Below are 55622 nucleotides of genomic sequence, written 5' to 3'. Positions count from 1 at the left end.
CAGGCCGTTCATGACGTAGGTCAGCGAGGCCTTATCTTCGGGCGTGTACATGCCGTAGTTGAAGACCTGATGGCCCAGAGGCGTAGCCACGGCGGTCAAGGCGCTGTGGATCGTCTCGTTCTTGGCCGCTTGGCTGTTTTCGGTGATCAGAGCGATCTTCATGATGTGCCTTCCTAGGATCGGGCTGGAGAGTGTCGTTACGTCAATCAATAACGTTCCCCAGCCGAATATATCGAGAGCTGGGGGGCAGCAAGTCGCTGGCGGTCATCCGTTGACGCCGGAGCGGACTTGCTGTCGGCGGCTACGGCCAGTCATAGCCAGTCCGGTTTGCGTTGCGTCGGTTAAGTTGGATGAAAATTTTATGAAATCAGTCGCTTATAGGCACCCTGAGTCCTCGGGCGCCTTTATGCAGGCTAACTAGCCGTCAGCATCACCTGATCGCGTCGCCCCGATGCAGCGGATCGGGGAGGGCGTCGCCGGACCTCACGAACTGCAGCGACACCGAGTTGATGCAATAACGCAGCTGTGTCGGCGGCGGCCCGTCCGGGAAGACGTGACCCTGGTGGCTGTCGCAGCGGGCGCAGCGGGTCTCGATGCGCACCATGCCGTAGGAGGTGTCGCGCACCCCGACCACGTGGTCCTCGGCGAACGGCGCGTAGAAGCTGGGCCAGCCCGTGCCGCTCTCGAACTTGGTCTCGTGCTTGAATAGCGGCAGGCCGCAGAGGCGGCAGCAATAGGCCCCGGGGCTCTTCTCGCCCAGCAGGCCGCCGCAGAACGGGGCCTCGGTGCCGTGGTGCAGGAGGACGCGCGCCTCTTCGGCCGTCAGGTCGGCCTCCAGGCGATCACGTTCGGGCTCCGTCGGCGGGGTGAGATCGAAGCCGGCGGTTGAAAGGATGGCTGCGTCTGTCATGACAGCCAATGTAGGCGCTTGCGCGCCCAAGCGGTAGAACCAGGAGCGTCCCATGACCGTCGCCGTCGCCTTTCTGCAGCCGGGCTGGGCCGATTGGGAGGCCGGCGCGGTGCTGACGCTGCTGCGCGAGCACCTGAAGGTCCAGATCGAGATCGCCACCCCGACCGGCGATCCCGAGACCTCGATCGGCGGGATTCTGGCCGCGGCCGACTACCGGTTCGACGATCCGGTGCTCAGCGACGCCGACCTCTTCATTCTGATTGGAAGCGACGCGTGGTCAGAGGGCGAGGCCCCCGCCATCACCGCGCTGCTGCGACAGGCCTTCGCGGACGGCAAGCCCGTGGCGGGCATCTGCGCCGGCACGACCGCCCTGGCGCGCGGGGGCCTTTTCGAGGGCCGCAAGCACACCTCGAACGGCAAGGACTGGCTGCAGGGCGTGGTCCCCGGCTATGCGGGTGCGGACCACTATGTCGACACGCCCAAGGCGGTGGTCGACGGCAAGGTCGTCAGCGCTTCAGGGCTGGCGCCGGTCACCTTCGCCGCCGCCGTGGCGCGGCTCGTGGCGCCGGAGGCTGAAGCCATGATCGCTGAGTATGAAGCCATGTTCGCGCGAGAGTTTTCTTGAAGCTGTAAATCTCTTCCAGATTGTATTTTGCCACTGTTCTCGCTAGGTTTTTGTAGGGCGCGAGAGGGGGCAGCGAATGGCGGATCCGTTTCCATCGGGGCGAGGAACGGTCGAGGCGGCGGGGCGCCTGAATGTCCGACGAGACAAGCCACGAACGATCTCGTCCAAGGCGCGGGTGATCGAGGCCGGAACGCGTTTTCCGATCCGAAACTCCATCACCGGCGACCTCGTCTCGGGCGTCAGCCAGTGGTTCGATCTGGGCGGTGGGGAGTATGTCTGGGCGGGCGGCTGTCGGGACTTCCGACCGCTGGTCGAGGAGGACGCGGATCGTCCCGATCGCCGAGAGCACCAAGACTATGTCCCACCACGCTTCAAGATCGCGCAGGGCGTCCGCCATCGCGTGCAAGGGCGCCGGCCGAGCGGCCTCGAAGGCCTGATCATCCACTTCGACGCCTATCGGATCAGAAAGGCGGGCAACGGCGTCGAGGATTCCGACACCCGTACGCTGGACATGATGCGCTCGGGCCAGGCTAACGGCTTCCACTATGGCGAGATCAGCCGGACCGGGACGATCTTCCTGCCCGAGAACTTCGAGTGGAGCGAATGGGGCTCGCACGCGGGCGTCAGTCAGTGTCCCGTGACCCAGAGGACCGCCGTCTCGCGCTACTATGTCGGTTTCGAGATGAACAACCCTGGCCGCCTTTACCAGGCCCAGGAGGACGGCGTCTTCTGCCCGTGGTTCAACGCCGTCCGGGACGCTAAGGGCGAAGTGGTGCTCGACGCGCGCGGCCGCTGCCAGCGCAAGTCGATCCATGACGAGTGGTATGCGGCCTCTGAGGTGCGCACCGTCACGCCGGACGGCAACATCAAGGCTGGAACCTATCTGCCCTACAGCTTCGACCAGTTCGAGGCGCTGACGAACCTGTGCCTGTACCTGGCCAAGACCTTCCCAGCGACGTTCAGTTTGGACCGCGTATTCGGCCACGACGAGGTGGCGCCGAGCCGCAAAAACGATCCGGGCGGAGCCCTGGCCGACCCCGCCCGTCTGATGACCATGGCCGCGTTTCGGGCCTATCTGAAGTCGCTTACTTAAGCGTGGCGGCGGCGCGGGCGACAACGCCATCCTGCGCGGCCGACCCACCAGACACGCCGATGGCGCCGACGATCTTGCCGTCGACCAGCAGCAGTTCACCGCCCTCCAGCGCCATGGCGCCGGTAAAGATGGCGTTCAGCGTGCCCGACTTCACCGCCTCCTGGAAATAGGACGTCGGGCGACGGAAGTTGGCGGCGGTCTGGGCTTTCTTCAGCGCCACCTCGCTTGAGCCGTACTGCGCGCCGTCCATCTTTTCGGAGAGCACGACGGCGCCGTTGGACTCGACGATGGTGATGACCATCGCCCAGCCGTTCTTGCGCGACTCGGCCTCTGCGGCGGCGACCACCGACTTGGCCTCGGCCAGGGTGATCACGCGGGCGGAGTAGGCCGGATTGGCCGCCGGCGCGGGGGCCGCCGCCGTCTGGGCCAGGGCGGGAGCGCTCGCCAGGCAGAGACCCGCGGCGATCAGGGGGAGAAACGTCTTCATGGGAGCACGACCTCGTCGTTCAGGCGGGTGTTCTGGGGTTGGGTGGTCACGATGCGCACCCGTAGGCCTTGGGCCTTCACGCCGACGGGAATCTTCAGTTTCACCGAAGCCGTCTTGGGCAGGAGGTCGCGCGGCGCCTTCAGGACCGGGGTCGGGGCGCTGGCCAGCACCTCGCCCGACGAGTCGACCAGTTCGAGCTTGGCCGCCGCCGCGTCCTGAGCCCCGAGACTGTGGACCGTGGCCGTGACGGTCGAGCCCTTCAAGACGACGTCGCCGCGGCCCACGCCAAGGTCGGCGCGCTTGGCCGGGTCGTCGCCGGCCTTCTCCAGCTTCATGTCGATGACCGTGGTCTGGCGCGGAAGCAGGACCACCTGGGTGCCCAGGCTGCGCTCGAAGGCGACCGAGCGGGTCTGGGCCGCGCCGTCGATGACGTCGTCGCCGTTGGCGTCGAGGCCTTGGCTAAGGCTCCACTGACCCGGCGCGACGTTCCAGCCGGTCATCACGCCCGTCACCGGCTTGTCGGTGGTATTGTAGGCGATGACCTTAAAGCTGGTCTTGGTCGCGTCCTTGATCAGCAACGCCACGTCGGTTCCGTCGGCGTTGTCGAAGCGCCAGGAGACGGTATGGCCGGGGTTCATCTGGCCGCGCTTATTGGCGATGCCGCCCAGCCGCGTGCGTTGCAGGTAGTCTGACGGCAGCTCCACGCGGTCGGACCACCAGTGGCCCTCCGTGTGCATGTACATGTGTTGGGCGTTCCACTGGATCTCGTCGGCGTAGAGATCCTCGAGGTGCTTCTTGTCGCCGGTCAGCGACCAGGCGGCGTAGCGTTCGAAGGCGCCGCCCTTGGCCGCCGCTTTCACGAGGGCGTCCTTGTTGGCCTCGCCCAGCTTCAGCTCGGTGAGAGCGTTCTCGTTGACGTTCTGCAGGGACTTCAGGCCGTTCTTGCCGATCCGCCACTGGATGGGGACCAGGTATTTCGGATCGCCGGTCAGGCGATAGGCGGCCCAGAACACCTGGAACGGACCGTCCGCGCCCGAGCCCTGCAGCACCGTGCCGCCGCGCTCGGCGTCGGTGCGCCAGTTGATCTCATTGGGATACGAGCCGTCCTTGTTGGTGACGTGGGCCAGGTATCCGTCGGCCAGGCCGATCACCGTGTCACGGGCGGTCGGGTCGCCGTTGAAGTCGCTGATCAGGATCGAGGGGTGGGTGACGCCGAACGAGTAGGGCTTTTGCCACTCCCACGGGCCTTCCCGGTAGAAGACCTTGCCGCTGTACCAGTTGGTGTTGAAGTGGACATGGCCGGCGGGGTTCTTGCTGACCACCTTGGGCAGGGCCTTGACCGTCGTGAACAGGCGCTCGACGGCCAGCGGGTCTCCGTAGTTGACGTACATCGCCTCGGCGTTCGAGTTGATGCCCTCTTCGTAGGCGTGCAGCTCGTCCGTCGCGATGGTCGAGAGTCCATCGGTGAACATGCCGTTCTTGTAGACGACGTCGGTCAGGCGGTTCAGCGAGTGGGTGATCTTGTCCGGCTGGACGCCCATCAGCGCCACGCCCGGCCATTGTTGCAAAAGGTCGGTGTCGTCGGACAGGCCGCCGCCGAAGTCGCCGAAGTCGGCCTGGCGCTCGTCGATCCACCAGTTGACGAATTTGGAGACCAGCTTGAGGTCCTCCAGCTGGCGGAAGGCCCATAGCGGGGCGCCGTCGGTCGGCTTGGGTTGTTCGAACGCCGGCCAGCCCTGGCTGCCATAGGTGATGTCGCCCCAGTACTCGCGGCCTATCTGGTTGTCGGGATCGACGCGCAGCAGGTCGGTGATGTCGGCGTAGAGGCGGCGATAGAGGCCCTGGCGCTTGGAGGTCGTGTGCTCCTCGACCAAGAAGGCCCAGTTGTCCTTCACCTGGTTCAGGCGGTCCTGGGTGTGCTCGACCTTGGCCTTGTCACGGTCATTCAGCACCAGGCGGATCTTGGCGCCGTCCAGGGCCTTGGGGCCAAAGTCGGCGCTATCGGCGGCCAGGGTCAGGTACAGGCTGTCGGCGGTCAGGATACGGTCGCGCAGGTCGAGCCAGACGGTGCGGGCCTCGCCCGCCTTCACCGCAACGCTGACGTCCATCATGTTGCGGCCTGGCCAGATCGGGTCCTTCACCTGGATGTTCAGAGGGATTGTGGCGCCAGCGGCGCCAGGCAGAGAAGGAATGTCGATGGCGATGCCGTCCAAGCCGTCGCGGGCGTTCTCCCAGCCATAGGCCCAGTTACGGGCCAGCGGCTTGGCCGCCGGCGCGTCGCCGAAGCCCGACGGGATCAGCATGTGGACGATCGGCAGGCTCTTGGCCGTCAGGTCCTCGGCAGGACGCGGCCGGTTGGGCGCGCCCTCGGGTATGGCCACGACGGTGGCGCGCTCTCCCGCCGGATGGCGACCGGCGATGTAGGCGTTGAGATCGGCGAGGTTCAGATAGTCCGGCGCCACGTCGGCGCGGACCGTGTAGCTCATCTTGAAGGCGTCCTTCGGCTCGGCGCCGGCCGAGACGTTGTAGGCCCAGATCTCCTGGATCGGGGTCTCCTGCGCCACGTTAGTGAAGGTCAGGACGCCGCCCTTCAGCGGCTGAGCAAAGGTGGTGACCGTGCGCTGCTGGTCCTTGGCGCGGGCTCCGACACTGGCGCCCTTGTCGCCCGCCTTTGCCGACCAGGTGAGGGCGCCGTAGGCTGGGCCCTGAATCTCGATGCGGTTGATAGACTCGTCGGGCAGGGTCAGCGTCAGGGCCTTGCCGCCGTCGACATAGACGTTCCAGTCGGGCAGCGGGAAATAGTCGTCGCGGCCGGGCAGGCGCGAGCGGTTGTAGACGCCGGGCCAGGTGGTTTCCGAGATTCCGTCATTGGCCCGCCACATCCACTGCTTGATGTCCTTGGCGTCGGCGATTTCGACCTTGCGGATCGTGGTCTGAGCGTCCGCCAGCAGCGGCGGCAGGTCCTTGTTCCAGCCGTAGCGCTGCTTCCAGGCGGCGTGGACGGCGGGGTCTCCAAGTGCGGCGACTGGCGCGGCGATGGCTGGCGTCTCATTGCGGGCGAGGGCGGCGATGGCCGAGGCGTCCAGCGCCCGGTCATAGACCCGCAGCTCGTCCAGATCGCCGCCGCGCGTGAAGTTGTAGCGGCTCTGCACCTGGTGCGGGGCGATCACGCGGCCGGCGACGCCGAATTGGTCCAGGCCCGCGTCATAGACCGCCTTGGCCTCCTTCTTGGCCGCCAGCTTGCCGTCGACATAGAGCTGGACGCCGGTGGTCTCGTCCCAGGCGAAGGCCAGGTGCGTCCAAGCGTCGGGGGCGGGGTTCTCGTCGACCTCGAAGGAGACGCGGGTGCGCGAGAGGCCATTGTCGGTGACGAAGGCGTCGAACCCGTGGCCGTTCCAGTCGATGCGCAGGAACGCCATGTCCCAGCTGGAATGGTCGGCGTAGCCCACGCGGAAGATCACGAAGGGCGCGACGCCGACCGGATAGCCCGAGCGCCAGAAGAACGAGAGCGTGCCGCGCTGGGCCAGGATGTTGCTGGGCGCGTTCCACGAGACGACGCCGTCGTCGGCGGCGCGGAAGCCCTTGCCGGCCTTGCCATCTATTGGCATGACCTTGTCAGCGAAGTTGGGGACGGGGTCGCCAGCGGCGACGTCGGCGACGAGGCCTTTGTCACCCGAAAGCTTGAACAGCAGGCCGGGCTCAGCCGGGGTCGGGGCGGCGGCGGCCGCATTGGCCAGGATCAGCGCGCAGGCCGAGCCCAGGAAAATCGCCTTCATGCCACCGTCTCCTCCGGCTAGCGGATATCCCGGTTTTGGTAACCGGTGTCATTCTCCGGCCTTGGTGTAGCGCCGTAAGGGCAGGCTTGCAAACCCACGGAGGCCTGATAGGCCGTGTTGCAAAGCACAAAAAGACGGGCGGAAGTAGCCGATGTTCAGCAAGATCCTGATCGCCAACCGCGGCGAGATCGCCGTCCGCGTCATCAAGACCTGCCGTCGCCTGGGGATCGCCACGGTGGTGGTCTATTCCGACGCCGACGCCGGCAGCCTGGCGGTCGAGATGGCCGACGAAACTGTACACATCGGGCCTTCGCCAGCCGCCCAGTCCTATCTCGTCGCCGACAAGATCATCGCCGCCTGCAGGCAGACCGGCGCCCAGGCCATCCATCCCGGCTTTGGCTTCCTGTCCGAGAACGCCGGCTTCGCCCAGCGCTGCGCCGATGAGGGGATCGTGTTCATCGGTCCCAACCCGGGCGCCATCTCGGCCATGGGCGACAAGATCGAGAGCAAGAAGTTCGCCCAGAAGGCTGGCGTCTCCTGCGTGCCGGGACACATCGGCGAGATCGCCGATACGGCCGAGGCGGTGAAGATTTCCGAGGAGATCGGCTATCCGGTGATGATCAAGGCCTCCGCCGGCGGCGGCGGCAAGGGCATCCGCGTCGCCTGGACCCGCCAGGACGTCGAGGAGGGCTTCCCGGCCGTGCGCGCCGAGGCCAAGGCCAGCTTCGGCGACGACCGGATCTTCATCGAGAAGTTCATCGAAAGCCCGCGCCACATCGAGATCCAGGTGTTGGGCGACAAGCACGGTAACGTCGTCCACCTGTTCGAGCGCGAATGCTCGATCCAGCGCCGCAACCAGAAGGTCATCGAAGAGGCCCCCAGCCCGCTGCTGGACGAGGCGACCCGCGCCGCCATGGGCGCCCAGGCCGTCGCCCTGGCCAAGGCCGTGAACTATGACTCAGCCGGCACGGTCGAGTTCGTCGCGGGCCAGGACAAGAGCTTTTTCTTCCTGGAGATGAACACCCGCCTGCAGGTCGAGCACCCGGTCACCGAGCTGATCACGGGCCTGGACCTCGTCGAGCAGATGATCCGCTCGGCCTGGGGCGAGAAGCTGGCCTTCGAGCAGAAGGACTTGAAGATCAACGGCTGGGCGATCGAGAGCCGCATCTACGCCGAGGATCCGTACCGCAAGTTCCTACCCAGCATCGGCCGCCTGGTCCGCTATGACCCGCCGGCTGAAGGCGATAAGGGCGCGTACAAGGTTCGCAACGACGCCGGGGTGCGCGAAGGCGACGAGATCTCGATGTTCTACGACCCGATGATCTCCAAGCTCTGCGCCTGGGCGCCGACCCGGATCGCGGCGATCGACGGCATGGGCCGGGCGCTGGAGGACTTCCACATCGAGGGCCTGGGCCAGAACATCCCGTTCCTGGCCGCCGTGATGGATCAGGCGCGGTTCCGCTCAGGCAAGATTTCGACCAACTACATCAAGGACGAGTTCCCCGAAGGCTTCAACGGCACGGAGCCGACGCCCGCTCAGCTGGACATCCTGACCGCCGTCGGCGCGGCCATGCAGCGCGTCTACGCCGCCCGCGCGCGGGCCGGCGCCTCGGGTCTCGTTTCGGCGCCGCGCGACGAATGGGTCGTCTTCGTCGGCCACGCCAAGCGCCGCGTGAAGGTGGCCGGGGAGGGGGATATCACCGTCGAACTGCTCGACGAGGGGCGCACCCTGAGCCTGACCGACATTGACTGGCGGCCCGGCAAACCGGTGTTCAAGGCGTCACTGGACGGCAAACGCTTCACCGTGCAGGCCTCGCCCGCCGCCGAGGGCTTCACCATCCGCCACCGCGCCGCCAAGGCCCGGGTACTGGTCCTGACCCCGCGCTCGGCCGAACTGCACGACAGGCTGCCCGAGAAGCAGGCTGCGGACACTTCCAAGCTGGTGCTGTCGCCGATGCCGGGCCTGGTGGTCTCGATGGACGTCGCCGCCGGTCAACAGGTCCGCGAAGGTGAGGTGGTCTGCGTGCTTGAGGCCATGAAGATGCAGAACATCATCCGCGCCGAGCGCGATGGGGTGGTGAAAGCCGTCAACGCCAAGGGCGGCGACCCGGTCGCGGCCGACGAGGTGCTGGTGGAGTTCGCCTGAAGCTGCGCTTAGATAGTCGGCGAGATCGAACGCCGAGTCGGAGCCGAGGCGAGCATGAGCGAACGTAGCGAGTGGGCGGAGCTGTTCCTGTCGTCGAACGGCCGGCTGGCGCGCACGCCGTTCCTGATCGCGGCGGCGATCCTGCTGGGCGTGGCGGTGCTCTATGAGGCGATCGCCGGCTATACTCTGCACTGGCTGACCGGTTGGGTGGTCTATCCGGCCCTGCTGTTCTCGGGGGCCTGCGTGCTGTCCAAGCGCCTGCACGATCGCGGCCGGTCGGGCTGGTGGGCGCTCTTGATCCTGGTGGCCTTCATCGCCGTCTGGCCCCAGCCAGAGCATTTCCTGGACTTCATGTTCTGCCTGGTCATCGCCTGGGCGGTGGTTGAGCTGGGCGTGATGGGCGGCGAGCAGGGGGCGAACCGTTATGGCGCCAATCCCTTGAAGACGATTTCGATCTAGGGTTTAGTTCTTTTCGCCTACGCGTGGGCAGGAGGGCGACTTGATTCAACGGTGGTTTGATCCTCGGGGCGCTATCGGGCGTCAGCGTTTTGTCACCGATACGGCGACGACCTGGCTGATTGGGAATCTCGGCTTCATAGCCTTCTTCTTGGCCCGCACATCGACCTACAGCTTCGCCCAGCTTGGGGCGCTGCTCGATCATCCCGCCCAGGCGCTGGACATGATTAGCCAAGCTTTTGGGTTTCCTTTGGCTCTTGTGGTCCTTGGGCTGTGGCTTGCGCAGGTCTGGGCGCTCGCGGCCCTATCCGCAAAACGGCTCCACGACTTGGGGCAGGGGGGCTGGCTGGCGGGCCTGTCGCTCGTGCCTGGGATTCAGATTGTGTTCTGGCTTGTGCTGTGCGTGTGGCCGAGCAGGAGCGAGCCCCGGCCGCATTGGGCCTAAACTGGCGCCGACGCGTCCTCGATCGCCCCGAACACCTTCGTAAAGCTCGCCTTCAGCGCCGCGTCCGCCTCGTCCATTGTCACGGGCAGGCCGAGGTCCACCAGGCTGGTGACTCCATGTTCCGTCTGACCGCACGGGACGATGCCGGAAAAGTGCGAGAGGTCCGGCTCCACGTTCAGGCTGATTCCGTGGAAGCTGACCCACTTACGCAGCTTCACCCCGATGGCGGCGATCTTGTCCTCGCGGCTCCAGCCCACGCCCTTGCGCTCCACCCAGACGCCGACGCGGCCGTCGCGCAGTTCGCCGGTGACGTTGAAGGCCGCCAGGGCTTCGATGATCCAGGCCTCCAGCGCCGCCACGAAGGCGCGCACGTCGCGGCCGCGCTTTGTCAGGTCCAACATCACATAGGCCACCCGCTGGCCGGGGCCGTGATAGGTGAACTGCCCGCCGCGCCCGCTCTCGAACACCGGAAAACGGTCGGGCGTCAGCAGGTCGCCCGCCTTGGCCGAGACGCCGGCGGTATAGAGGGGCGGGTGTTCCAGCAGCCATATGAGCTCGCCCGCCGTCCCATCGGCGATGGCGGCGGCCCGGGCTTCCATGGCGGCAACGGCTGCCGGGTAATCCACGTAGTCGGTCGAAACCGCCCACCCCACAGGCGCTGCGTCATCGCGCCTCATGGTCGGAAGTCCTGTGTTTTCAGCGTTTAACGGGAGCGCAAGCATACGGCCCTAATCTTGCAATCTTGGACGCGGCGACCCGGTTGGTCGCGTGTCAGTTCAGGGGCCTTACTTCGTGACCCAGGTCAACGCCGTCAATGTCGAGATTTCTGTCCTTTTGGGGCGTTCGATTCTGCCGATGCAGCAACTGCTGCGCATGGGGCGTGGCGCCGTGATCCCACTGGACACCAAGACCAATGACGAGGTCTGGATCCTGGCCAACAACCACCCGATCGCCCGCGGCGAAATCCAGATCAGCGACGACCGCATCGCCATCCAGGTGACCCGCGCCGCCGACGTCTACGACTACATGGCGGGCGGGACCTAAGGTCCTTCCCCAACGGTTTCGCCCAGAGCGAAACTTCCGACTTCCCAAAGCCGATCCAGTTTGCTACGTGCCGCCCCTCACCACGAGCGGTCGTGGCGGAATTGGTAGACGCGCAGCGTTGAGGTCGCTGTATCGCAAGATGTGGAAGTTCGAGTCTTCTCGACCGCACCAAGGTGAACTTGAATAGGGCGCTCCGGCGAAATCGGTTTCCGACTCGCAAGGGGCGCTCTAATCGTTTCTGGCCCTGTTTTCGCCTCAGGGTCGCTTCATCGGACCAACCGCGACGAATCCAAGCGCTCTCAGAGCTCAGGAGGCCCCCATGACCCGGGACACCGCCGAACTGAACGACGACGTGCTGGACGACATCCCGCTGGCCAAATCAGAGACTCCCGAGGAGCTGGAAGACCTGGCCCTTGGCGAGGACTACGCCCTCAATCCCGAATACGTCGAGATGGTGGTCGACGCCGCTGATAGCGGTGACGCCAAGCGCTTGCGCGAGCTGGTGGGCGCTCTGGACCCGGCCGATGTCGCCGACCTGATGGGCTTCCTGACCGCCGACTACCGCGAGGAAATCATTCCGCTTCTCGATCCGGAAGCGCTGGGCGAGATCATCTCCGAGCTCGAGGACAACATCCGCGAGGAGGTCCTGGAGGCCACGCCTTCGGTGACCCTGGCCCGCGCGCTGGAGGAGTTGGACACCGACGACGCCGCCGACGTCATCGACGACCTGGACGACACCAAGCGCTTCCAGGTGCTGGCCGCCATGGGCGAGACCGATCGCGCCGCCATCGAGACGACCCTGTCCTACGAGGACGAGACGGCCGGTCGCCTGATGCAGCGCGAATTCCTGGCCGCGCCGGAGTTCTGGACGGTCGGCCAGACCATCGACCATGTCCGCGAGGCAGGCGAGTCGCTGCCCGAGCTGTTCTTCGACGTCTATGTGGTCGATCCGACCTACAAGCCCGTGGGCGCCATCCCGATCAGCATCCTGCTGCGCAGCCGGCGCGAGACGCCGCTGGCCGAGCTGATGGAGGCGGTCACCGAAATCCCGGTCGACATGGATCAGGAAGAGGTCGCCTACATCTTCGACAAATACCACCTGATCAGCGCCCCGGTGATCGAGCCGGGCGGGCGGCTGGTCGGCCAGATCACCGTCGACGACATCGTCGAGGTCATCCGCGACGAGGCCCAGGAAGACATCCTGGCTCTGGCGGGTGTGTCGGACGCCGGCCGCGACGCATCGGTGATCGAGATCGTCAAGTCGCGCCTGCCTTGGCTGATGCTGAACCTGGCCACCGCCACCCTGGCGGTTAGCGGCGTCGCCATCTTCCAGGCCGAGATCGCCCAGCTGGTGGCGCTGGCCATCCTGATGCCGATCGTTTCGTCGCTGGGCGGTAACGCCGGCACCCAGACCCTGGCCGTCGCCGTGCGGGCCCTGGCCAGCAAGGAGCTGACCACCGCCAACGCCCGCCGGATCATCCTGCGCGAGCTCTTGGTCGGCTTGGTCAATGGCCTGTGTCTTGCTGTGGTCATGGGCACGGCGACCTATCTGTTCTTCGGTCCGGCGGATCACCACGACAAGTTGGCGATCATCGTCGGGGCGGCGCTGGTGGCCAACATCTTCACCGCGGCGGTTGGGGGCATCCTGATGCCCCTGGCCCTGGAGAAGATGGGACGTGACCCGGCGGTCTCCTCGTCGATCTTCGTCACCTTCTTGACGGACTTCACAGGATTCTTCGCGGTCTTGCTGATCGCGTCCCTGCTTTTGCACTAAGGAAAGCGGCCAACTGGCGCGGTCCTTGCGCCGGGACAGGCGAGCGCACCCGCGTCTGTCTCAATTTGGGTCAAACTAGGCGATGAAACCGCGTCATCAGGTCTCCCGCGCCGCCGTCGATCTCATCAAGAGATTCGAAGGCTACCGTCAGACGTCCGCCCAGCTTCCCGATGGACGCTGGACGATCGGCTATGGCCACACGCTGACCGCGCGTCCGGGCGCGAATGTCTCGGAAAAGGACGCCGAGGCGCTGCTGCTGTACGACCTGATCTCGGTCGCCCACTCGGTCAACGAGCACACTTACACGCCACTGACCCAGAACCAGTTCGACTCCCTGGTCTGCTTCGCCTTCAACATCGGTATCGAGAACTTCCTGCGCTCGGGCGTGCTGCGCCGGATCAACGAGGGCTCGCTGCTGCAGGCCGCCTGCGCCATGGAGATGTGGCGTAAGGCCGATTTCGAGGGCGAGCGGATCGTCATTGACGCCCTGGTCCGCCGCCGATCGGCCGAAAAGACCCTGTTCCTGACGCCGGCTAACGGCGAGTGGGTGCCCGCGCCCAGCCCCGTGCTGCGACCCAAGATCGACTACGACGCCAGCAACGCCATTCCCAAGCAGACGCCGGCGACGGTCAGCACCCGCACCGACGGCGACCGCGTTGTCGCCCATCGCGAAGGCGACCTGCCGTTCAGCATCGTTGTCCCGGAAGAGGACAGGCCGACCGCGACGGAACAGTCCGCCGCCGCCGTCAGCGCGCGCCTTGAGGCCATCCTCGCAGAGGCGGATGCGATGCCCAGCAAGGCGCAGGACCTCGGCTTGCCCGAACCGCCCGTTCCGCAGGCCGCCGGCGCCGCGCCAGGGGGCGTCCTATTCGCGGACGCAACGGTCGAGTTGACGCCTTTCCGCCCGTCGTCCCAGGCGCCTGAAAAGCCGGTCGCTGTCGAAGCCTTCGCGGCCGGTCCGATCGCCAATGAGCCGACGTTGTTTGGTGCGCCGTCCGACGGCGGCTCGGCTTTCAATCTCGACGGCTTCTCGACCAGCGCCGCGACCGAGCTGTCGCCCGCCGCCGAAATCGCCGGTGGTCGTCGCAAGGCGCCGCGCTCGGCGAGCAACGCAAGCCTGCTGATCGTGCTGGGCCTGCTGGGCCTGTCGCTGTTCGGCGGCGGCGTGCTGTGGATACTGACCGTGGCGGTCGGAGCCGCCGAACAGGTCAAGCTGTTCGGCTACGGCGCCAGTATGATCGGCGCCATCTGCTTCGTGGTTTCGGCGTATGTTCTGTTGCGCCGACTGGCCGGGCCGGATAGGGCGAGCGAATAAGAAGTTTCCTTACTCAAGGGAAGCTGAGCAAGAACGCCCGCGGGTCTCGTTGATCCGCGGGCGTTCGTGCTATGGGAGGACTATCATGACGAATTTCGCACCCACGATGGACTTCGGGCTGGGCGAGACCGCCGACGCGATCCGCGAAACGACCGCTCGGTTCGCCGCCGATCGCATCGCGCCGCTGGCCGCCCAGATCGACGAGACGAACGTCTTCCCGCGCGATCTTTGGGTCCCGATGGGCGACCTTGGCCTTCACGGCATCACCGTCGAGGAAGAGTTCGGCGGCCTGGGCCTGGGCTATCTTGAGCACGTGGTGGCGATGGAGGAGGTCTCCCGCGCCTCGGCCTCGGTAGGCCTGTCGTACGGCGCGCACTCGAACCTCTGCGTCAATCAGATCCGCCGTTGGGGCACGCCCGAGCAGAAGCGACGCTACCTGCCCAAGTTGATCAGCGGCGAGCACGTTGGGTCCCTGGCCATGAGCGAGGCGGGGGCGGGCTCTGACGTCGTCTCCATGAAGCTGCGGGCTGAACAGCGCGGCGATCACTATGTCCTGAACGGCACGAAGTTCTGGATCACCAACGCCCCGCACGCCGACACCCTGGTCGTCTATGCCAAGACCGGGGAGGGCAGCCGCGGCATCACCGCCTTCCTGGTCGAGAAGGGCATGAAGGGCTTCAGCGTCTCCAAGAAGCTGGACAAGATGGGGATGCGCGGCTCGGACACCGCCGAGCTGGTGTTCGAGGATTGTGAGATCCCCGAAGAGAACGTGATGGGGCCCGTCGGCGGCGGCGTCGGCGTCCTAATGAGCGGCCTGGACTATGAGCGCGCGGTGCTGGCGGCGGGGCCGCTGGGCATCATGCAGGCCTGTCTCGACATCGTCCTGCCCTATGTCCGCGACCGCAAGCAGTTCGGCCAGCCGATCGGCGGCTTCCAACTGATGCAGGGCAAGATCGCCGACATGTACGTCGCCCTGAGCTCGGCCCGGGCCTATGTCTACGCCGTGGCCAGGGCCTGCGACGCGGGCAAGACCACCCGCTTCGATGCGGCCGGCGCGATCCTGATGGCCAGCGAGAACGCGGTGAAGGTGTCTCTGGAGGCGATCCAGGCCCTGGGCGGCGCCGGCTACACCAAGGAATGGCCGGTCGAGCGCCTGCTGCGCGACGCCAAGCTCTACGACATCGGCGCGGGGACTAACGAAATCCGCCGCTTCCTGATCGGCCGTGAGCTGATCGGGGCCTGATATCGGCGTCTCAAACTGGCAATGAAAAAGGGCCGCCCCGATCGGGACGGCCCTTCCATCGTCGTAGCCGCTTGCGCAGCCCGTGACTTGCAACCTTCAGCGCTCAACGCTTCAGGCGGAGACCTCGCTCTTGCGGCTCCAGGTCACGACTTGCGACCGCAGTTGGAGACAATGAGACACTAGACCACCTCCTTTCAGTAGTTGAACAACACAGGGAGGATATGGGCCTTTTCGCCGCGATGGGAAGAGACGCCGTGCGCGACGCGAGGTCGCGGTCAGAGTGTCAGAAGGCGAATGGCGATCAGGATCACGGCCCACATCGCCATCGCCGCGCCGACGGCCAGGGGACGACTGAGATTGATGCGCCGGATGCTCGGGACCGGAGCGCTGCTGGGCGCCATATGAACGTGCGTGGCCATTCCGCGTGATTTCCTTCCCTATGGCCCCTCTGACGGGGGCCTCAGACAGACCTTATGATGAATCTTCTCTCTTGAGAAGAATTCTTCACAAACCACGAAGTTGCACGATGTCGGATTGTCGCAGGCCGCAGGTATAGAAGGGGCGGTGGAGCGCTGACATCTAGGGATTTTTGACGCGAGCGATAGAAAAGCGCCTCGATCAGGGCCGCGCTGGACCGTTCTGGCGCTCCCGCAGGCTAGGCCGACGCCGTAGGGCGGTCACTGGCTGGCGCAGGGTGTCGAGCGCGAAGCTGGCGGCGACACGGCCCGCCTTGACGGCAGGCTCGAAGGCCCGCCAGTCGCGGATGTCGATGCCCTCCAGCTTGGGCGTGATCAGCACGTCGGTGGCTTCGCGGGCGGCGTTGATGTCACGACCGGACGTGACCGTGGCGGCGCGCATCAGCAAGGCCACGATCGGAGGGCCGCGACGCCACTCCCCGGAGGTGATCCAGCTCCATAGTGACGGCGGCGTGATCAGGTCGTCGGCGGTGATGCTGCGGCCGAGCGTGACGTCGACGCCGACGATCGGGCCGGGCTGGAGGGCCCGCATGACGTCGGCGGGGAAGTTCTTCATCACCGCTCCGTCCACCAGCACCGAGCCGTGGTCGGTGGCGGGCGGCATCACGCCGGGCAGGGCGATCGAAGCCCGTAGCGCCGTTTGCAGCTCACCGGTGCGATGCAGCTGGTAGGCGCCCGAAGTCAGGTTTGACGAGACACAGAAGAACGGCAGCCAAAGATCGCTGATCTCGACCCCGCCGAAATGCTCCTCCAGCCGCGCCTTGACCTTTTCGCCACGGGTCATGGCGATCATCGGAAAGGCGATGTCGTCCAGGGGACTGGAGTCGACGAAGGCCTTTCTGATCCTCGCCTCCATCTCGCCGTCGTCCCAGCCCATGGCCAGGCCTGCGGCGATGATCGCGCCCATCGAGGCGCCGCCGACGAAGTCGATCGGGATGGCTCGCTCGCGCATGGCCTGAATCGCGCCGATGTGGGCGTAGGCCCGCGCGCCGCCGCCGGACAGCACAAGCCCGACCGATTGACCGGTCATGACCCGCGCCAGGCGCTGCAGGTCGGCGATGCCGTTCTCGCGCAGATGGAACAGACGCGCGGGCTGTGTCGCAGCAACCCAGGCTTCCGAGCCGTTGGGTCGCGTCAGGCTGGCCGATTGCAAGAGGATCAGGTCGACTAGGCGCTGAGCTTGCAACGGGCCGGAGGCATAGCTGGGGATCACACTGGGCGGCGCCCGGTCGCCGCGTCCGACGCGGAATAGCCGATCGACCTGACGGCCGACGACATGACCCCAGGCGGTCTCGTCGGCCTCGGTGACATAGAGGACAAAATCGTGGCTTTGCTCGACATTGCCGAACCACTCGGTCGGCGCCAACAGCGCCTCGCCGCCCTCGACGGTGACGGTGTAGCCGAGGTTTTCGATGCAGCGTCCCAACCGTTCGACGACCGGCCTGATCGGCGCGCCAGGCTCTACGGCGATAAAGCCAAATACGGATGGATCGCCGACCGCCGGCTGACTGCGCGCCTGCCGCGCGCGATGGATCATCAGTCGCGATAGCTCCAGCAGGACGCTGGGATCCTCCTCGGCCGCTTCGAAAAAGACGTCGCGGGGCAGGGAGAACATCTCGCTGTCGCGCAGGGCCACCATGGCGGCGGAATGGGCGGTGTCGCCGATCATGGCCATCTCGCCTGCGGGTTCGCCCGGGCGGATCAGGCCCAGGAACTGCGGCTCCTGGCCGTTCTCGCGGCGAAAGGCGCCCAGGCGTCCGGTCTTCAGGAAATAGAGCTGCTCAGCTGCTTCGCCCGGCTCGAACAGGGTGGCGCCGCCCGGCAGCGAGAACCACGCCGCTGTCCCGTTCCGCCGCTCGCGGGCGAACAGGCGCGCTAGAGCCGAGTCATCGGGCAGGGGCGTTTCCACGGGGCGGACCGTAGAGCCGCTAAGGCGAAGCTGTAAACGGTCTCGCGCATGATCGGCAGGCTTGACCCTGACTGCGCGTTCAGGCGCAATCATTGCTCTGGAAGCCAAAATGTCTAAGAACGGTTTTGGCCCTGAATCTTCGGCTTCGGGGTCCAAAAAACTCCGACTTCCGGGGATGGGTGGAAAAGGCTAAGCGTCGGTCATGCCGAAGTTGAACTCCGCTATCGACGCGTCCAGCGACGCCTTCGCCCGCAACGCCGCGCATAATCGCGCTCTAGTCGCCGAGCTGCGCGCCAAGGTCGCCGAGGCGGCCCTGGGCGGTCCGGAGAGCGCCCGCGAGCGTCATGCCGCGCGCGGCAAGCTGCTGCCTCGGGAGCGGGTGGAGCGCCTACTGGATCCTGGCTCGCCCTTCCTGGAGATAGGCCAGCTGGCGGCCTGCGACCTCTATGACGGCGAGGCGCCGGGCGCCGGGATTATCTGCGGCGTCGGCCGGGTGTCGGGCCGCGAGGTGATGGTCGTGGCCAACGACGCCACGGTGAAGGGCGGCGCCTACTTCCCGATGACGGTGAAGAAGCACCTGCGAGCTCAGGAGATCGCCGCCCAAAACCGTCTGCCGTGCGTCTATTTGGTCGACAGCGGCGGCGCGAACCTGCCGCATCAGGCCGAGGTTTTCCCCGACCGCGACCATTTTGGCCGCATCTTCTTTAACCAGGCACGGATGAGCGCCGCAGGCATCCCGCAGATCGCCTGCGTCATGGGCTCTTGCACCGCAGGCGGCGCCTATGTCCCGGCGATGAGCGACGAGACCGTGATCGTCCGCAACCAGGGCACCATCTTCCTGGCGGGGCCGCCGCTGGTGAAGGCCGCGACGGGCGAGGTGATCTCCGCCGAAGAGCTGGGCGGGGCCGAGACCCACGGCCGCCGTTCGGGCGTCGTCGACCATGTCGCCGAAAACGACGAGCACGCGCTGGAGATCGTCCGCTCGATCGTCGCCAACCTAAACACCACCAAGCCCCAGGAGCTGGTCCTGGCCGAGGCCGAGCCGCCTTTGTACGACCCCGAGGAGCTGTATGGCGTCGTCCCGACGGACGTGCGCGCGCCCTACGATGTCCGCGAGGTCATCGCCCGCATCGTCGACGGCTCGAAGTTCGACGAGTTCAAGGCGCTGTACGGCACGACCCTCGTTTGCGGCTTCGCCCGCATCTGGGGCCAGCCTGTGGCGATCCTGGCCAATAACGGCGTGCTGTTTTCCGAGAGCGCGCTGAAGGGCGCGCACTTCATCGAGCTGGCCTGCAAGCGAAAGATCCCGCTCGTTTTCCTGCAGAACATCTCGGGCTTCATGGTCGGCGGCAAATACGAGGCCGGCGGCATCGCCAAGGACGGCGCCAAGCTGGTCACCGCCGTCGCCTCGGCCGAGGTTCCCAAGTTCACGGTGCTGATCGGCGGCAGCTTCGGGGCTGGCAACTATGGCATGTGCGGCCGGGCCTACTCACCCCGCTTCCTGTTCACCTGGCCCAACAGCCGCATCTCGGTGATGGGCGGCGAGCAGGCCGCCAGCGTGCTGGCCACCGTCCATCGCGACGCGGCCAAGTGGACGCCGGAGGAGGCTGAGGCCTTCAAGGCGCCGATCCGCCAGCGCTACGAGGACGAGGGCAACCCCTACCACGCCACCGCGCGGCTATGGGACGACGGGATCATTGACCCGGCTCAAACGCGGGACGTGCTGGGGCTTGCAATATCGGCCAGTCTCAACGCCCCTATCCCGGAGACGACCTTCGGCGTTTTCCGGATGTAGCGTTCAAAGGAGCTTCCCATGACCAATCCCATCGCCGATCCCATCGTCGAGGTCCCCGACACCGACGCGATGAGCCCGCTGGTCCACATGGAGAGCACGCCCGAGGGCGCGGTCACCGTCTGGATCAATCGACCCGAGAAGAAAAACGCCTTCGACGCGGCGACCATCGCGGCCCTGCGTCAGACCTTCGAGACCCTGCATGGCGCCGAGGGCGTGCGCGTGGTGTTCCTGCGCGGCGTCGGCGGCACGTTCAGCGCCGGCGCGGATCTCTCCTGGATGGCAGACGCCGTCGAATGGGACGAGGACGACAACCGCGAGGACGCGCTTGAGCTGGCCCACATGCTCAAGGCCCTGCACGACGTGCCGGCCCTGACCGTAGCCCTGGTCGAGGGCGCGGCCTATGGCGGCGGCGCGGGTCTGGTGGCCGCCTGCGACCACGCCCTGGCCAGCGCTGACGCCAAGTTCTCGTTTTCCGAGGTGAAGCTTGGCCTGACCCCGGCGACCATCAGCCCCTATGTGATCGCCGCCCTGGGGCCGCGCACCACCAAGCTGCTGTTCGCCACGGCCCGCGTCTTCGACGCCGACGCCGCCTGGAGCTACGGCCTGGTCGATGAGGTGTTCGACGACGTGGCTGGCCTTGAGGCCGCCCGTGACGCCCTGATCGAGGAGATGGTTCCGTGCGCCCCCGGCGCGATCGGTGACGCCAAGGCCCTGGTCAACGACTTCGCTGGCCAGAAAATCGACAGGGGCGTGGTCGAAGAGACCGCCCGCCGCATCGCGCGCCGCCGCGTGTCGGACGAAGGACAAGAAGGCGTGCGCGCGTTCCTCGCGCGTCGTAAACCCTCCTGGGCTGAATAGACTCAACTTCGGGGTTCAGGGTTCAGGGTTCAGGGTTCAGGGGGAACGATGACGGCTGCGGACATGGAAGCGGCGGCGGCGGACTCGGCGGGCGACTTCGTCCGTCGAAAGCAGAAGCCGTTTCCTCACAAGGGGGAGCCCTGCAAGAACTGCGGTACGCCGCTAGAGGGGTGGTACTGCTATTCTTGCGGCCAGAACGCCGACACGCATCACCGCTCAATCCTGCACCTGATCTGGGAGACCATCGAGGGGATGTTCCACCTCGATGGGCGCCTGGCCAAAACCTTGCCGCTGCTGTTCTTCAAGCCGGGCAAGCTGGCCAAGGACCTGATGGAAGGCCGGATCGCGCGGCACACGCCGCCGTTCCGCACTTTTCTGGTGGCCCTGCTGCTGTTCATCTTCGCGGCCGAGCATCTGATCCACAACAAGATGCACGAGCAGGAGGTGCAGGCCGAGAAGGAGGCTCAGCTCCTGACCACACCGGCTGGCCGGAAGGCCAAGGCCGACGAGATGCGTCTGGAGGCCGCAACGGAACGCAACGCGAGCCTGAAGAGCGCGGCCGACGCGCGCATCGAGGGGCTGGCGGAAGCCGGCGCCGACAAGACCAGGATCGCCCAAGAGTACGCCGACGAGATCAAGAAGGCTCAGGACGGCTACGCCGCCAAGGTGGCGGAAGCAGACGCGTTGCAGAATAATCCGAATGCTGGCGCCGAGGCGCTGGCGAAGCTGCACAATGGTAAGAACGCCGTCGCCGATCAGATCCGCAGTCTCGAATTCTCCGATCCGAACAGCCGGGAAGCCAGCGCCAATAAGATCGCCGAAATCCAGATGGGGGGGCGGAACATCAGTGTGGTCAAGCCCAGCGAGCCGGGTCATGCTTCGGCCGACCAGCAGGCTCACGGGGAACCGGCGACGCACGACGCCAAAGGCCCACTCTGGCCGCGAGAAGGTCTGGCCAAGGCCGTGTCGAACCCCAACTACTTCATTCTAGTGATGTTCGGCTGGGCCCACCGCCTGGCGGTGCTGCTGCTGCCGATCATCGGTCTGTCCCTGGCGCTCGTCTATGTGAACAAGCGCCAATACTACATCTACGATCACCTGATCGTGGCCACCAACCTGTTGTCGTTCTCGTTCCTGACCTGGGCCCTGCTGTTTGTGCTGCCGGAGGCCCTGATGGGACCGTTCCTGGCGATCATTCTGCTGTGGACGCCGATCAACCTCTTTCAGACCTTGCGCGGAGGCTACGGCTCCAGCCTCTTGGGCGCCGCTTTCAAGACCCTGATCGTCTGGCTCTCGACCATCATAGCCTTCGGCGTCCTGATCTTGGGCCTGATGCTCTTCACCCTTTCTCAGATGTAGGTCCCGCTTGATCGCTTCCGTCCTGATCGCCAATCGCGGCGAGATCGCTCGCCGCATCATCCGCACCGCCCGAGAGCTGGGCGTGCGGACGGTCGCCGTCTATTCGGAGGCGGACGCGCACGCGCCTTTCGTGATGGAGGCCGATGCGGCGATCCTGATCGGACCCGCGTCGGCCAAGGAGAGCTATCTGGATCCCCGCAAGATCCTGGCGGCGGCCAAGCAGATGGGGGCGGACGCGATCCACCCGGGCTACGGCTTCCTGTCCGAGAACGCCGACTTCGCCCAGAGCGTGATCGACGCGGGCCTGACCTGGATCGGCCCGCCGCCCTCGGCCATCCGGGCCATGGGCCTGAAGGACGCCGCCAAGAAGGTCATGATCGACGCCGGGGTGCCCACCACGCCGGGCTATCTTGGCGAGGACCAGTCGGTCGAACGGCTCACGACCGAAGCGGCCAAGATCGGCTATCCGGTGCTGATCAAGGCCGTGGCCGGTGGCGGCGGCAAGGGCATGCGCAAGGTCGAGAAGGCCGGGGACTTTGAGGCTGCTCTGGGCTCGTGCCGCCGCGAGGCCTCGGCCGCGTTCGGTGATGACCGCGTGCTGCTGGAGAAGTACGTCACTCGTCCCCGCCACATCGAGGTGCAGGTGTTCGGCGACAGCCACGGAGACGTCGTCCACCTGTTCGAGCGCGACTGCTCGCTGCAGCGCCGCCACCAGAAGGTCATTGAGGAAGCCCCCGCGCCGGGGATGGACGAGAAGACCCGTCAAGCCGTCTGCGCCGCCGCCGTGAAGGCCGCCAAGGCCGTTGGCTATGTCGGCGCGGGCACGGTCGAGTTCATCGCGGATGCGTCCGATGGCCTGCGCGCCGACCGCATCTGGTTCATGGAGATGAACACCCGCCTGCAGGTCGAGCACCCGGTCACCGAGATGGTCACCGGCCAGGACCTTGTCGAATGGCAGCTGCGCGTGGCCGCCGGCGAGCGCCTGCCGCTGGAACAGGACGAGATCACCCTGGACGGCTGGGCCATGGAGGCGCGTCTCTACGCCGAGACCCCGGCGACCGGTTTTCTGCCCTCGACCGGCAAGCTCAAGCACTTCCGCCTGCCCGAGGGCGACGTCCGCGTCGACAGCGCGGTGGACGAGGGCGGCGAGGTCACGCCCTTCTACGATCCGATGATCGCCAAGCTGATCGCCCACGGCGTCGACCGCGAGGACGCGGCCCAGCGCCTGGCCGAAGCCTGCGCCCTGGTCGAGGTCTGGCCGGTCAAGACCAACGCCGCCTTCCTGGCCAAGTGCGCCAGCCATCCGGATTTTGTCCACGGCTCGGTCGACACCGGCTTCATCGAGGCGCGCCTGGATGAGCTGACCGAGCGGACCTTCAGCGACGAGCCGGCCATGGCCGCGATCGGCTGGCGGCTGGACAGCTTCCTGGAGGCCGAGGCCAGGCCCGATCCGTGGGAGAGCGCGCCCTCCAAGCTGTTGGGCTTCCGGATGAACGCCGACCGCGCGGCCATGACCCTGCCGATGGCGGTGGATGGCAAGCCGACGCCACTTCGCGTCGCGCTGCTGGGCGGCGGAACCGAGGACTGGTCCTGGGACATCCGCCACGCCGACGGCCGCGTCTTCGACGAGGTCGCGCGGTTGCCGACGACCTACGGCAAGGGCCCCCTCCATGTGTTCGAGGGCGGCGACGTCCAGACGTTCGACTTCGAGGCTCACGTGGGCGGCGCGGGGGAGGGGGCGGCCTCCGATGGCGCGATCCTGTCGCCGATGCCGGGCAAGATCGTCTCCGTCGCCGTGTCGGCTGGCCAGAGCGTCAGCAAGGGCCAGACCCTGCTGACCCTGGAAGCCATGAAGATGGAGCACGCCCTGGTCGCGCCGTTCGACGGCGTCGTGGCCGAGCTTTCGGCCTCGGCCGGCGGCCAGGTCAGCGAGGGCGTGGTGCTGGCCCGCCTGGAAGGCGCGTGAGCCGATAGGCTGAGGGGGCCGGGCCGCGAACGGCCCGACCCTCGCGCGTTAGCGGATCTGGGCGAGCAACGCCTTGGCCGCGTCTTCTGAGCTGGCGGGGTTCTGGCCGGTAATCAGCTTGCCGTCGACGACAACGAAAGGCCCCCAATCGGCGCCCTTCTCGTAGGTCGCGCCCAGCGCCTTGAACTCATCCTCGATCAGGAACGGCACGACGTCGGTTAGTTCGACCGCGGCTTCCTCGGAATTGGTGAAACCGGTGACCTTGCGCCCCTTCACCAGCGGCGAGCCGTCCGCCGCCTTGACGTGACGCAGGACGCCCGGCGCGTGGCAGACGAAGCCGATGGGCTTACCCGCGCGCTCGAAGGCCTCGATCAGCTGGATAGAAGCCGGGAGTTCGGCCAGGTCCCACAGCGGGCCGTGACCGCCGGGATAGAACACCGTGTCGAAGTCCGCCGCTTTGACGGTTTCCAGTTTCACGGTGCTGGCCAGGGCCTTCTGGGCGTCGGGATCGGCCTTGAAGCGGTGCGTCAGTTCGGTCTGAAACTCTGGAAGATCGCTCTTGGGATCGAGCGGCGGCTGTCCGCCGGCCGGCGAGGCCAGCACGATCTCGGCTCCGGCGTCCTTGAAGGCGTAGTAGGGCGCGGCGAATTCCTCGAGCCAGAAACCGGTCTTCTTGCCGGTGTCGCCGAGGTCGTCATGCGAGGTGAGAACCATCAGGATCTTCACGGGCCTTCTCCTTTTTGAGCGGGGACGGCGTCACTCGCGCCATGTCGAGTAACGCGCGACGACGCGTTTGCGTCGCGAGATGCCCCATCTGGTGAGGGGAGCGGCGCGAAACCAGGCTCGCGGGGCGAGCAAAAAGAGAACCGCCGCTTTGGACGCATGCGACAACGTCCACAGCGGCGGCGCCAGGCGGGAGAACCCGCCGAGTCTTCGCGCCCTGGTGAAGCGCGATGCTCCAGCCATAGCGGCGTGATGCGAGGGCGCGAGGGCTTTCACCTTTCACGCGAGCGTTAACGTCGCCCAGGCGATTGCCTTGCGGCCCCAGCGCGTTATCTACGCGGCCATGGCGCTGCATATCATCAAGCTGGTCGTCGGCTGCGACACGATCGAGGACCTCCTGGCCTGGCACAAGGAAGGCCATCCCTGGATCATGCACACGCGCATGACGCCCAAGCGGATCGACGAGGTCCTGGACGGCGGTTCCCTCTACAGGGTCTTCAAGGGGCAGATCCTGTGCCGCCAGAAGATCCTGGCGATCGACACCGTCGGCGCTGGTCCGGCCTCGCGTTGCGAGGTCACGGTCGATCCGACCATCGTGCGCGTCGCGCCACAGCCGCGCCGGGCGTTTCAGGGCTGGCGCTACCTGACGCCGGAAGACGCCCCGCCTGACCTGACCGAAGGCGAGGCCGCCGACCTGCCGCCGGAGCTGGCGCGCCAGTTGCGCGAACTGGGCGCTTGGTGACCTGGGCGGGAATTGTTAGCCTAATATCAACTCTGACGGGTGTTTCTTCTCCGCAAGGAAAGCGGAGGGATGACGATGAGAGCCGGTTACGCCGTCTTAGGCGCGGGCATGCTGTTCGTGGGCTTCGCCGTCGGCGTGTTCATCGCTCTGTATCCGGCGATCTGATCCCAGAAAATCAGCCTGGTCTGACGGCCATATTGTCGATCAGGCGGGTGCCGCCCAACCAGGCCGCCACCAGGATACGGCCCTCCACGTCGCCGATCGGGCCGGGTCCCAGCCGAGACAGATCGCTAGCCTCGCGCACTTCCACATAGTCGACTTGGCGGAAGCCCGCCGCCTTCAGCGCCTCGACCGCGACAGCCTCGGCCTCGTCAATGCGGCCCCCGGCGGCCACGGCCTGGGCGGTGGCCTTCATGGCGTTCGGCAGGGCCACGGCCGCGGCGCGCTCTTGCGCCGACAGGTACGCGTTGCGCGAGGAGAGAGCCAGGCCGTCCTCGGCCCGAGCGGTCGGCGCGCCGATGACCTCGATCGGTATGTCGAGGTCGCGGGCCATGCGCTTGACCACTTGAAGCTGCTGGTAGTCCTTTTCGCCGAACACGGCGACATCGGCCTGCGACTGGATGAAGAGCTTGGCGACGACGGTTGCTACGCCCCCAAAGAACTGCGGCCGCGCCGCGCCTTCTAGAGGCTCCGACACGCCCGACACCGTGACCAGGGTCGAGAAGCCCGGGGCGTACATTTCCGCCGCGTTCGGGGCGAACATCAGGTCGCAGCCGACCGAGCCCAGCTTCTCGGCGTCGACAGCCTCGCCCCGGGGATAGGCGTCGAAGTCCTCGTGGGGAGCGAACTGCTTGGGATTGACGAAGACGCTGGCGATCACCCGGTCGGCGTTCTGTTTCGCCAGGCGGATCAGCGAGAGATGGCCCTCGTGCAGCGCCCCCATCGTCGGGACCAGGGCCACGCGCTGGCCGGCGGCCTTCCAGGCGCGGACATGTTCGCGCATTTGCGCGACGGTGCGGACGATGGTCGGTTCGGTCATGGCGGCCTCCACGCGGATAGGCGAGCCTGTCTGGTTTAGATGGAGCCATCTAAACCAGATAAACAGGCTCGAATTCATAGACTTAGAGCGCATTCGAGCGGTTCTAACGCTCGAATGCGCTTTGGGGCTTATGGCCTCCGCGCGGCCTTAGGTCCACCGCGACGCTGGGGAAACCGTGTTTCGCCAACTCTGCGACAATTAGGTCTGTGGATGGAGGCCGTTGACCCCATGAGGCGGCGGTAACATCGTGTTAATCTTCAGTCCAAGGTCGCGCGAGTCGCGACGCATCAAGGATCGAAACTCATGGCCGAAACGCGGGTCATCGTCGTCGGCAACGAGAAGGGCGGGGCGGGCAAGTCGACCATCGCCGTCCACCTCGTGACTGCGCTGCTCTACGGCGGCGCGAAGGTCGCGGTCATCGACCTCGACCTTCGCCAAAGCACCTCGGCGCGGTTCTTCGAGAACCGCCGCATCTGGCTGGAAAGCAAGAAGCTCGAGCTGCCCGAGCCTCTGTCTCTGCGGCTGTCTGAGGACGACATCGCCCTGGCCGAGAAGTCGGACGAGGAGCAGGTCGCCGGCTTCGAGGCGGCCTTCGCCAAGGGTCTGGCCGAGTGCGACTTCGTGCTGATCGACACCCCAGGCGGTGACACCGCCGTTTCGCGCCTGGCCCACGGCCGCGCCGACCTGATCGTCACGCCGATGAACGACAGCTTCGTCGACTTCGACATGCTGGGCCATGTCGACCCGGTCAGTATGGAACTGACCAAGCCCAGCCTCTATTCGCTGACCGTCTGGGAGGCGCGCAAGCAGCGGGCTCTTTCGGGCCAGCGCCAGGCGCTCGACTGGGTCGTGCTGCGCAATCGTTTGGCGACGACGGAGGCCCGGAACCGCAAGCGTCTTGAGGACCGCCTGACGGCCCTGGCCAAGCGGGTCGGCTTCCGCATCGGCCCCGGCCTGCGCGATCGGGTGATCTATCGCGAGCTGTTCCCGTTTGGCCTGACCATCGCCGACCTGTCGCCGCAGGTGCGCCCCGTGCCAGTGTCGCTGCAGCATCTGGCCGCGCGCCAGGAACTGCGGGCCCTGATGCATAGCCTGGGCCTGTCGGCCTATTCCGGCGAGACGCTGCTGGCGGCGCAGTAGTCGAAGGGCTAAAGGCTTCGATGTGCGGGCGGTTGGGGCGACTCAGCCGCCCGTCTTCGTGTCTGGAGGCGTGATGATCTATCTGCTGCTGGGCGCGGCCATCCTGGCCTTCCTGCTCTGGCCGCGCCGCCGCAACCTGCTGAAGGGCGACGGCTGGCGGGTCGGGGCGGGCGTGGCGGCGATCGTCGCTTTCGCCTTCGCCGGCTATGCGACCATTCGCGGTTTGTGGGGCGTGGGCATCGTGCTGGGCGTCATCGGCCTGTGGACCGTCACCGAGGCCCGGCGGCGGCCAGTCATCCGCCGCCAGGTCGTCCATCCGCCTCGCGGTGACCTCAGCCTGGCCGAGGCGCGCGCAATCCTGGGCGTCGCCCCTGACGCGACCATCGAGGAGATCAAGGCCGCCTATGCCCGCCTGATCCGCATGGCCCATCCCGACGTCGGCGGCACCGAGGGCCTCGCCGCCCAGCTGAACGCCGCGCGGGATCGTTTGATCAAGCGGCCCGGCTGAGCTAGGACATGCGCCATGATCAATCGCGAACGCTTCTGGCGACGCCGCTCCTCGGGTCCGACCTGCTCGGTATGACGCTCTGAACCCCTTGTTCAGGCGAGCCGCCGTCGCGCGGCTCTTTACAGTGTCATTCCCGTTCGGACTTCTGATCACCCCATGACCGACCAATCCCACGACTGGGCCGCGCGCTTCAGCGATCGCATGGCCCGCGTCCGCGCCAGCGAAATCCGTGAGCTTCTCAAGCTTTTGGACCAGCCCGACATCCTGTCCTTTGCGGGCGGCATCCCCGATCCCGACCTTTTTCCGGCAGCCGAGATCCAGAAGGGCTACGAGGCCGTGCTGGCTGATCCCGTGCTGTCGCGCCAGGCGCTGCAGTATTCCGTCAGCGAGGGCTACCTGCCGCTGCGCCAGTGGATCGCCGAGCGCATGACCCGCGACGGCATGCCCTGCGAGCCGCACAACATCATGCTGACCGCCGGCTCGCAGCAGGCGCTGGACCTGATCGGCAAGCTGTTCATCAGCCCGGGAGCCCCTGTCGTCGTGGCGCGCCCCACCTATCTGGGCGCCCTGCAAGCCTTCAACGGCTACGAGCCGGCCTATCGCGACATGCCGGACACCGCGCTTGCCGCGCCGGAGGCGGTCGACTTGCCGCAAGGCGCGCTCGGCTATTTCGTGCCCGACTTCGCCAATCCCACCGGCGTCAGCCTGACCCTGGCCGAGCGCGAGACGTTGCTGGCCCTGGCCGACCGCCTGGACATGACCTTGGTCGAGGACGCGGCTTATCGCGAGCTGCGCTTCGTCGGCGAACCCGCGCCCACGCTACTGTCGCTGGACATCGCCCGCTCGGGGGGCGTCGACAACGCCCGCACCATGTTCCTGGGCACCCTGTCCAAGACCCTGTCGCCGGCCTTGCGCATCGGCTGGGTCTGCGGGCCCAAGGCGGTGATCGAGAAGCTCGTTTTGCTCAAGCAGGGCGCGGACCTGCACGTCTCGACGATCAACCAGATGGTCGCTCATCGCGCCGTCTCCGAAGGCTATGACCAGCATCTGCACCGCCTGCGCGGCGCCTATGGCCACAAGGCGCGAGTGATGCTGGCGGCGCTGGACAAGGCCATGCCCAAGGGGGTGACCTGGTCGCATCCGGAGGGCGGCATGTTCGTCTGGATTGACCTGCCTGAGGGTATCGACGGCGCCGAGCTGTTAGCGCGGGCGATCAAAGAGGAGCGCGTGGCCTTCGTGCCGGGCGCGCCGTTCTTCGCCGAGGTTCCGAGGGCGAATGCGATCCGGCTCAGCTACTCGCTGCCGACCGACGACCAGATCGAGGAAGGCGTGCAGCGCCTCGCCCGGCTGATCGGGCGGGTGATGGCGGAACGCTAGGAAGCTGTCATCCCGGCCAAGCGCGTAGCGCGCCGAGCCGGGACCGCCGAAAGCTCAGCGCGTGTTTTGGTCCCGGCTCTCCGCTTCGCTTCGGCCGGGATGACACGCGTTTTGCGGTTGTTGGTCCGCCGCAATCAGCGCGGCGACAGCACCATGCAGGGCACGCGCTTGGCCTTCAGGGTCGAGCAGGCGCTGCGAGCGGCGTCGGCCGTTAGGCCCTGGAACTGGGCGCGGAACGTGCCGCCAGCCCCTTCGACAGCAGCCTCGGTGTCGGCGACCACCTTGGCGAAACGGCCGCGCACCAGCTTCAGCTGTTCGTTGGCCAGCGACTTGGACTTGAAGGCGCCGACCTGCACGGCCCACTCGCCTTGCGGCTTCTTGGCCGGCTTGGCCGTGGCTTGCGCCGCGCGCAGGGTGGGGGAGACCTTCATCGGGCCGGGATTATGCGGGTTCTCGGTCAGGACGATCTTCAGGCCGGCCTGGTCGCCATCGCCCTGTTCGACCGACGGACGGTCGATCGGGCCCGAGGGCTCGTCTTCATAGATGTTGGCGGCGATCGTGGTCCGCTCGCCCTTGGCGCGTCGCTTCATCACGTCGAAGCCGGTCAGCAGCAGGTCTTCCATGTTGTTGTCGCGCCAGGCGGTCGAAGGGCCGCCCAGGACCACGGCGATCAGGCGGCGGCCGTCTCGGACGGCCGAACCGGCCAGGTTGAAGCCCGAGGCATTGGTGTAGCCAGTCTTCAGGCCGTCAAAGCCTTCCATGTTATCCAGCAGCCGGTTGTGGCCCTTGATGTAGGCGCCCCGGAAGGTGAAGCCGCGCACCGAGAAATAGCTGTAATACTGCGGGAAGTCGCGCATCACGGCGCGCGACAGGATGGCCAGGTCACGGGCCGTCGAGATCTGGCGGCTGTCGGGCAGACCCGAGGCGTTCACGAAGCGGGTGTTGCGCATGCCCAGTTCCTGACCGCGCAGGGTCATCAAGGCGGCGAATCGCGACTCGCTGCCGGCCAGCCGCTCGGCCATGGCGACGGCGACGTCGTTGGCGGATTTCACGGTCATGGCCTTGATGGCTTCGTCGACGCTCATGCTCTCGCCGGGACGCAGGCCGATCTTGGTCGGCGCTTGGCCGGCGGCGCGCGGAGACATGACGACCCGGTCGGTCAGCTTCATGCGGCCTTCGCCGAGCGCCTCGAAGGTGAGGTACAGCGTCATGACCTTGGTCACGGAAGCTGGATAGCGCGGGCTGTCAGCCCTCTTGTCGTAAAGCACTTCGCCCGAATTGGCGTCGATCACGATGGCCGCGTACTTCGGCTCGGAGGCGTTCAGCTGGAGATAGGGTATGGCGGCCGAGGCCGGCGTCGGCGCGACGGCGCCAAGCATGGTCGCGAGCGCCAGGCCGGCGGCGACCAGAACGGAACGAGCGGAGGTAAGCTTGGCGAACATGAGGGGCGTCCGTCATTTGAACTGAGCGGTTCCGCACCGCCACACGCGTGTCCTTACCATGATGGCTGGCCCCTTTCGCTAAAGTAAACAAGTGGTGAGCGAACTTGCCGCACGGGTGAAAAAATTGGGCGCGTGGTTCCAATGCTGCAGCTTTGAGAGGCGGTTGTGGAGCAACCCTTACGGTATGGTGCGCTGCACAATTTTCTTGACTGCTGCACTGCAGCATGGCAAACCGCCGTTGTCCCAAGCGCAGATGGGCGAGTTGTAGCTCGTTCCCTCCGCCCCGCCGCCTTCCTCCCCAGGAGAGATTCCATGGCCGCCGCCGAAACCGTCAAGAACACTGTCGAACAGTTCACCACCGCCTCGAACCAAGCGTTCAAGGACGGCGTCGAGAAGTCGCTGGCCGCCCTGGCCGAAGCCAACACGCACTCTAAGAAGAACCTCGAAGCCGTCGTCGCTTCGGTGACGGCCGCCACCAAGGGCGCTGAAGCCCTGGGCGCCGAGACCTTCGCCTATTCGAAGAAGCTTGCCGAAGACCAGGTCGCCGCCGCCAAGTCGCTGGCCTCCGCCAAGAGCGTGCAGGAAGCCGTCGAGCTGCAGACCGCCTGGGCCAAGTCGGCCCTGGAATCCTACATCGCCCAGGTCAGCAAGGCCTCGGAGATCGTCTCGGCCTCGATCAAGGACTCGGTCAAGCCGCTGAACGAGCGCATGAGCGCTGCGGTCGAGAAGTTCCAGGCCGCTCGCTAGGAGCCGACCTTCGCGTCCCGCCGACGCGATCCAAGACGAAAAGCCCGGGCCGCGAGGTCCGGGCTTTTTTCTTTTGCGCCTGGGCCGCTCGCGTTAAGGATGCCTGACAAATCACGGAGCGTGCGTATGTCGAAGGTCGAAGAGCGGTTGAAGGCGATTGGCGTGGAGCTGCCCCAGCCGGTGGCGCCGGTGGCCAACTACGTGCCTTTCGTCCGCTCGGGCAATCTCGTCCATATCTCCGGCCAAATCTCGCTGGACGCTTCGGGCGGGATCAAGGGCACGGTCGGCGTCGACGTCGACCTGGAGACCGCCCAGAAGGCCGCGCGCATCTGCGGGATCAACCTGCTGGCCCAGATGAAGGCCGCCTGCGATGGCGACCTGGACCGCGTCGTCCGCGTGGTGAAGCTGGGCGGCTTCGTCCAGGCCGGTCCGGACTTCATCGACATTCCCAAGGTCGTCAACGGTTGCTCGGACCTGATGGTCGAGGCGCTTGGCGACGCCGGACGCCACGCCCGCTCGGCGGTGGGCGTCTACAAGCTGCCTCTCGGCTTCGCGGTCGAGGTGGACGCGATGGTGGAGATCGCCTGATGCGCTCGCGCGAACGCCCCTCGACCGAAACCTTCGGCGAGGCGTGGGAGCGCATGTTCGACCCGCCGGCGGCCCATCGCGGCCTCTGGACTCCTGATGGCGCGCCGGAGAACTCCCTGGCCGCCTTCCAGGCCGCCTGCGCCCATGGCTACGCCATCGAGCTGGACGTGCAACTGACCGCCGACGGTGAGGCGGTGGTCTTCCACGATGACCGCCTGGAGCGGATGACCGGCCGGGAAGGGCGCTTGCGCGACCACACCGCCGCCGACCTTTCGACCATGGCGCTCAAGGCCACGGACGAGACGATCCCGACCCTGGCCGACGCCCTGACCATGATCGGCCACCGCGCCATGGTCTTCATCGAGCTCAAGACGCCTTTCGGCGAGGTCGGGCCGCTGGAGAAACGCGTCAGCGACGTGCTGGTCGACCACAACGGCCCAACCGCCGTGATCGGCTTCAATCCGTATTCGCACGCCTGGTTCGCCGACCATCACCCGCAGATCCTGCGCGGCCTGAACTCCTACAGCTGGAACGACGACAACGCTCGCAAGCTGGCGCCGGAGATGCGCAAGTCGCTGGCGGCGCTGGAGCAGGTCGAGCTGGCGCGGCCGGATTTCCTGTCTCTGGGCCTGGACATGTTGCCCAGCCCGCGCGCCGACCTATATCGCGCCAAGGGCATGCCGGTGGTCGCCTGGACCGTCCGCAGCCCAGACCAGTGGGAAGGCGTGCGGGACCATTGCGACAACCTGATCTTCGAGGGCTTCCACGCGTGAGTTCCATCCGACCGGCGGTTCGCGTCCATCGCGCGATCGCCGAGATCGGCAAGGAGGCCTGGGACGCTTGCGCCGAGGCCACTGGCGATCCGTTCGTCTCCTATGATTTCCTGTCGATCCTGGAGGAAAGCGGCTGTGTCTCGGCGCGCACCGGCTGGGCCTCGCAGCACCTGTCGGTCGAGGATGAGGCCGGCGCGGTCGCTGGCGTCATGCCGCTGTATCTGAAGTCCCACAGCCAGGGCGAATACGTCTTCGACCACGCCTGGGCGGACGCCTATGAGCGGGCCGGGGGGCGGTACTATCCCAAGCTCCAGTGCTCCTCGCCGTTTTCGCCCGTGACCGGCTCTCGTCTGATCGTGCGGCCGGACATAGACGCCGACGAGGGGCGCTCGGCGCTGCTGGGCGGCGCCCTGGCGCTGTGCGAACGCATGGGCGCCTCGTCGGTACACGTGACCTTCCCGGTTGAGGACGAATGGCGCTGGATGGGCGAGCACGGGATGCTGCCGCGCCAGGACCAGCAGTACCACTGGGAGAACCGAGGCTACGCGACCTTCGACGACTTCCTGGCGGCTCTGTCGGCCAATCGGCGCAAGACCATCCGCCGCGAGCGGCGCGACGCCCAGGAGGGCCTTGAGATCGTCGCCCTGACCGGCGGCGAGCTGACCGAGGACCATTGGGATGCGTTCTTCGCCTTCTACATGGACACCGGCAGTCGCAAGTGGGGACAGCCTTATCTGAATCGCCCCTTCTTCTCGCTGCTCGGAGAGCGGATGGCAGACAAGGTGCTGCTGCTGATGGCGCGCAGGCCGGGCGGACCTTTCCTCGCCGGGGCGCTGAACCTGCTAGGTCGCGACTGCCTCTACGGGCGCCACTGGGGCTGCGTCGAGGACGTGCCGTTCCTGCATTTCGAGCTTTGCTACTACCAGGCCATCGAGCACGCGATCCGGCTGGGCCTGCCCCGCGTTGAGGCGGGCGCACAAGGCCAGCACAAGATCGCGCGCGGCTATCTGCCCAGCCCTGTCTACTCCGCCCATTGGATCGCTGATCCGGCCCTGCGCGAGCCCGTGGCGCGCTATCTGGAACGTGAGCGGGAGGCGGTGGCCGCCGACATCGAGATGCTGACCGACGAGTACTCCCCGTTCCGGGAGGAGCGATAGCGCGCCTCCCGGCGGGCGCGCCTACTGCAGCCGGACTTCGCCGACCTTGTCCTTGTATTCCTTCTTGGGATCCGCCCCGAGCATCATCTTCACGCTGGCGAACAGGCTGCTCTCGTTCAGCCAAATCTGAGCGCTGCCCGTCTCAAAGCGCAGCAGGCGCAGCTTGGGATCGTTCTTGCCGCTATACCAGGCGGCGACGAAGGGGTTCCACAGGCGGTCTATCGTCCCCCGGTCATTGTCGATGCGCATGCGGCCCTCGACCGCCGCGAAGAGGTTATGCCCCTTGGACACGAAATGCAGGAAGGCTTCGCGTTCCCCGCCCTCGACCGCCCGGACCAGATCGACATCGACGGCGCTGAAGATCCAGATCGGACCGGAATGGCTGCCTTCGAACACGGCGGTCATCGGCTGGGCGCGTCCGCTCTCGTGATCGGGCAGGCCCAGCATCACGGTGCGGTCGGACTTCAGGGCCTTCCAGAACTTCTCGGCCAGATCGGCTTCCTTGGACATCGTCGTCTCCTTTGCTTGGGAGACGAACGGCGCCGGAGGAGGCGCGTTCCTAGGGTGAAGCTTCGTGTTGGCTCCTCTTGCGCCCCACCCTCTGTTTGCTACGACCGTCCCGTCAAAGGGAGACGGTCATGAGCCTCGACGGACGCTACGACACGGGCAACATCTTCGCCAAGATCATCCGGGGCGAGATCCCCAGCGTGAAGGTGTTCGAGGACGACCGGGTCCTGGCCTTCATGGACGTCTTCCCGCAGTCGCGCGGCCACGCCCTGGTGATCTCCAAGGTCAGCCAGGCCCGCAACCTGCTCGAGGTCGAACCGGAGGTGCTGACCGAGCTGACCGCCGCGACGCAAAGGCTGGCGCGCGCGGTGGCGGCGGCCCTGAAGCCGGACGGCGTGGTCGTCACCCAGTTCAACGGCGCGCCCGCCGGCCAAACGGTCTTCCACCTGCACTTCCATGTGATCCCCCGCTACGAGGGTGAGGCGCTGGGTCGCCACGGCGAGGGCGGCATGGCCGATGTCGAGGAGCTGAAGGCGCTGGCGGCCAAGATCGCGGCGGCGCTGTAGGCAAAACGAAAAAGGCCCGGATCGCTCCGGGCCTTTCCGTTTCAGTTCGAGGCCAAAGCCTATTCGGCCAGGGCCGGTTCGGCTTCGTCGGACTTGCTCGCCTTGGGGTCGACATTGCTGTCGATCTCGAAGTCGATCTTGCTGTCCTTGAGCACGACCTTGACGTGGCCGCCGCGGACCAGGCGTCCGAACAGGATGTCGTCGGCCAGCGGCTTCTTGATGTGCTCCTGGATGACCCGGGCCAGCGGACGGGCGCCGTAGAGCTCGTCGAAGCCGTTCTTGGCCAGCCAGTCGGCCGCATCGTCGGCCAGTTCGATCGTGATGTTGCGGTCGGCCAGTTGCGCCTCCAGCTGCATCACGAACTTCTGCACCACCTGACGGATGATGTCGGCGGTCAGCGGCTTGAAGGCCACCACGGCGTCCAGGCGGTTGCGGAACTCCGGCGTGAACAGGCGCTTGAGGGCGGCCTCTTCCTCGCCTTCGACCTTGCTGCGGCCAAAGCCGATCGAGTTGCGCTGGGCGTCCGAGGCTCCCGCATTGGTGGTCATGATCAGGACCACGTTGCGGAAATCGACCTTCTTGCCGTTGCTGTCGGTCAGCGTGCCGTTGTCCATCACCTGCAGCAGGATGTTGTAGACATCCCCGTGCGCCTTCTCGATTTCGTCGAGCAGGACGACGGCGTGCGGGTGCTGGTCGACCGCGTCGGTCAGCTGACCGCCCTGGTCGAAGCCGACATAGCCGGGAGGGGCGCCGATCAGGCGGCTCACGGTATGGCGCTCCATGTATTCCGACATGTCGAAGCGCAGCATCTCGATGCCCAGGGTCTGGGCCAGCTGCTTGGCGGCTTCGGTCTTGCCGACGCCGGTCGGGCCGCTGAACAGATACGAGCCGATCGGCTTGTTCGGTTCGCGCAGGCCGGCGCGCGCCAGCTTCATGGCGGCCGACAGTTGGCTCAGGGCTTCTTCCTGGCCGAACACGGCGCGCTTCAGGTCGTTCTCGAGTTCCTTGAGGGCCTCGGTGTCCGACTTGCTGACCGATTTGGGCGGGATGCGAGCGATCTTAGCGACGACCGCCTCGATCTCCTTCACGCCGAGCGTCTTCTTGCGGCGGTTTTCCGGCACCAGCATCTGCGAGGCGCCAGCCTCGTCGATCACGTCGATCGCCTTGTCCGGCAGTTTGCGGTCGGTGATGTACTTGGCCGACAGCTCGACGGCGACCTTCAGGGCGTCGTTCGTGTACTTCAGCTTGTGGAAGTCCTCGTAGTAGGTCTTCAGGCCCTTGAGGATCTTGATGGTGTCTTCCACCGTCGGCTCGTTCACGTCGATCTTCTGGAAGCGACGGACGAGAGCCCGATCCTTCTCGAAGTGCTGGCGGAACTCCTTGTAGGTGGTCGAGCCCATGCAGCGCAGCGAGCCGGAGGCCAGGGCGGGCTTCAGCAGGTTCGAGGCGTCCATAGCCCCGCCGCTGGTCGCGCCGGCGCCGATCACGGTGTGGATCTCGTCGATGAACAGCACCGCGTTCGGGTGGCTCTCCAGCTCCTTGACGACCTGCTTGACGCGTTCCTCGAAGTCGCCGCGATAGCGGGTGCCGGCCAGCAGCGCGCCCATGTCGAGCGAGTAGATGGTGGCGCCTTCCAGGACCTCTGGGACCTGGTGCGTGACGATCTTGCGAGCCAGGCCCTCGGCGATGGCGGTCTTGCCGACGCCGGGGTCACCGACGAGCAGGGGGTTGTTCTTGGTGCGACGGCACAGGATCTGGATCGCGCGCTCAACTTCGTTGGCGCGGCCGATCAGCGGGTCGACCTTGCCCTGGCGGGCCTTTTCGTTGAGGTCGACGCAATAGGCTTCCAGAGCCTCGCCGCCGGTCTTGGTGTTGGGCTTCTCGCCGTCTTCCTCGGTCTGATTCGAGCCGGCGCTGGCGCCCTTGATGCTCTTGGCTTCCGAGACGCCGGCCTTCTTGGCGATGCCGTGGGCGATGAAGTTGACCGCGTCGTACCGCGTCATGTCCTGCTCTTGCAGGAAATAGGCGGCGTGGCTTTCGCGTTCGGAGAAGATGGCGACCAGCACGTTGGCGCCGGTCACTTCCTCGCGACCTGACGACTGGACGTGGATCACCGCGCGCTGGATCACGCGCTGGAACCCCGCAGTCGGCTTGGCGTCCTCCTCGTCGTCAACGACCAGGGAGGCCAACTCGACATCGAGATAGTTCGAGAGGCTCTTCTTCAGCGCGGCGAGATCGACGTCGCACGCGCGCATCACTCCGGCGGCGTCATCGTCGTCGGTCAAGGAGAGCAAAAGGTGCTCAAGCGTCGCGTACTCGTGCTTACGCTGGTTGGCGTACGCGACGGCGCGATGCAGGGACTCTTCCAGGGGGCGCGAAAAAGAGGGCAACGGGGAGGCTCCTCAGTCCTTTTCCATGGTGCACTGCAGGGGGTGCTGATGGCGTCGCGCCGAGTCGATGACTTGGGCGACCTTGGTTTCTGCGACTTCGTAAGTGTAGACACCGCACACGCCCACGCCGTTTTGGTGAACATGCAACATGATGCGCGTCGCATCTTCGCGCGACTTGTTGAAGAACCGCTCGAGAACGTAAACGACGAACTCCATCGGGGTGTAGTCGTCGTTGAGAATCAGAACTCGATACAGCGAAGGCTTCTGCGTCTTCGGCTTCACTTCCGTGACGACCGACGACCCAGCGCCGTTGCTTTGTCCGCCTTGCTTCCGCTCGGCCATCGACTTGTTCTCTCCTGGCGAGCAAATCACTCGCCCATGCTGGATTAGATATGGAAACGCGGCGGCTTTGGAAGAGCCCTAAGCGCCGCTGCGCCGCTTTAGCACAGGGGCGCCTGGGTTTTCGGCTTCACGTTTGGGAGAGCGAAGACCGCGCGCGAACGGTTCCGAGGTGGAAAGGCCCAGATGGTGAACAAAATGTCGCGCCGCAAGAGGGCGATCGGTGCGGATCCGCGACTCACCGGCTCTTCAGCGCGCGCCCCGTGACCACAGCGGCGGCGCCGAACTTTCCGCGAAGCGTGTCGATCGCGGTCTCGCTTTTCAGGGAGCGGCGTTCTTCGTCGGCGAACATGTCCGCGCCGGCGGTCTCGGCGTCGACGAATTCGGTCAGGCCCGCGCCGATCAAACGATAGGAAAGACCCTTGGGCTCGGCGGCCAGCAGCTCGCGGGCCACCTGGAACAGGGTGCGGGCGGTCTGGCTCGGCACGGCCAGGGTGCGGCGGCGGGTGTGAATCTTGAAGTCGGGCGTGCGCAGCTTCAGCGTCGCGACGCGGCCCGCCACGCCTTCCTTGCGCGCTTGTTTGGCCACCTTCTCGCACAGGGGCCAGAGCTCGTCCTCCAGATCCTCGGGCTTGTGCAGGTCGTTGTTGAAGGTGGTCTCGGCGCTGATCGTCTTGCGGGCCTGGTCGGGATCGACGATGCGGCTGTCCTGGCCGTGGGCCAGGCGATGCAGACGCAGGCCGCCGGAGCCCAGGCGGTTGGCGAGCAGCTTCAGATCTGTGGCGGCGATGTCGCCCACGGTGCGTAGGCCGATTTCGGCCAGGGCCGAGACCGTTGCCGGGCCGACGCCAGGCAGGATGTTCACCGGCTTGTCGGCGAGAAAGTTCTTCGCCTCCGCCGCGCCGATCGCCGAGAAGCCGCGGGGCTTGTCCAGCTCCGAGGCGATCTTGGCCAGGAACTTGTTGGGCGCCAGGCCGATCGAGACGGTCAGGCCGATGTCGCGCTCGATCTCGGCCTGCAGCTTGGCCAGCATCGCCGCCGGCGACGCGCCATGCAGGCGCTCGGTGCCGGTCAGGTCGATCCACGCCTCATCCAAAGACAGCGGCTGGATCAGCGGGGTGAGCCGGTCGAGCTTCTCGTGGATTCGCCGGCTCTCTTCTTTGTATTTGGCGAAGTTCGGCTTGATGACCACGGCGTCGGGACACAGCTTCAGCGCCTTGAACATCGGCATGGCCGACTTGGCCCCGCTCATGCGAGCGATGTAGCAGGCGGTGGTCACCACCCCGCGCTTGCCGCCGCCGACGATCACCGGCTTGTCGCGCAGGGACGGATCGTCCCGCTTCTCGACCGAGGCGTAGAAGGCGTCGCAGTCCAGGTGCGCTATGGACAGCGTCCCCAGCTCCTCATGAAACACCGTGCGCGGCGAGCCGCAGGACGGACAGCGCGCGGCCTTGGCCTCGCCCGTCCACCCGCAGTCGCGGCACAGGGATTTCATGTGGCCCTCCCTAGATCTCCTGCGGCCAAAGCCATGCGGCCCCGCGCACGCCGGAGCTGTCGCCATGGATGGCTTTGCGCACAGGTGTCTCGAAGACGTCGGAGAAGACGTGCGGGGCGATGGCGGCCTGCAGGCGCTCATAGAGGATGTCGACGTTCGACATGCCGCCGCCCAAGACGATGACGTCGGGGTCGATCAGGTCGCAGACCACGGCCAGGGCGCGCCCTAGCCGGTCGACATAGCGGTCGAGCGCGGCGGCTGCGGACGCGTCGCCGGCGGCGATGGCCTCCATGGTCGCCTGGCCATTGGGGAAGCCGGCGTCGCGGGCGAAGCTGGGCCCCGCGATCCAGGTTTCCAGGCACCCCTTGCGGCCGCACCAGCACGCGGGGCCCGGATATTCCTCGGGCTTGGGCCAGGGCAGGGGCGAGTGGCCCCATTCGCCGGCAAAGCCGTTGCGGCCGTCGATGATCTTGCCGTCGACCACGACGCCGCCGCCGCAGCCGGTGCCTAGGATGGCCGCAAAGACCACGCCTTCGCCCGCGCCGGCGCCGTCGGCGGCTTCTGACAAGGCCAGGCAGTTGGCGTCGTTGGTCAAGCGCACCGGGCGGGCGATCCGCTGCTCCAAGTCCTCGCCAAAGCGCTGGCCGTTCAGATAGACGCTGTTGGCGTTGCGGATCAGACCGGTGCGGGGCGAGATCGAGCCGGGAATCCCTAAGCCCAGCCGCGCGCAGGACGCGCCGGCCATCGCCTCTGCGTCGGCGACCAACTCGGCCACGACCTCTAGCGCGGCCTTATACTCGCCGGGATTGGGCTTGCGCACGCGCGCGACAAAGGCCCCAGCCTCGTCGATGGCGGCGGCCTCGATCTTGGTGCCGCCGAAATCAATGCCAAAACGGATCATACGAACAGACGCTCCTCGATGGCCCTCTTGAGCAGGGGCCATTCGTCGATACGGACATGGCGGTCGGGCGCGGACGGGGCGAGAGGGCGCAGGCGCTCGTCGCTGACCATCTGGAAGCGTCCAACCTTGGGCGCTCTTTCCGCCACCGATTCCAGCTGCGGTAAAAGATCGTCGATGAAGACGGCGGGGCCTGAGGTGCGCGCGGCCAGTTCTGCGGCGGCCGGGCCCTTGGGTCCGCTGTTGATGATCAGCGGGTAGTCGAAGCCATGAGTCTTCAGCCATTGGGCGCGGGCGAGGCGTCCATGCTCGGGCGCATTGGTCAGGATCACCACTTCGGCGCGGGTCGAAAGGTCGGCCAGGGCGTCGGCTGCGCCGGTCGCGGGCGGCAGATCCTCGGCCCCATCGCGAAAGAAATCGTCGAACAGGGCCTTGCCCGCGATCAGATCGAGGTGTTCGGTCTCTCCGGGGCGATAGATATTTTGAAAGAGAGCGAACCGATCCACGCGCAGCTCGAAGCCGTATCGCGAGATAAAGGCTCCGAAGCCGAGCATGAACTGGGCCAGCACCTCGTCGACATCAACGATCACCAGCGGCGCTGTTACACTGACGGGGCAGGCCTGAAGATCGGTAAGGCGAGGTTCCATGGGCTCTGGCGGTCGGTCTCGAAGCGATTAGCGGGCGCTTAAGGATATTTGTGCGAACAACTTCTGGAAGGTGGCGCGATCCGCAGGCGTCACCACATGACCGCATGGTCGGGGTAAGGATGACGAAGAAGGTCCTCATCGTGGAGGATAACGAGCTGAACATGAAGCTCTTTCATGATCTGCTCGAAGCCCAGGGTTACGAGACCCTGCAGACCCGCGAGGGTCTGTCGGCGCTGTCCATCGCCCGCGACAACAAGCCAGACCTGATCCTGATGGATATCCAGCTGCCCGAAATCTCGGGGCTGGAGGTCACCAAGTGGCTGAAGGAAGACGAGGAACTGGCCCACATCCCTGTGGTCGCCGTGACCGCCTTCGCCATGAAGGGCGACGAGGAGCGCATCCGCGAAGGCGGTTGCGAGGCCTATATTTCCAAGCCGATCTCGGTCGTCCACTTCCTCGAAACGATCAAGCGTCTCCTGGAAAGGCAGCCTGCATGAGCGCTCGGATCCTCGTCGTCGATGACATCGAGGCCAATGTCCGCCTGCTGGAAGCCAAGCTGGCGGCCGAATACTATGAAGTTTCCACCGCCATGGACGGGCAGACGGCCCTCGCGATGGCCCAGCGCGATCCGCCAGACATCATCCTGCTGGACGTGATGATGCCCGGCATCGACGGCTTCACCGTCTGCCGCAAACTCAAGGAAGATCCCGCCACCCGCCACATCCCGGTGGTGATGATCACCGCCCTGGACGGGCGGGCCGACCGCATCCAAGGGTTGGAGGCCGGCGCCGCCGACTTCCTGACCAAGCCCATCGACGACGTCATGCTATTCGCCCGCGTGCGCAGCCTGACGCGCTTCAAGCTTGTGATCGACGAACTGCGCCAGCGCGAGGCCTCGGGCCGTCGCATCGGGGTCATCGCCGGCGCCGCCGCTCGCCTGGACGGCCTGGGCGGCCGGGTGCTGGTCGTCGACGACAATGAGCGCCAGGCCGAGCGCCTGGCCGGCGAACTGGCCGCCGATCACCGTCCGGTGGTCGAGACCGATCCCGAGACGGCCCGGGTCAGCGCCAGCGGTCCGGTCGACCTTGTCATCGTCAACGCCGCGGCCAAGGGCTTCGACGGTTTGCGCTTCACCGCCGCTCTGCGTTCCGATGAGCGCACGCGCCACCTGCCGGTGCTGGCTCTGGTCGATCCCGACGATCGCGCCCGCATGGTCAAGGCGCTGGAGATCGGGGTGAACGACATCCTGACCCGCCCCGTGGATCCCCAGGAGCTGGCCGCTCGCGCCAAAACCCAGATCCAGCGCAAGCGCTACACCGACTATCTGCGCAACAACCTCGACCACTCGCTGGAGTTGGCGGTCACCGACCAGCTGACCGGCCTGCATAACCGCCGCTACATGGTCGGCCAGCTGGAGACGCTGGTGCGCCGCGCGGCGATGGGCGGGGACGAGGTCTCGGCGCTGCTGATCGACATCGACCACTTCAAGAAGATCAACGACACCTTCGGCCACGATATCGGCGACGAGGTGCTGCGCGAGTTCGCCCTGCGCCTGGCCTCGAACGTGCGGGCCATCGACCTGCCGTGCCGCTACGGCGGCGAGGAGTTCACGGTGATCATGCCCGAGACGCGCATGGCTGACGCCCTGCGCATCGCCGAGCGGATCCGCAAGCACGTGTCGAGTTCGCCGTTCAAGGTCGCCAATGGCGAAGAGATGCTGAACGTGACGGTCTCGGTCGGCGTCTCCGCGACCGGCGGTCCCGAAGACACGCCCGAAGCCCTGCTCAAGCGCGCCGACGAGGGCGTCTACGAAGCCAAGGCCAGTGGCCGCAACACGGTCGTCGGCAAGGCGGCCTGAGCGGCTGAACGCCTGGCGATCGAGCGGCCAGCGACATTTCAGCCCTGAAATCCTTCCGGCCTTGCGCGGGTGAACTATTCGGGCGAAATCGCTTGAATGAAGACGATGCTTACTTGCGGCGCGTTCGCCGCTGTCCTGGCGACCGGTTTCGCCGCGACCGCTACTTTGGCCGCCGAGACCAAGCCCGATCCCAAGCTGGTGGTCGTGATCTCGGTCGACCAGCTCAGCGCCAATCTCTACGCCCAGCACCGGCCCGAGTTCGTCGGCGGTCTGGCGACGCTGAGCCAGGGGGTCGTCTATCCGAACGGCTACCAGTCGCACGCCTTCACCGAGACGTGCCCTGGCCACTCGACCCTGCTTACGGGAAAGCATCCCAACAAGACCGGCATCAGCGCCAATGACTGGTACGACCGCGCCACGGGCAAGACGGTCTACTGCCTGGCCGATCCGACCGTGACCCTGGCCGATGATCCGAAGGGCAGGGCGGTCTCGCCGGCTAACATGATCGCCACTACCTATGGCGACTGGTTGAAGGCCGTGTCGCCGGCAAGCCGCGTTTTCGGCGTCTCGGGCAAGGATCGCGGCGCGATCACCATGACCGGCCACAAGGCCGACGGCCAGTTCTGGTATCAACCGGGCTTTGGCTTCACGACCTGGGTCGCGCCCGGCCAGAGCGCCCAGGAACGCCTGAAGCCTGTCGCGGCGTTCAACGCCAAGCTCTCGGCCGACCTGAAGGCCCATCCGTTCACCTGGGACTACGCCAAGCCCTCGGCCAAGCGTTGCAAGACGCTTGAGGCGACTTACGAAACCGGCGGTCGCCAGTGGCGGGCGGCCTTGCCGATCCCGGCGGCGACCAGCGAGGCCGATAAGCAGCGCGACCTTTACGCCAGCCCCTATACCGACCAAGTCACCCTGGAGCTGGCTCAACGCCTGCGCGAGACCTATGGCCTGGGCGACGGCCCGCAGGTCGACGTGCTGGCCATCAGCCTGTCGGCGACCGACTTTATCGGTCACCGCTACGGCACGCGCGGTCCTGAGATGTGCGACCAAGTCGCGCGCCTGGACGAGCGGCTAGGCCTGTTCCTGAAGAGCCTGGACAAGGTCAAGGGCGGCGTCCTGGTGGTCCTGACGGCCGATCATGGCGGCGCTGATTTTGCCGAACGGCTTCATGACGAAGGCTACGGGACCGAGCGCGTGATCGGTCGCCCTTGGGTCGCCAAGCTGAACGCCCAGCTGCGCGCCGAGCTTGGCCTATCCTGGGATCCGCTGATCGCGGACGGCGGCATCGACCAGATCTACGTCGTCGGCCCCGATCGCAAGACGCCGTCGCTGGCTGACCGCGCGCGCATCACCGCTGCGGCCCTGCCCCTGATCAACCGTGACCCTGATGTGTCACAAGCTTTTGATTCTAATGCCATCTTCACGATGGAGAGCGCGCCGGCGGATGCTTCCGCCGAGGAGTTGTCGATCGCCGAGCGGATGCGCCGCAGCGCCTATCCGGGGCGCGTGGGCGACATTCTGATCGCTTTCAAGCCGAACCGCATTCCAGCGACGGCGGGCGCGACCTATGTCTCGACGCACGGCAGTCCTTGGGACTATGATCGCCGCGTGCCGATCCTGTTCTGGTGGAAGGGCGCGGCCCCGCACGAGCGCGTGCTGCCGTTGGACACCGTCGACATCGCGCCCACCGTGGCGGCGGTGACGGGGATCAAGGCGCCCGCCGATATCGACGGCGTCTGCCGCCCGCTGACCTACGGCGGTAAATGCTAAGCATTGATTAGGGCGCTTTCTTAGCTTTTCGCACACCTTCGTCGCGCATGCTCGCCGATACATCCTAAGGGAGAGGCGGGGATGACGAAATCGAAGATCAGTTTTAGAAAGCGTACGCCGACCGGGCGCTGGTTGCTTCTGGGTCTGGCGATCTGTTCGGCGCTCTTCTTGATCGGCGGGGCGAGTTTCGACCAGCCGGCGAACGGCTTCTCCAGTCTGGCCATGATCGGGGCTTTCGTCGCCGTCTGCGTCGGACCGGTGCTGCTGGCGCTGACGCTGCTGTGGGGCAGCTTCACGCTTCTGCGCTGGGTGTGGACGGGCTGAGGGGCCCTACGCTCCAGCGACAATCGACCATAAAAAACGCCCGGCTAGCGATAGCCGGGCGTTTTCGTGTCTCAGCGCTGAAAGGCGATCCTACTTGATCTTGCCTTCGCGGAATTCGACGTGCTTGCGGATGACCGGATCGTACTTCTTCAGCACCATCTTTTCGGTCTTGGTGCGGGCGTTCTTCTTGGTCACGTAGAAGAAGCCGGTGTCCGCCGTCGAGTTCAGGCGGATCTTGATGGAAGCCGGTTTGGCCATGGTCGAATCCCTGCGGTGGTCGCGCAGGTTCCCGCGCGCTGGAAATAAGAGGCGCGGAACATACTCATCGGAGACTCAAAGTCAATTGCCGCGCGCGGCTTTGGGCAAAAGTCGCGAGGCCGTGCAGCGGCTAGACATGCGTCAGATGACGCTTGCCGTTCAGGAAGCGCATGAACGGCGCGGGCCGTCCAGCCTCGGCCAGCCTTTGGCCGACCTCGTGCACGACGAAGCGGGTGATGTTGGGCAGGTCCAGCGCCATGGCTTCCTCGAAGTCCACCCAGGCGATCTCGTCCAACTCGCCGCAGTCGGGGCGGCGGTCCAGCGACAGCAGGCCCTCGGCGGGAGCCATGAAGAATCGGGCGTCGAACCGGCGAGGGCGGTAAGGCGGCGTGATCGCGCGCGCCACGAAGCTCAGCGGCGCCAGGTCCGGCAAGGCTCCTTGGGCCAGGAACGGCCGCCAGGGGCCCGCGCCGGGGCGCTCTGGGGCCTCCTTCGCCAGTAGCAGCCCCGTTTCCTCAAAGGTCTCGCGCACCGCCGACAGGGCCAGGGCGCGGGCCAGGCGGGCGGGCTTGGGATGGCGGGGGTCCAGTTCTAGGCGCGTGGCGACCTCGGGCGAAAGCTCGCTGGCGCTGGGCGCGTCGTAGTCGGTCCGATCGACCCGGCCGCCGGGGAATACCCACTTGTCGGGCATGAAGGCGTGGCCGTGATTTCGGCGGCCCATCAGCAGCCTTGGCTGAGGGCCGTCTGTGCGCACGATGATCAGGGTGGCCGCGTGCTTGGGCTTCAGCGCCGCGCCGGTCTCGCGCACGGCGCCGTCGTTGATCGTGTCGAATTTCGCGTCGATCGGCGGCAGGCTCATGGGTCAAGGTTAGACGGTTTGCCTCGGTGGGAAAGGCGGACGTTGGGTCAATCACAACCTTCTCGTTTAATTCGCCTTCCTAGGCCTTGTGCCTAGGACCCAGCGTTCAGTCGCCTAAGCGCTGGCTGGTGCGCGCCGACACGAGCGAAGTACTCCGTTCAAGCCCAGCCAGTTGACGCATGGGTCCTCGCCACGAGGGCGAGGAAGGCGGAGTTTTGGATGTGTTGAAGGTGTCCCGCTTGACCCTCCGCCGCGACGCGACGCAAGCTCGCCGCGCTTTTGTGAGGGGCTCTGAGAATGATCGGACGGATTTCGACGCTGGCGCTGGCCGCCGGATTGGCCTTTGGCGCGCCGGCCCTGACTTCGGAAGCGATGGCCGCCCCTACGCCAGCCCAGGTGTCTGCGGCGGCCAAGGCGGTTCAGCCCAAGGTCATCGCCTGGCGGCGCGACATCCACGAGCATCCGGAGCTGGGCAACCAGGAGGTCCGCACGGCGGCCCTGATCGCCAAGGAGCTGAAGGCGCTGGGCCTGGAGGTCCGCGAGAACGTCGGCAAGACCGGCGTGGTCGGCGTTCTGCGCGGCGGCAAGCCGGGCAAGGTCGTGGCCCTGCGCGCCGACATGGACGCCCTGCCGGTCGAGGAGAAGACCGGCCTGCCGTTCGCCTCCAAGGTCAAGGCGACCTGGGAAGGCAAGACCGTGCCCGTCATGCACGCCTGCGGCCATGACACCCATGTCGCCATGCTGCTGGGCGCCGCCACGGTGCTGGCCGGCATGAAGAAGGACATCCAGGGCACGGTCGTCTTCGTCTTCCAGCCGGCTGAGGAAGGGCCCCAGGCCGGGGAGGAGGGCGGCGCTAAGCTGATGATCCGCGACGGGGTGCTCGATAGTCCCAAGGTCGACGCGATCTTCGGCGTCCATATCGGTCCAGGCGACCCGCACCAGTTGAACTATCGCCCCGAGGGCTTCTACGCTTCGTCCGACCGCATCACGATCACGGTGAAGGGCAAGCAGACCCACGGCGCGCGCCCCTGGGCGGGCGTCGACATGGCCAGCGTCGCCGCTGACATCATCCAGGCCACCAACCAGATCGCCGCCCGCCAGGTGGACGTGGGCGCTTCGCCGTCGGTGCTGACCATCGCGGTGATCAACATGGGCATGCGCCAGAACATCATCCCCGAGGACCTGAAGATGGAGGGCACCATGCGCACCTTCTCCAAGGCTCGCCGCGAGGATCTGATCGCCCGCATGCAGAAGTCGGTGGCCGCGATCGGCGATCGCTACGGCGCCAAGGCCGAGGCGGTGTTCACCCAGCCCTATCCGGTCACCTATAACGACCCGGCGCTGTCCAAGTGGGTCAAGACCAGCCTGGAGAAGTCCTCACCGGGCAAGGTCGACGACAACGCCGCCCTGGTGACCGGCGCCGAGGACTTCTCGATGTACGCCGAAAAGGTCCCGGCCGTGTTCGTCCAGCTGGGCGGCCGCACGGCCGACGTCCCGGCGGCCACGGCCCCGGCCAACCACTCTCCCTATTTCGACGTCGACGAAGCGGTCTTCGAGACCGGCGTGAAGGCTGAGGTCTTCATGGCGCTGGATTATCTGGCGAAGAAGTAGGGAGCTGACCAAGTTCCCCCCCCGCGATGCGGGGGAGGTGGTCCAGAGGACCGGAGGGGGCCAACTCGGCCGATGTCCAGCTCGCCCCCTCAGTCACTCCGTGACAGCTCCCCCGCGATGCGGGGGGCATCTATCAAACGCTCCGCCCCGCGAACCACGGCGTGATCCGCCGCAGGGCCTCTTCGACCTCGGGCGTCGAGACCGCGAAGCTGAAGCGGATGAAGCGGTGGCCCTCGACCGGATCGAAATCCACGCCGGGCGCGGTGCAGACGCCGGTCTCGCGCAGCAGGTCCTTGCAGAAGGTCAGCGAGTCGTCGGTCAGGTGGCCGATGTCGGCCCAGATGTAGAAGGCGCCGTCGGGCGGGGCGATCTTGCGTAGGCCTAGCGCGGGCAGCGCCTCCAGCATCAGCTCGCGATTGCGGCGATAGACGGCGATGTGGCCTTCCAGCTCATCCAGGCAATCCATGGCCGCCAGGCCCGCGTGCTGGGCCAGGGAGGGCGCGGTCAGGAACAGGTTGCCGACATAGGCCCGCGCTCGCTCCTGGTCCTCGCCCGCCGGCGTCAGCAGCCAGCCCAGACGCCAGCCGGCCATGCTGAAGTACTTGCTGAAGCTGTTCACGATCAGGGCGTCGGGCGCGAACTCCAGCATCGAGGGCGTGCGGCCGGTGTAGCTGAGCCCATGATAGATCTCGTCGCTGATGATCCGGATGCCCCGCTCGCGGCAGACCTTGGCGATCGCTTCCAGCTCCTCGGGCGCGATGATCGTGCCGGTCGGGTTGGCGGGGCTGGCGACGATAACGCCGGCCGGGGCGGGCTCCAACTCGGCCAAGTGCTTCGCCGTCAGCTGGAAGCGGTCTTCCGGCCCACAGGCGATCTCGACCGGCGTGAGGTGCAGGGCCTTGATGGTGTTGCGATAGGCCACATAGCCGGGACGGGCGATGGCGACGCGGTCGCCGGGCTGGAACACGCTGGACAGCGCCAAAACGAGAGCCGGCGAGGCGCCGCAGGTCAGGACGATCCGCTCGGGCTCGACCGTGACGCCGTAGAGGTCCTGGTAGCGCTGGGCGATGCGCTCGCGCAGCAGCGGGCTCTCCCAATAGCCCATGGCCTCGGCGTCGAGCACCTCGTGGGCCTTGGCGATGGCCTTGCTCGGCGCGCCGGTCGAGGGCTGGCCGAACTCCATGTGGATGATGGAGCGGCCCTGCATTTTCAGCTCATGGGCCAGGCGGCTGATGGCGATGGCGTGGAAGGGTTCGATTTCGGCGCGCATGGTCGTCTGCATAGCCAAGTTCGGCGGCGATGGCAGCACCGGAGATCGAGGCTGGAACATCGTCGTGGCGCGTGGCATCAAACCGCCATGCGTATTTTGCTCTCCCTTGCCGCCGCCCTGGCCTTGACCACGCCAGCGCTTGCTCAGACAGCGCTGTCACTCAATATTGGCGGCCGTGTCTCGCCCGCCCCGAACGGCGCCTACGACTTCGGCTGGCCCGGGGTCTATTTCGAAGGGCGCTTCACGGGGCCCTCGGTCGAGATCGCCGTCGACACCGGGGTCGAGCACCTGGCCGTCAGCATCGACGGTGTGCGCAAGGCCGAGCTGACCAAGTCCGGCGCGACTCGGCTGAAGCTCGATCGCCTGGGTCCCGGCGAGCACATCGTGCGCCTGGACAAACTGACCGAGAGCCAGACGGGTTCAGCGCGGTTTGAGGGCTTCTTCGTGGGCAAGGCGGGCAGGGCGCTGCCCGCGCCGGCGCGGCCGAGCCGCATTGAGTTCATTGGCGACTCCCACACGGTCGGATACGGCGTGCGCTCAGCCAGTCAGGACTGCACCGAGCAACAGGTCCATGACCTGACCGACACCAGCCTGGCGTTTGGGCCGATCCTGGCCGCGCGGCTGGACGCCGACTATCGCATCGAGGCCTTCTCCGGTCGTGGCGTCGTGCGCAACTACAATGGCGTCGTACCCGGTGAGCCGCTGCCCGCGCTGTTTCCGCGCCTGATCCCGGGGCAGGGCGAGCCGCGCATCGCCGCGAACGATCCATGGAAGCCGGACGTTGTGGTCATCGGCCTCGGCACCAACGACTTCTCGACCGCCTTGCACGCCGGCGAGGCCTGGGCGGACGAGGCGGCGTTGCGCAAGGACTACCGAAATAGCTACGTCGCCTTCGTCGAGGGCCTGAAGGTAAGCCGCCCGGGCGCGCGCTTCTTCCTGATCCAGGGCGACACCTTCGTGGACGACGTCGCCGAGGTCGCCGGCCGTGCGGGCGCCACGGCGGTGCGGATCACGGGCATGGAGCGCACGGCCTGCCATGGGCACCCATCGGCAGCGGATCAAAGGATGATGGCGGATCGGCTGGAGGCGGCGATCACGGGCGGTAAATCCTCCCCCTAGCGGGGGAGGTGTCGGCTCGAAGAGACGCCGGAGGGGGAAGTCCTGCTGACCTTGCCTCTTCCCCCTCCGGCGCTTCGCGCCACCTCCCCCGCTAGGGGGAGGATTTCGGTTATCGCCCTACCGCCGCTTCCCGCGCCGCACGCCCTTGGGCAAACCGCCGCGCGGCTTAACCGCCGCCTGCCGCCGCGCGCCGAGCCTTGGCCGGGGGGCCTTGGGATCGGGCGCCAGGGGCTCGCTCAGCATCTCGAACAGCAGGCCGCCGGTCACCGGCGTAGCCTCGACCAGCTTGACCTCGACGCCCAGGCCCAGCGGCCAGCGCTTGCCGGTCCGCTCGCCGACCAGGGCGTGCATCTTGTCGTCGTGGATGAAGAACTCCGCGCCCAGGCTGGAGACCGGCACGAGGCCGTCCGCGCCGGTGTCGGCCAGCTTGATGAACAGGCCAAAGCGGGTGACGCCGGTGATCCGGCCCGCGAAGGTCGCGCCGACGCGGTCGGCCAGGAAGGCGGCGATGTAGCGGTCGGTGGCGTCGCGCTCGGCGGCCATGGCCCGGCGCTCGGCGTGGGTGATGACCTCGGCCGTGTCCTTGATCTGGGCGATGTCTTGGTCCGTCAGGCCGTCGGTCCCCAGGCCAAGGGCCCGGATCAGGCCCCGGTGCACGATCAGGTCGGCATAGCGCCGGATCGGGCTGGTGAAGTGGGCGTACTTGGCCAGGTTCAGGCCGAAGTGGCCGATGTTGTCGGCGCTGTAGTGGGGCATCTGGGTGCGCAGGACGACCTCGTTGATGATCGCCGCGTTGGGGCTCTCGCGGGTCTCTTCCAAGAGCTTGTTGAACCGCGAGGTCTGCGGGGCCTCGCCCTTGCTCCAGCGGATCTCAAGCGTCTGCAGGAAGTCGGCGAGGTTCTGCACCTTCTCAAGGCTGGGCGTATCGTGCACCCGGTAGATCAGGGGCGAGCGCTTGGCCTCCAGGCTCTCGGCGGCGCAGACATTGGCCTGCACCATCATCTCCTCGATCAGCTTGTGGGCTTCCAGGCTGGCGCGCTTGGTGATCGAGGCGATCTCGCCCTCGCGGATGATGATCCGGCGCTCATCGCTCTCGATGGCCAGCGGCGAGCGGGCCTCGCGGCCGATCTTCATCGTGTTATAGGCGGCCCACAGGGGCTTGAGGATCGGATCCAGCAGCGGGCCGGCCTTGTCGCCATCTTGTCCTTCAGGGGGCGGTTGGCCGTCGATGGCCGCCTGCGCTTGCTCGTAGCTGAGCTTGGCGGCCGAGCGCATCAGGCCGCGCACGAACTTGTGGCCCTTCTTGCGGCCAGACTTGTCGAACACCATCCGCACCGCCAGCGTGGCGCGGTTCTCGCCCTCGCGCAGCGAGCACAGGCCGTTCGACAGGGTCTCGGGCAGCATCGGCTCGACCCGGTCGGGGAAGTAGACGCTGTTGCCCTTCTCGCGGGCGTCGCGGTCCAGGGCCGAGCCGGGACGCACGTATGCGGCCACATCGGCGATGGCGACCCACACGACCCAGCCGCCCACGTTCGTCGCGTCCGGATCGGGGTGGGCGTAGACGGCGTCGTCGTGGTCGCGGGCGTCCACCGGGTCGATGGTCACGAACGGCAGATCGCGCAGGTCCTCGCGCCCCGACAGGGTCGGCTCGACGGCGGCCTTGGCCTCGCGTTCGGCCTCCTCGGAGAAGCCGGTCGGGATGCCGTGGCTATGGATGGCGATCAGCGAGGCGGCGCGGGGATCGTTCTCGGTCCCGACCACCTCCAGCACCTTGCCGGGCTTGGGGCCGTAGCGGCCGCCATGCGTGCCGACCTGGGCGACGACCAGGTCGCCCTCCTTGAACTCGTGGGCGACGCTGGGATCTAGGACCAGGCTTTCCTTGGACTTGCGGTCGACCGGCTCGACGCGGACCTCGCGACGGTGCTTGCGGATCACGCCCAGGATCTTGTGGGCGCTCTGGCCCAGCTTCTTGATCAGCTTGGCCTCGAACTCGCCGGTCTCCAGGCGTTCGAAGCGGACTAGGAGGCGATCGCCCAGGCCCGGCGCCCCAGCGGCGGCCTCGCCCTTGCCGGGCGCGAGGCGAACATTGGGCACGTCGTCGTCGGACTTGGTCAGCTTCACATAGAGCTCGCCGTCGCCGTCGCGCTCGACCACGTCGGCCACGCCGACGGGGGGCAGGGAGCCGGCCTCGGCGAAGCCCTTACGGCCGCGTTTGGCCAGCGCGCCTTGCGCCTCCAGCTCGCGGATCATCTCGCGCAGGGCCCGGCGGTCGGCGCCCTTCAGCCCGAAGTGTCGGGCGATGTCGGCTTTTCCGGTCTCGCCCGCGTCGCGCAGGAACGCCAGCAGCGTCTCGCGATCCGGCAGGCCGGCGGGCGGCTTGGGCTTGAAGGTCTTTGCCTTGGACGATTGGGGCGGGCGAAGTTTAGCCATGCCCTGCCTTAACGCGCTTTTTGGGCCGATGGCCAAGAGAAACGCACTTGACCATCTGGATTACGACTGTAATTCTCACGAGAAGTCTACAATTGTAATCTTCTTCGAGGTGACCATGCGCCGTACGGACTTTCTGTTGAGCCTGGGCGCTTGTGTCGCCCTAGCGTTTCCCGCCTCTGCTCGGGCGCAAGCCGTCGACGAGGCGGATTTCGTCCAGATCGGCGGCATCCGGCAATGGGTGACCATCCGGGGCGCGGACAGCGCCAATCCGGTCCTGTTGATCGTCGGCGGGACCCAGGTCGATGGGCCGGGCGCGATCCTCAGTCCCTATGTCCGCACCTTCCAGCCCTGGGAGAAGGACTTCACCGTGGTCCAGTGGGATCCACGCGGCGCGGGCAAGACCTTTGTGGCTAATGGCAAGGCTCTCGGAGCAGACCTGACCATCGACCGGCTAGTCAAGGATGGCCTGGAGTTGGCCGACTACCTGCGCGGCCATCTCGGTAAGACGCGGATCGTCCTGCTGGGCGTCAATTTCGGCTCGACCCTGGCTGTGAAGATGATCCAGGCTAAGCCGGAGCTCTTTAGCGCCTATGTCGCCGCCGGTCAGATCACCCGACCCCGCGCCGAGCGTGAGCTATACGGCTATGAGCGCTTGCTGCGACTGGCGACGGCGGCCAAGGACGAGGCCTCGCTGGCCGACTTGAAGCTGGCCGGAACCGACGTTTGGCGACAGCCGCGTGATCCGGCCCGCGTCGCCGCCTTCCAGCGGGTCTTCGTCAAGTACCGGCCGCCCGTACCCGTCAACCCGATGCAGGAGGCGATGAGCGCGCCACACTGGACGGTCGATGAGCTGATGGCGGCCCAAGGCGCGGCCGCGCAAAACGAGCGGGCTATCGGCAAGGCTTGGGGCGAGAGCTTCGACTACGCCAGCCTGGACCAGCGTTTGTCGGTCCCGGTCTTTGTGTTCCAAGGCGAGGAAGCCACGAGTTCGCCCGCGCCGATGGCCAAGGCGTGGCTGGATGGGCTGAGTGCGCCGATGAAGGCGTTCGTCACCATCCCGGGGGCTGGCAACCACGCGCTGGAAACCCACACGGCGACCTATCTGGAGCTTCTGGATAGGCACGTCCGACCCGTCGCGGTCGCGGCCGAGCGTAAGCGCTGAGCGCCTAGTACAGATCCTCGATCGACTTCGGGACCTGCGGTTCAGCCGGCTTGGGCGCGGCTTCCGCGGCGGGCGTGGTCGCGGCCGGCGGGGTTTCGATCACTGGCGCCGGAGCGTCCTGCTCCGGAGTCTCGACCTCGACGGCCTTGGGCTTGGGCGCCTCGACGGGCGGCGGCTCGTAGGCGAGGGCGGGCGCGGCGTCCTTAACCGGCACGCCCGAAACCTCGGCCAGCGGCTGGGTGGAGGTCGCCGCGCCGCCGCGGTCGATCTTCATCGCGTTGATCAGGCCGAAGGCGAAGCCGCCGACGCAGCACAAAACGAGCGCCGTCAGCACGACGTTCAGCGGCAGGGGACGTTCAAGCGTCGTCATCCGCGCAATCTACTCTCGTCCAACCCGGCTGAACAGGCTCAGGCCTCGTCGTCCCACGGCGCGGCGCCGTCGTCTGAGCTAGCGGCCTCCGCCTTGGCCTTGGCTTTCGGGGCGGCCTTCTTGGCGGCGGGCTTTTTGGCCGCCGTCTTCTTGGCGGGCTTGTCGCCCTCGGCCTTGGTCGCGGCCTTCTTGGGCGCGGCGGCCTTCTTGGCCGGCTTCTTGCCACCGCCCTTGGCCGCGCGTTCGGCGATCAGGGCCAGCGCTTCCTCAAGGGTGATCGCCGCCGGGTCCTTGCCCTTGGGGACGTTGGCGTTGGTGTCGCCGTGCTTGATGTAGGGGCCAAAGCGGCCCGACAGCACGCGGATCGGCTTGCCGTCCTCGGGGTGATTGCCCAGCTCGGCCAGCGCCGCGGCGGCCGCGCGCTGCGGACGTCCGCCGCCGGCGCGCTTGTCGGCCAGGATGGCGACGGCGCGGTTGAGGCCGACATCGAACACCTCGTCGGCGTTCTCTAGGTTGGCGTAGGTGCCGTCGTGCAGCACGAAGGGCCCAAAGCGTCCGAGGCCAGCGGTGATGACCTTGCCGTCATCCGGGTGCTTGCCGACTTCGCGCGGCAGGGAGAGCAGGCGCAGGGCCTTCTCCAGGTCCATGGCCGAGGCGATCCAGCCCTTGGGCAGGGACGAGCGCTTGGGCTTGTCACCCTCGGCCGCCAGCTCCTCGACATAGGGGCCAAAGCGGCCGTTCTTCAGCCACACGGCGCGGCCGGTCGCCGGATTGACGCCCAGCTCCTTGTCGGCGCTCTCGGCCTCGCCGTCGCCTTCGGAGACGCCCAGTTGGCGCGTGTAGCGGCACTCTGGATAGTTCGAGCAGCCGATGAAGGCTCCGAACTTGCCGGTCTTAAGCGACAGTTGCCCCGTGCCGCAGGTCGGGCACAGGCGCGGGTTCGATCCATCGCCCTTGTCGGGGAAGATGTGCGGGCCCAGGGCCTCGTTCAGGGCGTCTAGGACGTTGGTGGTGCGCAGCTCGGCGATCTCGCCGACGGCGGCGTGGAAGTCCTTCCAGAAGTCGCGCAGGAACTGCTTCCAGTCCAGCTTGCCGTCGGAAACCAGGTCCAGCTGCTCTTCGAGCGCGGCGGTGAAATCGTACTCGACGTAGCGTTTGAAGAATTGCTCTAGGAACGCCGTGACCAGGCGGCCCTTGTCCTCTGGGACGAAGCGCTGCTTCTCCATCTTCACGTATTCGCGGTCGCGCAGCACGGTCAGGACCGAGGCGTAGGTCGACGGACGGCCGATCCCCAGCTCTTCCATCTTCTTGACCAGGCTGGGCTTCCGAATAGCGCGGCGGCGGTTCGGTGAAGTGCTGGTCGGCGCGGGCCTCGATGACCTTGGCGCTAGCGCCTTCCTCGATCACCGGCAGGCGGGCGCTGTCTTCATCGCCCTCGTCGTCGCGGCCTTCTTCATAGACCGCCAAATAGCCGGGGAAGAGCACGACCTGGCCGGTCGCGCGCATTCCGGTTTGGCCATCGGCGCTTTCCAGATCGACCGTGGTGCGCTCGATGCGGGCGCTTTTCCATCTGGGAGGGCGATCATCCGCTTCCAGATCAGCTCGTACAGGCGACCCAGGTCCGGCTCCAGGCGCAGCGAGCCGGGGTTCCGGTTCAGGCTGGTCGGGCGGATGGCTTCGTGAGCCTCCTGGGCGTTCTTGGCCTTGGCCTTGTAGTAGCGCGGGGTCTCGGGGACGAATTTGTCGCCATAGACATTGCCGATCACGCTGCGCGCCTCGGCGATGCCTTCGGGCTCGACCGACACGCCGTCGCGTCCGCATGTAGGTGATCAGACC

Annotated in this window: 52 protein-coding genes, 1 tRNA gene and 4 pseudogenes (1 of these 57 running past the window's edge); 31 read left to right on the top strand and 26 right to left on the bottom strand. The window is 66.5% G+C overall.

Going from position 1 to position 55622, the window contains the following annotated elements; translation table 11 throughout:
• On the bottom strand, nucleotides 1-162 hold the 5' end (the start) of the coding sequence (locus tag CSW59_RS17860) for an RpiB/LacA/LacB family sugar-phosphate isomerase (RefSeq protein ID WP_099445341.1). Its footprint begins 501 nt before the window's first position; the window shows 162 of its 663 coding nt (coding positions 1-162); its start codon is at nucleotides 160-162; the stop codon falls past the left edge of the window.
• 268 nt (nucleotides 163-430) lie between these two features.
• Nucleotides 431-910, bottom strand: a complete 480-nt coding sequence (msrB, locus tag CSW59_RS17855) for a peptide-methionine (R)-S-oxide reductase MsrB (protein WP_099445340.1) — start codon at nucleotides 908-910, stop codon at nucleotides 431-433.
• A gap of 52 nt (nucleotides 911-962) precedes the next feature.
• Here msrB and CSW59_RS17850 point away from each other — a divergent pair, with 52 nt between their 5' ends.
• Together CSW59_RS17850 and CSW59_RS17845 are read left to right on the top strand one after the other, a co-directional pair.
• Nucleotides 963-1535, top strand: coding sequence for a type 1 glutamine amidotransferase family protein (locus CSW59_RS17850; protein ID WP_099445339.1), 573 nt, complete (start codon nucleotides 963-965; stop codon nucleotides 1533-1535).
• Between the two features lie 76 nt (nucleotides 1536-1611).
• A complete protein-coding gene (locus CSW59_RS17845) occupies nucleotides 1612-2628 on the top strand; it encodes an N-acetylmuramoyl-L-alanine amidase (RefSeq protein WP_099445338.1) in 1017 nt (338 codons plus the stop codon).
• Here the strand turns inward: CSW59_RS17845 and CSW59_RS17840 are convergent.
• A complete protein-coding gene (locus CSW59_RS17840) occupies nucleotides 2621-3115 on the bottom strand; it encodes a heme-binding protein (protein ID WP_099445337.1) in 495 nt (164 codons plus the stop codon). The genes CSW59_RS17845 and CSW59_RS17840 overlap by 8 nt on opposite strands.
• Nucleotides 3112-7021: pseudogene (locus CSW59_RS17835) on the bottom strand (LamG-like jellyroll fold domain-containing protein). The gene CSW59_RS17840 and the pseudogene CSW59_RS17835 overlap by 4 nt, the downstream one beginning before the upstream one ends.
• Nucleotides 7022-7042: 21 nt before the next feature.
• Between CSW59_RS17835 and CSW59_RS17830 the strand changes: the two are divergent.
• The 3 genes from CSW59_RS17830 to CSW59_RS17820 are packed head-to-tail and all read left to right on the top strand — an operon-like array spanning nucleotide 7043 to nucleotide 9938.
• Nucleotides 7043-9037, top strand: coding sequence for an acetyl/propionyl/methylcrotonyl-CoA carboxylase subunit alpha (locus CSW59_RS17830; protein ID WP_099445335.1), 1995 nt, complete (start codon nucleotides 7043-7045; stop codon nucleotides 9035-9037).
• 54 nt (nucleotides 9038-9091) lie between these two features.
• The gene (locus CSW59_RS17825; protein WP_099445334.1) at nucleotides 9092-9496 is read left to right on the top strand and encodes a DUF805 domain-containing protein; all 405 of its coding nucleotides are present in this window, start codon (nucleotides 9092-9094) and stop codon (nucleotides 9494-9496) included.
• A gap of 40 nt (nucleotides 9497-9536) precedes the next feature.
• Nucleotides 9537-9938, top strand: a complete 402-nt coding sequence (locus tag CSW59_RS17820) for a DUF805 domain-containing protein (RefSeq protein ID WP_099445333.1) — start codon at nucleotides 9537-9539, stop codon at nucleotides 9936-9938.
• On the opposite strand, the gene lipB is transcribed toward CSW59_RS17820, so the two are convergent.
• On the bottom strand, nucleotides 9935-10660 hold the full coding sequence (gene lipB, locus CSW59_RS17815; protein WP_099445332.1) for a lipoyl(octanoyl) transferase LipB: 726 nt from the start codon (nucleotides 10658-10660) through the stop codon (nucleotides 9935-9937). The genes CSW59_RS17820 and lipB overlap by 4 nt on opposite strands.
• A gap of 12 nt (nucleotides 10661-10672) precedes the next feature.
• Between lipB and CSW59_RS17810 the strand changes: the two are divergent.
• From CSW59_RS17810 to CSW59_RS17790, 5 genes and pseudogenes are all read left to right on the top strand, one after another.
• A pseudogene (locus CSW59_RS17810) lies at nucleotides 10673-10982 on the top strand (FliM/FliN family flagellar motor switch protein).
• 86 nt (nucleotides 10983-11068) lie between these two features.
• Nucleotides 11069-11153, top strand: a tRNA-Leu gene (locus tag CSW59_RS17805).
• Between the two features lie 148 nt (nucleotides 11154-11301).
• A complete protein-coding gene (gene mgtE, locus CSW59_RS17800; protein ID WP_099445330.1) occupies nucleotides 11302-12756 on the top strand; it encodes a magnesium transporter in 1455 nt (484 codons plus the stop codon).
• Nucleotides 12757-12838: 82 nt separating this feature from the next.
• Entirely contained in the window at nucleotides 12839-14071 is a 1233-nt protein-coding gene (gene spmX / locus CSW59_RS17795; RefSeq protein ID WP_099445329.1) for a lysozyme-family localization factor SpmX, read from the top strand.
• Nucleotides 14072-14153: 82 nt separating this feature from the next.
• Nucleotides 14154-15314: an isovaleryl-CoA dehydrogenase gene (locus CSW59_RS17790; protein ID WP_201722855.1), complete on the top strand. Its 1161-nt coding sequence runs from the start codon at nucleotides 14154-14156 to the stop codon at nucleotides 15312-15314.
• A gap of 111 nt (nucleotides 15315-15425) precedes the next feature.
• Here the strand turns inward: CSW59_RS17790 and CSW59_RS20670 are convergent, their stop codons facing one another.
• The 3 genes from CSW59_RS20670 to CSW59_RS17780 form a co-directional block, all read right to left on the bottom strand.
• The gene (locus tag CSW59_RS20670; protein ID WP_143755018.1) at nucleotides 15426-15512 is read right to left on the bottom strand and encodes a hypothetical protein; all 87 of its coding nucleotides are present in this window, start codon (nucleotides 15510-15512) and stop codon (nucleotides 15426-15428) included.
• 77 nt (nucleotides 15513-15589) lie between these two features.
• Entirely contained in the window at nucleotides 15590-15733 is a 144-nt protein-coding gene (locus CSW59_RS20825; protein WP_161495069.1) for a hypothetical protein, read from the bottom strand.
• 199 nt (nucleotides 15734-15932) lie between these two features.
• Nucleotides 15933-17699, bottom strand: coding sequence for a patatin-like phospholipase family protein (locus tag CSW59_RS17780; RefSeq protein ID WP_099445326.1), 1767 nt, complete (start codon nucleotides 17697-17699; stop codon nucleotides 15933-15935).
• A 202-nt stretch (nucleotides 17700-17901) separates the two neighbouring features.
• Between CSW59_RS17780 and CSW59_RS17775 the strand changes: the two genes are divergently transcribed.
• From CSW59_RS17775 to CSW59_RS17760, 4 genes are read left to right on the top strand one after another with little or no spacing between them, the layout of a single operon-like run.
• Entirely contained in the window at nucleotides 17902-19494 is a 1593-nt protein-coding gene (locus tag CSW59_RS17775; RefSeq protein WP_099445325.1) for a carboxyl transferase domain-containing protein, read from the top strand.
• Nucleotides 19495-19512: 18 nt separating this feature from the next.
• Nucleotides 19513-20352, top strand: a complete 840-nt coding sequence (locus CSW59_RS17770) for an enoyl-CoA hydratase-related protein (protein ID WP_099445324.1) — start codon at nucleotides 19513-19515, stop codon at nucleotides 20350-20352.
• Nucleotides 20353-20400: 48 nt separating this feature from the next.
• On the top strand, nucleotides 20401-21711 hold the full coding sequence (locus CSW59_RS17765; protein ID WP_099445323.1) for a DUF3667 domain-containing protein: 1311 nt from the start codon (nucleotides 20401-20403) through the stop codon (nucleotides 21709-21711).
• Between the two features lie 7 nt (nucleotides 21712-21718).
• Nucleotides 21719-23677: an acetyl/propionyl/methylcrotonyl-CoA carboxylase subunit alpha gene (locus CSW59_RS17760; protein ID WP_099445322.1), complete on the top strand. Its 1959-nt coding sequence runs from the start codon at nucleotides 21719-21721 to the stop codon at nucleotides 23675-23677.
• Between the two features lie 48 nt (nucleotides 23678-23725).
• Here CSW59_RS17760 and CSW59_RS17755 read toward each other — a convergent pair whose 3' ends face one another.
• The gene (locus CSW59_RS17755) at nucleotides 23726-24403 is read right to left on the bottom strand and encodes a type 1 glutamine amidotransferase domain-containing protein (protein ID WP_099445321.1); all 678 of its coding nucleotides are present in this window, start codon (nucleotides 24401-24403) and stop codon (nucleotides 23726-23728) included.
• Nucleotides 24404-24743: 340 nt separating this feature from the next.
• Between CSW59_RS17755 and CSW59_RS17750 the strand changes: the two genes are divergently transcribed.
• Nucleotides 24744-25142 (top strand): DUF1489 family protein, encoded by a 399-nt coding sequence (locus tag CSW59_RS17750; protein WP_099445516.1) that lies wholly within the window; start codon nucleotides 24744-24746, stop codon nucleotides 25140-25142.
• A 175-nt stretch (nucleotides 25143-25317) separates the two neighbouring features.
• Here CSW59_RS17750 and panC read toward each other — a convergent pair whose 3' ends face one another.
• A complete protein-coding gene (gene panC, locus CSW59_RS17745; protein ID WP_099445320.1) occupies nucleotides 25318-26181 on the bottom strand; it encodes a pantoate--beta-alanine ligase in 864 nt (287 codons plus the stop codon).
• A gap of 303 nt (nucleotides 26182-26484) precedes the next feature.
• On the opposite strand from panC, the gene CSW59_RS17740 reads away from it, so the two are divergent.
• The 4 genes from CSW59_RS17740 (at nucleotide 26485) to CSW59_RS17730 (ending at nucleotide 29206) form a co-directional block, all read left to right on the top strand.
• A complete protein-coding gene (locus tag CSW59_RS17740) occupies nucleotides 26485-27321 on the top strand; it encodes a division plane positioning ATPase MipZ (RefSeq protein ID WP_099445319.1) in 837 nt (278 codons plus the stop codon).
• A 73-nt stretch (nucleotides 27322-27394) separates the two neighbouring features.
• Nucleotides 27395-27829, top strand: coding sequence for a DnaJ domain-containing protein (locus CSW59_RS17735; RefSeq protein WP_099445318.1), 435 nt, complete (start codon nucleotides 27395-27397; stop codon nucleotides 27827-27829).
• A 15-nt stretch (nucleotides 27830-27844) separates the two neighbouring features.
• The gene (locus tag CSW59_RS20665) at nucleotides 27845-27904 is read left to right on the top strand and encodes a hypothetical protein (protein ID WP_106907314.1); all 60 of its coding nucleotides are present in this window, start codon (nucleotides 27845-27847) and stop codon (nucleotides 27902-27904) included.
• A gap of 81 nt (nucleotides 27905-27985) precedes the next feature.
• Nucleotides 27986-29206 (top strand): PLP-dependent aminotransferase family protein, encoded by a 1221-nt coding sequence (locus tag CSW59_RS17730; RefSeq protein ID WP_099445317.1) that lies wholly within the window; start codon nucleotides 27986-27988, stop codon nucleotides 29204-29206.
• A gap of 134 nt (nucleotides 29207-29340) precedes the next feature.
• Here CSW59_RS17730 and CSW59_RS17725 read toward each other — a convergent pair whose 3' ends face one another.
• On the bottom strand, nucleotides 29341-30648 hold the full coding sequence (locus CSW59_RS17725) for a D-alanyl-D-alanine carboxypeptidase (protein ID WP_099445316.1): 1308 nt from the start codon (nucleotides 30646-30648) through the stop codon (nucleotides 29341-29343).
• A 312-nt stretch (nucleotides 30649-30960) separates the two neighbouring features.
• On the opposite strand from CSW59_RS17725, the gene CSW59_RS17720 reads away from it, so the two are divergent.
• The 4 genes from CSW59_RS17720 to CSW59_RS17705 all read left to right on the top strand — a co-directional run bounded on the left by CSW59_RS17720 (nucleotide 30961) and on the right by CSW59_RS17705 (nucleotide 33913).
• Nucleotides 30961-31395, top strand: a complete 435-nt coding sequence (locus CSW59_RS17720; RefSeq protein WP_099445315.1) for a phasin family protein — start codon at nucleotides 30961-30963, stop codon at nucleotides 31393-31395.
• A gap of 120 nt (nucleotides 31396-31515) precedes the next feature.
• Nucleotides 31516-31983, top strand: a complete 468-nt coding sequence (locus CSW59_RS17715; protein WP_201722843.1) for a RidA family protein — start codon at nucleotides 31516-31518, stop codon at nucleotides 31981-31983.
• Complete coding sequence (locus CSW59_RS17710) at nucleotides 31983-32756, top strand: glycerophosphodiester phosphodiesterase (RefSeq protein ID WP_099445313.1); 774 nt, start codon at nucleotides 31983-31985, stop codon at nucleotides 32754-32756. The genes CSW59_RS17715 and CSW59_RS17710 overlap by 1 nt, the downstream gene beginning before the upstream one ends.
• On the top strand, nucleotides 32753-33913 hold the full coding sequence (locus CSW59_RS17705) for a GNAT family N-acetyltransferase (protein ID WP_099445312.1): 1161 nt from the start codon (nucleotides 32753-32755) through the stop codon (nucleotides 33911-33913). The genes CSW59_RS17710 and CSW59_RS17705 overlap by 4 nt, the downstream gene beginning before the upstream one ends.
• Before the next feature lie 21 nt (nucleotides 33914-33934).
• Here the strand turns inward: CSW59_RS17705 and CSW59_RS17700 are convergent, their stop codons facing one another.
• Nucleotides 33935-34423, bottom strand: a complete 489-nt coding sequence (locus CSW59_RS17700; protein WP_099445311.1) for a pyridoxamine 5'-phosphate oxidase family protein — start codon at nucleotides 34421-34423, stop codon at nucleotides 33935-33937.
• 128 nt (nucleotides 34424-34551) lie between these two features.
• On the opposite strand from CSW59_RS17700, the gene CSW59_RS17695 reads away from it, so the two are divergent.
• Complete coding sequence (locus CSW59_RS17695) at nucleotides 34552-34986, top strand: HIT family protein (protein WP_099445310.1); 435 nt, start codon at nucleotides 34552-34554, stop codon at nucleotides 34984-34986.
• 59 nt (nucleotides 34987-35045) lie between these two features.
• Here CSW59_RS17695 and clpA read toward each other — a convergent pair whose 3' ends face one another.
• The 6 genes and pseudogenes from clpA to CSW59_RS17670 form a co-directional block, all read right to left on the bottom strand.
• Nucleotides 35046-37376, bottom strand: a complete 2331-nt coding sequence (clpA, locus tag CSW59_RS17690; RefSeq protein ID WP_099445309.1) for an ATP-dependent Clp protease ATP-binding subunit ClpA — start codon at nucleotides 37374-37376, stop codon at nucleotides 35046-35048.
• 12 nt (nucleotides 37377-37388) lie between these two features.
• Nucleotides 37389-37718 carry an ATP-dependent Clp protease adapter ClpS gene (gene clpS / locus CSW59_RS17685; protein WP_013079900.1) on the bottom strand — a complete coding sequence of 110 codons (330 nt, stop codon included), beginning with the start codon at nucleotides 37716-37718 and terminating at the stop codon, nucleotides 37389-37391.
• Nucleotides 37719-37799: 81 nt separating this feature from the next.
• Nucleotides 37800-37946, bottom strand: a pseudogene (locus CSW59_RS21505) (hypothetical protein); the annotation flags it as partial.
• 7 nt (nucleotides 37947-37953) lie between these two features.
• A complete protein-coding gene (locus CSW59_RS17680) occupies nucleotides 37954-39210 on the bottom strand; it encodes a DNA polymerase IV (RefSeq protein WP_099445308.1) in 1257 nt (418 codons plus the stop codon).
• A gap of 10 nt (nucleotides 39211-39220) precedes the next feature.
• Nucleotides 39221-40111 (bottom strand): ROK family protein, encoded by an 891-nt coding sequence (locus tag CSW59_RS17675; protein WP_099445307.1) that lies wholly within the window; start codon nucleotides 40109-40111, stop codon nucleotides 39221-39223.
• Nucleotides 40108-40755, bottom strand: coding sequence for a hypothetical protein (locus CSW59_RS17670; RefSeq protein ID WP_099445306.1), 648 nt, complete (start codon nucleotides 40753-40755; stop codon nucleotides 40108-40110). Before CSW59_RS17670 ends, CSW59_RS17675 begins: the two co-directional genes overlap by 4 nt.
• Before the next feature lie 119 nt (nucleotides 40756-40874).
• On the opposite strand from CSW59_RS17670, the gene divK reads away from it, so the two are divergent.
• From divK to CSW59_RS17650, 4 genes are all read left to right on the top strand, one after another.
• Entirely contained in the window at nucleotides 40875-41252 is a 378-nt protein-coding gene (gene divK / locus CSW59_RS17665; RefSeq protein WP_013079896.1) for a cell-cycle response regulator DivK, read from the top strand.
• Nucleotides 41249-42613 (top strand): PleD family two-component system response regulator, encoded by a 1365-nt coding sequence (locus CSW59_RS17660; protein ID WP_099445305.1) that lies wholly within the window; start codon nucleotides 41249-41251, stop codon nucleotides 42611-42613. The genes divK and CSW59_RS17660 overlap by 4 nt, the downstream gene beginning before the upstream one ends.
• A gap of 105 nt (nucleotides 42614-42718) precedes the next feature.
• Nucleotides 42719-44383 carry an alkaline phosphatase family protein gene (locus tag CSW59_RS17655; RefSeq protein WP_201722854.1) on the top strand — a complete coding sequence of 555 codons (1665 nt, stop codon included), beginning with the start codon at nucleotides 42719-42721 and terminating at the stop codon, nucleotides 44381-44383.
• Between the two features lie 81 nt (nucleotides 44384-44464).
• Nucleotides 44465-44707, top strand: coding sequence for a hypothetical protein (locus CSW59_RS17650; RefSeq protein ID WP_099445303.1), 243 nt, complete (start codon nucleotides 44465-44467; stop codon nucleotides 44705-44707).
• A gap of 90 nt (nucleotides 44708-44797) precedes the next feature.
• On the opposite strand, the gene rpmG is transcribed toward CSW59_RS17650, so the two are convergent.
• Both rpmG and CSW59_RS17640 read right to left on the bottom strand, forming a co-directional pair.
• A complete protein-coding gene (rpmG, locus tag CSW59_RS17645; protein ID WP_010920317.1) occupies nucleotides 44798-44965 on the bottom strand; it encodes a 50S ribosomal protein L33 in 168 nt (55 codons plus the stop codon).
• A 130-nt stretch (nucleotides 44966-45095) separates the two neighbouring features.
• Nucleotides 45096-45824 (bottom strand): NUDIX hydrolase, encoded by a 729-nt coding sequence (locus tag CSW59_RS17640; RefSeq protein ID WP_099445302.1) that lies wholly within the window; start codon nucleotides 45822-45824, stop codon nucleotides 45096-45098.
• 297 nt (nucleotides 45825-46121) lie between these two features.
• On the opposite strand from CSW59_RS17640, the gene CSW59_RS17635 reads away from it, so the two are divergent.
• Nucleotides 46122-47435, top strand: a complete 1314-nt coding sequence (locus tag CSW59_RS17635) for an amidohydrolase (protein WP_201722842.1) — start codon at nucleotides 46122-46124, stop codon at nucleotides 47433-47435.
• Nucleotides 47436-47568: 133 nt separating this feature from the next.
• Here CSW59_RS17635 and CSW59_RS17630 read toward each other — a convergent pair whose 3' ends face one another.
• A complete protein-coding gene (locus tag CSW59_RS17630) occupies nucleotides 47569-48705 on the bottom strand; it encodes a pyridoxal phosphate-dependent aminotransferase (protein WP_099445514.1) in 1137 nt (378 codons plus the stop codon).
• 87 nt (nucleotides 48706-48792) lie between these two features.
• On the opposite strand from CSW59_RS17630, the gene CSW59_RS17625 reads away from it, so the two are divergent.
• A complete protein-coding gene (locus CSW59_RS17625; protein WP_099445301.1) occupies nucleotides 48793-49824 on the top strand; it encodes an SGNH/GDSL hydrolase family protein in 1032 nt (343 codons plus the stop codon).
• Between the two features lie 117 nt (nucleotides 49825-49941).
• On the opposite strand, the gene rnr is transcribed toward CSW59_RS17625, so the two are convergent.
• Entirely contained in the window at nucleotides 49942-52254 is a 2313-nt protein-coding gene (gene rnr, locus CSW59_RS17620; protein ID WP_099445300.1) for a ribonuclease R, read from the bottom strand.
• A 115-nt stretch (nucleotides 52255-52369) separates the two neighbouring features.
• On the opposite strand from rnr, the gene CSW59_RS17615 reads away from it, so the two are divergent.
• Complete coding sequence (locus tag CSW59_RS17615) at nucleotides 52370-53416, top strand: alpha/beta fold hydrolase (RefSeq protein ID WP_099445299.1); 1047 nt, start codon at nucleotides 52370-52372, stop codon at nucleotides 53414-53416.
• 4 nt (nucleotides 53417-53420) lie between these two features.
• On the opposite strand, the gene CSW59_RS17610 is transcribed toward CSW59_RS17615, so the two are convergent.
• From CSW59_RS17610 to CSW59_RS21950, 4 genes and pseudogenes are all read right to left on the bottom strand, one after another.
• Entirely contained in the window at nucleotides 53421-53786 is a 366-nt protein-coding gene (locus tag CSW59_RS17610; RefSeq protein WP_099445298.1) for a hypothetical protein, read from the bottom strand.
• Nucleotides 53787-53824: 38 nt separating this feature from the next.
• Nucleotides 53825-54616, bottom strand: a complete 792-nt coding sequence (locus CSW59_RS21960; RefSeq protein WP_369825794.1) for a topoisomerase C-terminal repeat-containing protein — start codon at nucleotides 54614-54616, stop codon at nucleotides 53825-53827.
• A 45-nt stretch (nucleotides 54617-54661) separates the two neighbouring features.
• Nucleotides 54662-55292 (bottom strand): annotated as a pseudogene (locus CSW59_RS21955) (DNA topoisomerase); the annotation flags it as partial.
• Complete coding sequence (locus CSW59_RS21950; protein ID WP_369825791.1) at nucleotides 55190-55591, bottom strand: DNA topoisomerase; 402 nt, start codon at nucleotides 55589-55591, stop codon at nucleotides 55190-55192. The pseudogene CSW59_RS21955 and the gene CSW59_RS21950, both read right to left, overlap by 103 nt.
• Nucleotides 55592-55622: the final 31 nt, after the last annotated feature.

Source organism: Caulobacter sp. BP25, assembly GCF_002737755.1.
GTDB lineage: Bacteria > Pseudomonadota > Alphaproteobacteria > Caulobacterales > Caulobacteraceae > Caulobacter.
The sequence above is the reverse complement of the archived record's forward strand: the minus strand, read 5'-3'. Positions and strand labels throughout refer to the sequence as shown.

Coding starts and splice junctions, on each gene's coding strand:
- msrB (WP_099445340.1), bottom strand. CDS start 910: ATGACAGACGCAGCCATCCTTTCAACCGCCGGCTTCGATCTCACCCCG.
- CSW59_RS17850 (WP_099445339.1), top strand. CDS start 963: ATGACCGTCGCCGTCGCCTTTCTGCAGCCGGGCTGGGCCGATTGGGAG.
- CSW59_RS17845 (WP_099445338.1), top strand. CDS start 1,612: ATGGCGGATCCGTTTCCATCGGGGCGAGGAACGGTCGAGGCGGCGGGG.
- CSW59_RS17840 (WP_099445337.1), bottom strand. CDS start 3,115: ATGAAGACGTTTCTCCCCCTGATCGCCGCGGGTCTCTGCCTGGCGAGC.
- CSW59_RS17830 (WP_099445335.1), top strand. CDS start 7,043: ATGTTCAGCAAGATCCTGATCGCCAACCGCGGCGAGATCGCCGTCCGC.
- CSW59_RS17825 (WP_099445334.1), top strand. CDS start 9,092: ATGAGCGAACGTAGCGAGTGGGCGGAGCTGTTCCTGTCGTCGAACGGC.
- lipB (WP_099445332.1), bottom strand. CDS start 10,660: ATGCTTGCGCTCCCGTTAAACGCTGAAAACACAGGACTTCCGACCATG.
- mgtE (WP_099445330.1), top strand. CDS start 11,302: ATGACCCGGGACACCGCCGAACTGAACGACGACGTGCTGGACGACATC.
- spmX (WP_099445329.1), top strand. CDS start 12,839: ATGAAACCGCGTCATCAGGTCTCCCGCGCCGCCGTCGATCTCATCAAG.
- CSW59_RS20825 (WP_161495069.1), bottom strand. CDS start 15,733: ATGGCCACGCACGTTCATATGGCGCCCAGCAGCGCTCCGGTCCCGAGC.
- CSW59_RS17775 (WP_099445325.1), top strand. CDS start 17,902: ATGCCGAAGTTGAACTCCGCTATCGACGCGTCCAGCGACGCCTTCGCC.
- CSW59_RS17770 (WP_099445324.1), top strand. CDS start 19,513: ATGACCAATCCCATCGCCGATCCCATCGTCGAGGTCCCCGACACCGAC.
- CSW59_RS17765 (WP_099445323.1), top strand. CDS start 20,401: ATGACGGCTGCGGACATGGAAGCGGCGGCGGCGGACTCGGCGGGCGAC.
- CSW59_RS17750 (WP_099445516.1), top strand. CDS start 24,744: ATGGCGCTGCATATCATCAAGCTGGTCGTCGGCTGCGACACGATCGAG.
- panC (WP_099445320.1), bottom strand. CDS start 26,181: ATGACCGAACCGACCATCGTCCGCACCGTCGCGCAAATGCGCGAACAT.
- CSW59_RS17740 (WP_099445319.1), top strand. CDS start 26,485: ATGGCCGAAACGCGGGTCATCGTCGTCGGCAACGAGAAGGGCGGGGCG.
- CSW59_RS17735 (WP_099445318.1), top strand. CDS start 27,395: ATGATCTATCTGCTGCTGGGCGCGGCCATCCTGGCCTTCCTGCTCTGG.
- CSW59_RS17730 (WP_099445317.1), top strand. CDS start 27,986: ATGACCGACCAATCCCACGACTGGGCCGCGCGCTTCAGCGATCGCATG.
- CSW59_RS17725 (WP_099445316.1), bottom strand. CDS start 30,648: ATGTTCGCCAAGCTTACCTCCGCTCGTTCCGTTCTGGTCGCCGCCGGC.
- CSW59_RS17720 (WP_099445315.1), top strand. CDS start 30,961: ATGGCCGCCGCCGAAACCGTCAAGAACACTGTCGAACAGTTCACCACC.
- CSW59_RS17710 (WP_099445313.1), top strand. CDS start 31,983: ATGCGCTCGCGCGAACGCCCCTCGACCGAAACCTTCGGCGAGGCGTGG.
- CSW59_RS17700 (WP_099445311.1), bottom strand. CDS start 34,423: ATGTCCAAGGAAGCCGATCTGGCCGAGAAGTTCTGGAAGGCCCTGAAG.
- CSW59_RS17695 (WP_099445310.1), top strand. CDS start 34,552: ATGAGCCTCGACGGACGCTACGACACGGGCAACATCTTCGCCAAGATC.
- clpS (WP_013079900.1), bottom strand. CDS start 37,718: ATGGCCGAGCGGAAGCAAGGCGGACAAAGCAACGGCGCTGGGTCGTCG.
- CSW59_RS17680 (WP_099445308.1), bottom strand. CDS start 39,210: ATGAAATCCCTGTGCCGCGACTGCGGGTGGACGGGCGAGGCCAAGGCC.
- CSW59_RS17675 (WP_099445307.1), bottom strand. CDS start 40,111: ATGATCCGTTTTGGCATTGATTTCGGCGGCACCAAGATCGAGGCCGCC.
- CSW59_RS17670 (WP_099445306.1), bottom strand. CDS start 40,755: ATGGAACCTCGCCTTACCGATCTTCAGGCCTGCCCCGTCAGTGTAACA.
- divK (WP_013079896.1), top strand. CDS start 40,875: ATGACGAAGAAGGTCCTCATCGTGGAGGATAACGAGCTGAACATGAAG.
- CSW59_RS17660 (WP_099445305.1), top strand. CDS start 41,249: ATGAGCGCTCGGATCCTCGTCGTCGATGACATCGAGGCCAATGTCCGC.
- CSW59_RS17655 (WP_201722854.1), top strand. CDS start 42,719: ATGCTTACTTGCGGCGCGTTCGCCGCTGTCCTGGCGACCGGTTTCGCC.
- CSW59_RS17650 (WP_099445303.1), top strand. CDS start 44,465: ATGACGAAATCGAAGATCAGTTTTAGAAAGCGTACGCCGACCGGGCGC.
- rpmG (WP_010920317.1), bottom strand. CDS start 44,965: ATGGCCAAACCGGCTTCCATCAAGATCCGCCTGAACTCGACGGCGGAC.
- CSW59_RS17640 (WP_099445302.1), bottom strand. CDS start 45,824: ATGAGCCTGCCGCCGATCGACGCGAAATTCGACACGATCAACGACGGC.
- CSW59_RS17635 (WP_201722842.1), top strand. CDS start 46,122: ATGATCGGACGGATTTCGACGCTGGCGCTGGCCGCCGGATTGGCCTTT.
- CSW59_RS17630 (WP_099445514.1), bottom strand. CDS start 48,705: ATGCGCGCCGAAATCGAACCCTTCCACGCCATCGCCATCAGCCGCCTG.
- CSW59_RS17625 (WP_099445301.1), top strand. CDS start 48,793: ATGCGTATTTTGCTCTCCCTTGCCGCCGCCCTGGCCTTGACCACGCCA.
- rnr (WP_099445300.1), bottom strand. CDS start 52,254: ATGGCTAAACTTCGCCCGCCCCAATCGTCCAAGGCAAAGACCTTCAAG.
- CSW59_RS17615 (WP_099445299.1), top strand. CDS start 52,370: ATGCGCCGTACGGACTTTCTGTTGAGCCTGGGCGCTTGTGTCGCCCTA.
- CSW59_RS17610 (WP_099445298.1), bottom strand. CDS start 53,786: ATGACGACGCTTGAACGTCCCCTGCCGCTGAACGTCGTGCTGACGGCG.